Here is a 56,739-nt window from a genome sequence, read left to right as displayed (position 1 = left end):
TTATCAAAACGTTACGACATCTTTGTGTTATCTTTAATTACGGCCCTGATGATTGTCGGGGCATCTCTGTGATTAAGGAGGAGCTTATGTCGTTAACCCTACGCGAAGCCAGTAAGGACACATTACAGGCAGAAAATAAAACCTGGCATTACTACAGCCTGCCGCTGGCTGCCAGAACGCTTGGGGACATTTCGCGTTTACCCAAGTCATTGAAAGTTTTACTGGAAAATCTTTTGCGCTGGCAGGACGGTGACTCTGTCACCCTCGATGATATCAAGGCGCTGGCAGGGTGGCTTGAAAATGCCCATGCCGACAGAGAAATCGCCTATCGCCCGGCCAGGGTGCTGATGCAGGACTTTACCGGTGTCCCTGCCGTCGTTGATTTAGCCGCGATGCGCGAGGCCGTTAAGCGTCTCGGCGGAGATACGGCAAAAGTGAATCCGCTTTCACCTGTTGACCTTGTCATTGACCACTCCGTAACCGTTGACCGCTTTGGCGATGATGACGCCTTTGGCGAGAACGTGCGTCTCGAGATGGAACGTAACCACGAGCGGTATGTATTCCTGAAGTGGGGACAGCAGGCGTTCAGCCGGTTCAGCGTGGTCCCGCCGGGTACCGGGATTTGTCACCAGGTTAACCTTGAATATCTGGGGAAAGCCGTCTGGAGTGAGTTGCAGGATAAAGAGTGGGTCGCCTATCCGGACACGCTGGTGGGCACGGACTCCCATACCACTATGATTAACGGTCTGGGCGTGTTGGGCTGGGGCGTCGGCGGTATCGAAGCAGAAGCGGCCATGCTCGGCCAGCCGGTGTCCATGCTTATTCCTGATGTGGTGGGCTTCAAGCTCACCGGCAAGCTGTCTGAAGGCATTACCGCCACCGATCTGGTGCTCACCGTCACTCAGATGCTGCGTAAGCATGGTGTGGTGGGCAAGTTTGTAGAATTCTACGGTGATGGTCTGGATTCGCTGCCGCTGGCCGACCGTGCCACCATTGCCAATATGGCGCCGGAATACGGTGCAACCTGTGGCTTTTTCCCCATTGATGATGTCACGCTGGAATACATGCGCCTTAGCGGGCGCAGCGAAGAGCAGGTCGCGCTGGTGGAGGCCTATACCAAAGCGCAGGGCATGTGGCGAAACCCGGGTGATGAACCGGTCTTCACCAGTACGCTAGAACTCGATATGGGAAGCGTCGAGGCGAGCCTCGCCGGGCCGAAACGTCCGCAGGATCGGGTTGCGCTGAGTGACGTGCCAAAAGCCTTTGCCGCCAGCAATGCGCTGGAGGTGAACGTGGCGCAGAAAGACCATCGCCCCGTAGACTATGTTCTGAACGGACATCAGTATCAGCTCCCGGATGGCGCGGTAGTTATTGCAGCCATTACCTCTTGCACCAACACTTCGAACCCAAGCGTGTTAATGGCGGCTGGTTTGTTGGCTAAAAAGGCGGTAGAGCTTGGGCTAAAACCTCAGCCATGGGTCAAGGCCTCGCTGGCACCGGGTTCCAAAGTGGTATCGGATTACCTGGCGCAGGCCAAACTGACGCCGTACCTTGACGAACTGGGCTTTAACCTCGTGGGCTACGGCTGTACGACCTGTATTGGTAACTCCGGCCCGCTGCCTGAACCCATTGAAACGGCGATCAAGCAGGGTGACCTGACGGTAGGCGCGGTCCTGTCCGGTAACCGAAACTTTGAAGGGCGTATTCACCCGCTGGTGAAAACCAACTGGCTCGCCTCGCCGCCGCTGGTTGTGGCATATGCCCTGGCAGGGAACATGAATATCAACCTGGCGACCGATCCGATTGGTCACGATCGCAAGAATGACCCTGTCTACCTGAAAGATATTTGGCCATCATCGCGTGAAATCGCGCTGGCCGTTGAGAAGGTTTCTACCGAGATGTTCCGTAAAGAATACGCGGAAGTCTTTGAAGGCACGCCGGAATGGAAAGCCATCAACATTGCAGGTTCGGATACCTATGGCTGGCAGGATGACTCGACCTATATTCGTCTGTCGCCATTCTTTGATGAGATGCTGGCCGAGCCGGCACCGCTTAAGGATATCCACGGCGCGCGCATCCTGGCGATGCTGGGAGATTCCGTGACGACGGACCATATCTCTCCTGCGGGGAGTATCAAAGCCGATAGCCCGGCGGGCCATTACCTGCAGAGCCGGGGCGTCGAGCGTCGCGATTTTAACTCCTACGGATCGCGTCGCGGCAACCATGAGGTGATGATGCGCGGGACCTTTGCCAACATCCGCATTCGTAACGAAATGGTACCAGGCGTGGAAGGGGGCATGACCCGTCATCTGCCGGGGACGGAAGTCGTGTCGATTTATGATGCGGCGGTCAAATATCAGCAGGAAGGTACGCCGCTGGCGGTGATCGCCGGGAAAGAGTACGGTTCCGGCTCCAGCCGCGACTGGGCGGCGAAAGGTCCGCGTCTGCTTGGCGTTCGCGTGGTCATCGCCGAATCGTTCGAACGTATTCACCGTTCGAATCTGATCGGTATGGGGATCCTGCCGCTTGAGTTCCCGCAGGGCGTGACGCGTAAAACGCTGGGCCTGACCGGGGAAGAGCTGATTGAGATTAGCGGTCTGCAAAGCCTGCAGCCGGGTAAAACGGTGCCGGTGAAGTTAACCCGTGCAGACGGGAAAACCGAGGTGCTGGATTGCCGGTGCCGTATAGATACGGCAACCGAGCTGACCTATTACCAGAACGACGGCATTTTACATTATGTGATTCGTAAGATGCTGGATTGATGATACGAGCCCGGCACGCGTGCCGGGCTTTTTAGCATCACTCTTTCAGCAGATGGCCCATTTTGGCGGCTTTGGTATCAAGGTAGTGGGCGTTTTTCGGGTTACGGCCGACAATCAGCGGTACACGCTCGACGATGTTGATCCCCGCTTCGGTCAGGATCTCCACTTTTTTCGGGTTATTGGTCAGCAGGCGAACTTCGTCCACGCCCAGCAGCTTGAACATATCGGCGCACAAGGTGAAGTCGCGTTCGTCAGCGGCAAAGCCGAGCTGATGGTTTGCTTCAACCGTATCGTAGCCCTGATCCTGAAGCGCGTAGGCGCGAATTTTATTTAGCAGGCCTATATTACGACCTTCCTGACGGTGATAAAGCAGCACGCCGCGGCCTTCTTCTGCAATATGAGACAGGGCGGCTTCCAGCTGGAAACCACAATCACAGCGCAGGCTGAACAGCGCGTCGCCGGTGAGACACTCTGAATGGACGCGGGACAGAACCGGCGTCTGCCCTGAAATGTCGCCATACACCAGCGCGACATGATCCTGTCCGGTTGCCAGTTCTTCAAAACCCACCATCAGGAAATCGCCCCAGGGGGTTGGCAGTTTGGCTTCTGCCACACGTTTAAGCTGCATGTGATTCTCCAGAGTAGGCTGACACGTTTCGTGCGTTTGCCCTGTTTTGCTTTCTGTATCAGTTCATTTTGCCACAAGCTCAGCAGGTTCGCCTAATGGGCACCATGCTATATGAACGTTAAACGCACGATCCGACATATCCACCCAAAGGATTAATTTCAGTTATGATTGTGACGCTTAGCGAAAAAGGAGAAGACATGCTTTCAATCGCCAGACGTACGGCAGCAGGTGCGGCCATTTTACTGATTATGCCTCTGACCGTATGGCTTTCAGGCTGGATGTGGCAGCCCGGGCATAATGCCATGTGGCTGAAAACCTTATACTGGATAACGGAAACGGTCACCCAGCCGTGGGGAATAATTACCCACGTACTCCTGTGCGCCTGGTTTCTGTGGTGCCTGCGCTTTCGCCTGCGCGCGGCACTGATGCTCTTTGCTATCCTCGGTGGCGCTATCATTGTCGGTCAGGGGGTGAAGTCCTGGGTGAAAGATCGCGTTCAGGAGCCGCGTCCTTTTGTCGTCTGGCTGGAAAAAACCCATCATGTTCCGGTGGATGAGTTCTACAATTTAAAGCGTAAAGATCGTGGCGCGCTGGTAAAAGAACAGCTTGCGGAACAGCAGGATATCCCGAAATTCTTGCGTAAACACTGGCAGAAAGAGACGGGGTTCGCGTTTCCTTCGGGTCACACCATGTTTGCGGCCAGCTGGGCGTTGCTGGGGGTTGGGCTGCTTTGGCCTAGGCGTCGAACGATTACGATCGCGATTTTACTGGTCTGGGCGACGGGGGTTATGGGAAGCCGCTTGCTGCTGGGGATGCACTGGCCGCGCGACCTGGTCGTCGCCACGCTCATCTCATGGTTGCTGATCGTGCTGGCGACCTGGCTCACTGAACGATTCTGCGGCCCGCTAACGCCACCGCCAGAAGAGAAAGCAGAAATAGCCGAAAGGGACCAAACCGACGCCTGACGGTTGATATTCCGTATTTTGCCCATAGATCCATGACCTGCGCGTCACTTTTTCCGTTTCGCGCTCGTCGCTAAAATGGTAGTTTATAAGGCTGATTGCGGTGAATTGAACACACTTTATTCGCTTGAACCACATAACGGGAAGTAATGTGAAATATTTACTCATTTTCTTACTGGTATTGGCGATTTTTGTCATTTCAGTCACGTTGGGTGCACAAAACGATCAGCAGGTGACGTTTAACTATCTGCTGGCTCAGGGTGAGTATCGCGTCTCGAGCCTGCTGGCGGTCTTATTTGCTGCCGGCTTTGCCATTGGCTGGCTGGTTTGCGGTCTGTTCTGGCTGAAAGTCCGTGTTTCGCTTGCGCGCGCTGAACGTAAAATTAAGCGACTTGAAAATAACATTGCCCCTGCGTCTGACATCCCGGAAAGCTCTGGCGTGCCGGTCGTGAAGGAATAATCGACTATGCTGGAGTTGTTGTTTCTGCTTTTGCCTGTAGCCGCAGCCTATGGCTGGTATATGGGCCGCAGAAGTGCGCAACAAACAAAACAGGATGAGGCCAATCGGCTCTCCCGCGACTACGTTGCGGGGGTAAACTTCCTCCTGAGCAATCAGCAGGACAAAGCGGTAGACCTGTTCCTCGATATGCTGAAAGAGGATACCGGGACGGTTGAAGCGCATCTCACCCTTGGAAACCTGTTCCGCTCGCGCGGCGAGGTTGACCGCGCCATTCGTATTCACCAGACGCTGATGGAAAGCGCCTCTCTGACCTACGATCAACGTCTACTTGCAGTGCAACAGCTGGGGCGGGATTACATGGCCGCGGGGTTGTACGATCGTGCTGAAGATATGTTCTCCCAGCTGGTGGATGAAACAGAGTTCCGCATCGGAGCGCTGCAGCAGCTCCTGCAGATTTATCAGGCCACCAGCGACTGGCAGAAAGCCATTGATACGGCTGAACGTCTGGTGAAGCTGGGGAAAGATAAGCAGCGCGTTGAGATAGCCCATTTCTACTGTGAGCTTGCGCTTCAGCAGATGGGCAATGACGACATGGACAAAGCCATGGCGTTACTGAAGAAAGGTGCCGCCGCGGACCGCAACAGCGCGCGAATCTCCATCATGATGGGGCGCGTCTTTATGGCGAATGGCGACTACGCCAAAGCCGTTGAAAGCCTGCTGCGGGTGATCGACCAGGACAAAGAGCTGGTCAGTGAAACGCTGGAAATGCTGCAAACCTGCTATCAGCAGCTGGATAAGCAGGAAGAGTGGGTAGCATTCCTGCGTCGCTGCGTGGAAGAGAACACCGGCGCCACCGCTGAACTGATGCTCTCAGACGTCGTTGAGAAGTATGAGGGAAGCGACACCGCGCAGGTTTACATTACGCGTCAGCTGCAGCGTCATCCGACCATGCGGGTCTTCCATAAGCTGATGGATTACCACCTTAACGACGCGGAAGAAGGGCGCGCCAAAGAGAGCCTGATGGTGCTGCGCGACATGGTTGGCGAGCAGGTGCGCAGCAAGCCACGCTATCGTTGTCAGAAGTGTGGTTTTACCGCGTATACGCTCTACTGGCACTGTCCTTCCTGCCGCGCCTGGTCCACTATCAAGCCAATCCGTGGCCTGGACGGGCAGTAATTTTTTAAAAGCCTTTATTTTAGTTACAACATACTGGTGGCTTTTAACGCTTTCTCAACACCGTGCGGTTTGCTGGCCTGTCAGGGAAATAAATGGATTCTGTCAATTTGCGACGACGGCAGGTAGAATGCTGGCCGTTTATCTGTTCCGCGCCGCTGCGCGCCCATAGACGAAAAGGGCTGGTCATGACGTCTGTTACATCCTCCACTTCCCGAGTAATTACGGATTCTCCTGTTGTTGTTGCGCTTGATTACAATAAGCGTGACGCTGCACTGGCGTTTGTCGACGGCATTGACCCTCGCGACTGCCGTCTGAAAGTTGGCAAAGAGATGTTCACGCTGTTTGGACCGCAAATCGTTCGCGATCTGCAGCAGCGCGGCTTTGACGTTTTCCTCGATCTGAAATTCCATGATATCCCGAATACCACGGCGCACGCCGTTGCCGCAGCCGCAGAGTTGGGCGTATGGATGGTTAATGTCCACGCGTCGGGTGGGGCAAGAATGATGACCGCTGCCCGTGAGGCGCTCCTGCCGTTCGGTAAAGATGCACCGTTGCTGATTGCGGTCACCGTGCTGACCAGTATGGACGAAAATGACTTACGCGACCTGGGTGTGACGTTGTCACCCGCGGAGCATGCCGAACGTCTCGCGCGTCAGACTCAGCATTGCGGCCTGGATGGCGTCGTCTGCTCCGCGCAGGAAGCGGTACGTTTCAAATCAGCGCTGGGCAAGGATTTTAAACTCGTCACGCCGGGTATCCGTCCTGCAGGCAGCGACGTGGGCGATCAGCGCCGCATTATGACGCCTGAGCAGGCGCTGGCTGCAGGCGTTGACTACATGGTCATTGGGCGTCCGGTGACGCAGTCTGCAAACCCGGCTGAGACGCTTAAGGCTATTAACGCATCGCTGAAGAAGGGGGCGTAATGACCGATTCCAACAGCCGCCTGGTCTATTCAACCGATAGCGGGCGTATTGACGAACCGAAAGCGAAAGTGGAACGTCCAAAGGGGGACGGCATTGTTCGGATCCAGCGCCAGACCAGTGGACGAAAAGGAAAAGGGGTTTGTCTTATCTCCGGCATTGACCTTGATGATGCTGAACTGACAGCGCTGGCAGCCGAACTGAAAAAGAAATGTGGCTGCGGCGGTGCCGTGAAAGACGGCATTATTGAAATCCAGGGTGATAAACGTGATTTAATTAAATCTCTGCTGGAAGCCAAAGGTATGAAAGTCAAACTGGCAGGCGGCTAAAATAAATGAGCCACGGCAAATGCCGTGGCTCGTGTTATATACGTGCGTATGTCAGACCTGAAATGCGTTTAAATATCGCATTACCGGGGAAGGCTTGGATAATTATTATTTGCCAACCTGGTGACCGATAATACCACCGACAGCAGCGCCACCTAATGTACCCAGCGTACTACCATCCGTTAATACTGCACCACCGAGAGCACCGGCACCGGCACCAATAGCGGTGTTACGGTCGCGTTTAGACCAGTTAGAGCACGCGCTCAGGGACATTGCTACAGTGATTGCCAGAACAGCGGCGGCTAATTTTTTGCTGGTTAAGGTCATAATACTTTCTCCTGAATTATCGATTCACGGAAAGATGTACGCATTAAGTATAGACGAATCGAATACTTAATTCTTTTTCCCGTGAAAGCTGGTCGCGCAGGCGTTACTTCATCACGCAGGTGATAGTCACTTCCTGTTATATCGCTAACAGTAATTTTACGACTTTAATGCAGGTTAAACAGGTAAAAACTCTTAAAGCAGGGTTAAGAATCATCTCAGAGAAAGAAGGGCGTATGCGCCCGAAGTTCGGGCGCGGAGGGGAGTCAGGCGCTGGTTTTAATAATATTGACGATCAGACCACTGTCTTCCAGTTTATTACGGTGCGCGTCGCTCAACCGCTCGTCGGTAATCACACGGCTAAAGCGTGAAACGGGGCCCATCGTGTAAGGGTGAACGGCGCCAAATTTAGAGCTGTCTGTGAGCACAATGGCTTCACACTCTTTTTCCAGCACGGCATTCACCACGTCGGAGCGCATCATATCCCGGCCGGTAAAACCTGTCTCCGGCTGCCAGCCGTCAATCCCAATAAAGGCCTTGCTGAAATGAACCTGCTGGACGTACTGACGGGTCAGCGGGCCTACCATGCTTTCGCTTTTTTTCTGGTAAATTCCGCCGAGCAGTATCACCTCGCAGCGCGTCTCTTTGAGCAAATGCGCGATATAGCTGCTGACGGTGATGATGGTCACGTCTTTTTGATCGGCAAGCGTGCGCGCCAGAAGGGCATTACTGCTGCCGTTTTCAATAAAGACGGTCTCGCCGTTGTTCACCAGGGACGCGGCAAATTCAGCCAGTTCACGTTTGAGCGCGTAGTTGTTCATCATGCGCGTCTCAACGTCATCACTGTCCAGAGGGACAGCATATCCGTGCGCGCGACGCAGGTAGCTCTGTTTTTCCAGCAGATTAAGATCCTGACGGATGGTGACTTCAGAAACGCCAGTGGTTTTAGCGAGATCGACTACGCTTACGCGTCCCTGATCGATGACCATCTGCAAAATGAGTTGTTGTCGGGAATTCATAGCATCCATTTAATAAAGCGAAACGAGGTCGGAGACGGTGGGGTTAAACTTCCCACGGCGCTTTTGGCTGTCCGTTTTCAGGCGTATTGTCAGCGCCATTCTGAGCGAGAAGTTCAGACTTCAGGATCTCGAGATTACGGATAGCAGAGTGATAATCGCCTGCCACCAGGATATCCAGCACGGTATCAATTCGTTGTGCTACAGCTTGTGCGTCAATAGTCGACATAATCTCACTCCAGGCGCGAAAAGTTAATATTTTCAATGATGCAGAAATTAGGGTCAAAAGAGAAGGGAAAAAATGCAATAACTAAATTACATAAACGTAAGTGATAAATTTATTCCCCCTCATGTAGCAGGCTTAATGAGTGGATTAGTCTAAAACTGCGCGCAACGCGCTTTTTTATAAGAGGAATTAGACTATGACAGTTATCAATCAGCCTACCTGTACACTTTTTACCGACACTGAACGGTTCACGCAGCTGTCGGGTTATTACGAGGCGGAGCGTCACACCGTCTGGATGATGCTGCGGGCTCAGCCGCGACCTTGCTTTAACCATGCGTTAATTGAGGAGATCATGAACTTTTCATGGCTGGTTCGCCAGTCTGGCTTTGCGGTTGATTTTTGGGTAACCGGATCGCTGGTTCCGGAGATGTACAATGTGGGCGGTGACTTACAGTTCTTCGTCGAGTGCATTCAGAACGGACGTCGGGAAGCGTTGCGGGCGTACGCGCGCGCCTGCGTTGATTGCGTCCATGCGGCCTCACGAGGGTTTGATACGGGAGCCATCACTCTGGCAATGGTCGAGGGCAGTGCGTTAGGAGGTGGTTTTGAGGCCGCTCTGGCGCACCATTTCGTCCTGGCTCAGCGCGATGCCCGTTTAGGTTTCCCGGAGATAGCCTTCAACCTGTTTCCGGGTATGGGAGGATATTCCCTGGTTGCACGCCGTTCAGGCATGAAGCTGGCGGAGGAACTCATCTACAAAGGGGAATCCCATACGGCTGAATGGTACGAGCAGCACGGGCTGGTGGAAGTCCTGTTTGAACCCGGACAAAGCTATGTCTCCACCCGAACCTTCATCGATACGCTCCGGCCAAAACTGAACGGCGTAAGGGCGATGCTGCGCGCCCGTACCCGCGTTCTGCAATTGCCCCGCAGTGAACTGATGGACATCACGGAAGACTGGGTGGATGCTGCTTTCTGCCTGGAGCCGAAAGATATCGCCTACATGGAGCGCCTGGTCACGCTGCAAAACCGCCATCACGCGGCGGGTCTGCGTAAAGCCAGTTAACGTTGATTTCGCGCTTGATATCGTTTTAGCCACCGCTCGAATGCGGCAGCGGGCATCGGCTTAGCAAACAGAAAACCCTGCCGCTCGTTGACGCCGTTCTTGGTCAGAAAGGCGTCTTCTTTTGCATTTTCCACACCTTCGGCAATTACCTGCAGATTTAACGCCTGCGCCACGGCGACAATAGCGCGCACCAGTGACTGGGAAATAGACTGCTTATGAATGTCCCTGACAAAGGATTGATCGAGTTTAATGGCGTCGATAGGGAAGCGGGCGAGCTGCGAAAGAGAAGAGTAGCCGGTGCCAAAATCATCCAGATGAATTTGCGCCCCGAGTCTGCTGAACTGCTGGATCACGGAGAGCGCCAGCTCTTCGTTCTCGATAAGACAGCTTTCGGTCAACTCGACGTCGACCGGGCAGTATTCAAAATTCAGATCCTTCAGCGCCTGCTTTAAGTCGCTGAAGATAGTCTGGTCGGCCAGCTGTCGTGCAGAGACGTTCACCGCCACGCGCAGGTTAATTCCCTTATCGCGCCATTTTGCCACCTGGCGAACCACATCGAGCATCACCCAGCGCCCAAGCGGCACAATCAGCCCCGACTCCTCGGCATAAGAGATAAATTCCAGCGGCGGGATCAGACCGCGTTCTGGTGATTGCCAGCGGACCAGTGCTTCAAGACTTCTGACTTCCCCACGCCAGGTTATTTTGGGCTGATAGTGGATTAGAAGCTGATCGTTATCCAGTGCTTTACGCAGGTTGGTATCGAGCCAGAGATACTCAAATACGCGCTGGTTCATCTCGGGTGAGAAGACGCAGAACTTGCCCCGGCCGTTCTCTTTGGCGGTGTACATGGCGGTATCGGCGTTACGAATGACGCTTTCCCGGTCGCTACCATGCTGCGGGGCGAGGGCGATACCCAGAGAGCAGCCGGTATAAATCTCAATCAGACCGATTCGGAACGGCTGGCGCAGACGGGTTAAAATGCGCGACGCCATCGCCTCCAGAGAGCCCTGTGAGGTATTGGTGGCCATGACGATAAACTCATCACCGCCCAGTCGCGCCAGCACCTGTTCCTCATCCAGACAGCTCAAAATGGCGAGGGCGACAGCCTGTAACAGCTGATCGCCAAACATATGCCCGTAAGCGTCGTTGACCTTTTTAAAGTTATCCAGATCGAGATACACCACGCCTACCTGCGTGTCGCCGCGGTTGACGATGGCGTCAGAAATCAGATCGTGGATCGCATTGCGGTTTGGCAAGCCGGTGATGGTATCGGTATTGGCCAGCACGCGCAGCCGCTCCTGAGCGCGGCGTTCCTCGGTAATATCTGTCCCGGAACAGATAAGGAAAATTTCATTTTTACCGCTGCCGCTGTGAACGAATTTGTTTCTGAACAGAAACAGCCGCTGCCCTTTACGCGTTTTGATCCAGCGTTCGACTTCGTAGGAGCTGCCGTTGCGAAAAAAACCGGTAATATTGCGCTTTGAAGCGGCCGCTTCGCTGCGGCTCATAAACAGCTTAAACACGTTCTGGCCAATCACTTCTTGCTCTTTCAGGCCGGTATACTCTTCGCTAAGCCGGTTAAAACGCTGGATATTGCCGTGCCGATCGAGAATAACAATGACGGAGTTGGCCTCAGAGACAACCTGTTCCGCAAAAGAGAGCCCTTGAGCCAGATCGCGTGCCACGGAGGGCGTATCGTTCCAGGCGGAAGCGGTTCCGGCCCACTCGTTACGGGTAATTTTACGACCCACAAGATGCACCGGGACATCTTCTCCGTACAGGGAGAGCGACATGGAAATGCTGGAGGTAATAACGGTTAAATGACGGATGAGATCGGCCTGTTCATCGTCCAGCGCCACGACCTGAGTGACATCGGCATTTTCGCTGGTGGAAAGGTGCAGAGCGTTGCTGTCAGCTGATAAGCGCCACCACGGGCTGTGAGTCCCCATGTAGCGAAACAGCAAATTCTGCTCCAGATCGTCCATCATGTTTTCTCCCGCAGCTGTTCATTAGCGCACAAATTATTCATTTGTTGTCGACTTTTCCGTTGAGAAACAGCGGCAAAACCGAAGTGAACCTGTTGTTTTTCCCTGCTTTCTTATAATAAAACGAGTCAGGTTAAAAAGGATACTGAGCGTATAAAAATTCATGCAACCGAATATAACAACACTCTTTTACTGTAGATAATTATGGCGGTTTTAGGCGAAGGGATACTGAAAATAGTAAGGAAAAATAATGATTTTGTGGCGAGGATTAAAATAAAAATTGTCGGCCCTTCCGAAACGAAAAGACCGACAATGTAAGCGGTTATCAGGCGACAGGACGCGCGATAATACTGCGGGTTTCCATGCGAACTTCGGCGATATTAACGTCAATCACGTCGGTGACTTTGTAAACTGTTTCACCTTTAATTTGCACGGTACCGTTTTCCTGACTACAGACCATTTCGTCGCGAACCGCATGCAGGAATGGCGCAGGAATAAACGCGACAGCGCCGTTATCGACCAGACGGACGCGCATACCCCCGCGGCTGATATCGATGATCTCTGCGGCAAAATGGGTATCCGTACCTGCTTTATCCTGCAGGAAGCGTGCGTACAGCCAGTCCCCGACGTCACGTTCCGCCATGCGGTTCAGACGGCGACGATCGGCCATCTGCTGCGTGGTGTCCTCCTCAGGACGGGCAATGGTTTCACCTTTGATAATCGCTTTCAGCAGACGGTGGTTAACCATATCGCCATACTTACGGATCGGCGATGTCCAGGTGGCGTAAGCTTCAAGGCCAAGACCAAAGTGCGGCCCAGGCTCGGTGCTGATTTCAGCGAAGGACTGGAAGCGACGAATGCGGCTGTCCAGGAAACCTGACGGCTGCGCGTCCAGTTCGCGGCGAAGCTTGCAGAAGCCCGGCAGCGTGAGCACTTCTTCCGGATCAACGTGCACATCGTGATTCTTCAGCAGGGCCGCCAGCGCTTCGGTATTCGCCGGGTCAAACCCGGTGTGAACGTTGTAAATGCCAAAGCCCAGTTTGTCGCGCAGCACGCGTGCGGCACAGATGTTGGCGGAAATCATCGCCTCTTCAACGATGCGGTTTGCAATGCGTCGCGGTTCGGCCACGATGTCCAGCACTTCGCCTTTCTCGCCCAGAACAAAGCGATAATCCGGGCGGTCCTTGAACACCAGCGCGTGAGTTTTACGCCACTCGCCGCGGTTCAGGCAGATGCGATGCAGGAGACGGATCTGCGCGGCAATGGCGTCGGAATCAGGTTTCCAGCTACCGGTATTTTCCAGCCAGTCGGAGACGTTATCGTAGGCCAGCTTGGCTTTCGACTCGATAGTGGCGGCGAAGAACTCGATATCGTCTTCAATCGCGCCATCTGCGGCGATAGTCATGCGGCAGGCAAGGACCGGGCGCACTTCATTTGGACGCAGCGAGCAGAGATCGTCTGACAATTCGCGCGGCAGCATCGGAATATTGAAGCCCGGCAGGTAGTTGGTGAACGCACGGATTTTCGCCGCGTCATCCAGCTTGCTGCCCTCGGCAATCCATGCGGTGGGATCGGCAATGGCAACGGTCAGATGCAGTTTGCCGTCGGCGCTCTCTTCAGCGTACAGCGCGTCATCCATATCTTCTGTGCTCGCGCTGTCGATGGTGACAAACTCCAGCGCGGTGAGATCGCGACGGGTCAGACCCTCATCCTGCATCTCGGTCGCTACGCCGTTCGGCGCTTCTTTTTCAAGATTATGGCGTGCCAGCGTGACCCACCATGGCACGAAATGGTCGGCGCCAAAGGTGATGAACTGGGTCAGTTCAGCATAAAAACCGCGATCGCCTTTCAGAGGATGACGGCGCATTTCTGCTACGGCCCAGTCACCTTCTTTAAAATCATGCTCAACGCCACGGGCGGCGCGGCAGGGAATAGCATCTTTCAGCAGGGGATGATCCGGCACGATAGAAAGACGATCGTCTTTTCTCTGTACCTTACCCACAAAACGGGTCAGGAACGGTTCGATCAGTTCTTCCGGCTCGGCAGACTCGCGGTCCTTCTCGGTATGAATGACGGCCATGACGCGATCGCCATGCATCACTTTCTTCATCTGCGGAGGCGGAATGAAGTAGCTTTTCTGCGCGTCAACCTCAAGGAAGCCAAAGCCCTTTTCCGTGGCTTTTACGACCCCTTCTGCACGCGGCGTCTGGGAATGCAGTTGCTGTTTAAGCTGCGCTAGCAGCGGGTTGTCCTGAAACATAATGTTCTATTTTCGTAGCCATTGAGCGGCTGACAGTTTTACGCGATTCTCACTGTCTCAGCAAGCGGTCTTTGGGTAATGAGTGTGGTTATTCCTCTTTACCAAACGCGACTTTCAGACGATTAAGCCAGCCATCAAACGCACTCCGGGTAAGCAGCGTGATGGCTTGTTCGCCCGTGAGCCCTTGATCCGTGATCGGGGTAAACTGCGCGGCGCTGAAGCGGTCCGGAGAGCGTGTCAGCAGTTCGAGCGCCGCTGAAAGTTCGGTGGAAGTCAGTGGGATCTCTTCGCGAGTGTTTAACAGGATTTCGCCGGTCAGATCGAGCAGCGTCGGCTCATGACAAAGAACCGGCGTCAACGCCTCAAGCGCGGGTTCAGCCTGCCAGCGGGACAAGGACTCAAGCTGATGCGCATTCGCATAGCGCAGCTCAACGACAGGTAAAAGCGGCGTCCACGCATCGTGGCTAGCGGGGAGCGTGTGCGGCTGAATATGATGTCCCGGCAACCAGCGAACAGGATGTCCCAGCAGGGCCTGAAAAATTGCGACCACGCGCGCCTGAAAACCGATAAAGCCGATAATCTGGTTAATTACCACGATGTCGTACGTGGACAGGCCCACCTCGTCAAGCTGGTTGCGGGCTTTATCATCGATCACATCAGGAGAGCTGGAAAGCTGGCGGGCATACTGCGTAATTTGCGCCAGACGTCGGTTGCTTTCGCGCGAGGAGTCCGGGCCGGGAAGCGGAGCGAGGAGGGCGGCATAGTGGTTACAGAGCCGCTGAACGCCGCAGGCCTGTGCGACCGTTAGCGCGGTACTGAGCCGATCGTAGGCGCTGAGCGTATGCAGGCGGTTCACGGGAATCGAGAGCGGAAACAGCTGGTGGCATAAGGCTCTGGCAGGAGCAAGCCAGCCAGAACAGGCGGCGACAATCTCATCAGGCAAGGCTAAATCGAGCAAAAAACGATCGTCGACGTTAGCGGCTTCGGGCACCAGGGGCAGAACATCAGTCTGCGCGTGGTTTGACTGGGTCTCGTGATACCAGTGGCCTTTGCCGGAAAAACGGCGTTGTTCCATGTGCGTTCCTTGATCTCAAAATGGCGATCAATATCCTGGCGTAAGGCAGATAAAGGGAAAAATATTGTTAGGTGATAACAAATAGCAGAACGGAATAACGAAGGGAGGGGAGGGGGGAAACTCTCTTCCCGTGCGGGAAGAGAGCCACAGCTTATTTAATTTCCAGCTCGTTCATTGCAGCGATGTTGAAGCCGCCGTCAACGTGAACCACTTCGCCGGAGATACCCGCGGAAAGGTCAGAGCACAGGAATGCTGCAGAGTTACCCACATCTTCAATGGTAACGGTACGACGAATCGGGGTAACCGCTTCGCAGTGAGCCAGCATTTTACGGAAATCTTTAATACCGGAAGCCGCCAGGGTGCGGATAGGACCTGCAGAGATGGCGTTAACGCGCACGCCTTCAGGACCCATTGCGTTCGCCATGTAGCGTACGTTGGCTTCCAGAGAGGCTTTCGCCAGGCCCATAACGTTGTAGTTAGGGATAGCACGCTCAGCGCCCAGGTAGGACAGAGTCAGCAGGGCTGCGCCCGGGTTCAGCATCGCACGGCAGGATTTCGCCATCGCAACGAAGCTGTAGGAGCTGATGTCGTGAGCGATTTTAAAGCCATCACGGGTAACTGCGTTTACGTAGTCGCCGTCCAGCTGGTCGCCAGGAGCGAAGCCGATGGAGTGAACGAAACCGTCGAATTTCGGCCATGCTTTTGCCAGTTCAGCAAACATCCCGTCGATGCTTTCGTCTTGTGCAACGTCGCATTCCAGCACGATGCTGGAACCCAGCTGCGCGGCAAACTCTTCAACACGGCCTTTCAGCTTGTCGTTCTGATAGGTGAACGCCAGTTCAGCGCCTTCGCGATGCATTGCCTGTGCGATGCCGTATGCGATGGACAGTTTGCTGGCAACGCCAGTCACCAGAATGCGCTTACCGGAAAGAAAACCCATAGCTTTAATCCTTATATTCATTGCTAATTTTGCCTTGTAATTCATAGTGTTACAGGCAGTATTTCAAAATCATTCGAAATTAGCTCGAAATTATAGCCCACTCACAGCCCCTTGTGTCACGATATTTCTCGCTGTTCTCCGAAGACGCCTGCTCCGAAGAATGCGCCGCGGACTCGCGGGGGCTCAAAATTTCAGCATTCGTCCAGTATACCACCCGGCAACAGCTTCGCCTCATCCAACCAGCGAGGAAGCGCGATCCCGCAAGGGTATTCACGCTTTTCTGATGTTGTCGATGAAACGCACAATAACGATAAAGAAAACCGGTACGAAGAAGATTGCGAGAAGCGTGCCGCTAATCATGCCGCCAAAGACTCCGGTACCGATGGCATGCTGCGTACTGTCGCTCGCACCGCTGGCCAGCATCAACGGAACAACCCCCAGAGTGAAGGCTAACGATGTCATCAGAATGGGGCGCAGGCGCTGGCTGGCGGCATGAACGGTTGCCGCCAGCAGGGGCTGCCCCTGACTATGGAGCTGCCTGGCAAATTCGACAATCAGAATGGCGTTCTTGGCCGACAGGCCGATGAGCGTAATCAGGCCCACCTTGAAGAAAACGTCATTCGTCATGCCGGCGACAGACATCGCTACTACCGCGCCGATAAGACCCAGTGGAACGACCAGCATGACCGCGAATGGGATAGACCAGCTCTCATACAGCGCGGCGAGCACCATAAATACGACCAGTATCGACAGGACGATAAGGCCCGGAAGCTGAGATTCCGATTTTATCTCCTGTAGCGAACTCCCGGCCCACTCGCCAGCCATACCCTGAGGCAGGCTCCTGGATAAGCCTTCCATGACCTTCATTGCGGTGCCGCTGGACTCTCCCGACGCCGCATTGCCGGTAATGCGAATAGCAGAATATCCCTGATAACGCGTCAACTGCTGCGGCGCAACGTTCCAGGAAAGCGTGGCAAATGTAGATACCGGCACCATCTGACCCATCCGGTTTTTTACTGATAATTTCAGTATCTGCTCAGGCTGCATTCGGTAGGGCGCATCGGCCTGAATAATCACCTGTTGAACGCGGCCGCTGTTCGTATAGTCATTGACGTAATTTGAGCCCAGGGTGACGGAGAGCGTCTGGTTGATTTCATCAAATGAAACGCCCATCGCTTCTGCCTTTTCTCTGTCCACCTGTAGCGCAAGGCTTGTTCCTTCCGGAAGACCGTCTATATACACGTCACTCAGTTCAGGACGCTGATTGGCCTGCAGGACCAGCGCGTCGGCAGCGCGCTTTAACGCCTCGTAGCCCAGTCCCGCTCTGTCCTGCACGTACCAGGTGAAGCCCGACGAGGTGCCCATATCCGAAATGGCCGGCGGGAGCAGGCTCATCGTGACGGCATCAGAGACGTTCGCCATGCTGGCCTGTATATGGTCGGCTTCATCCTGGGCCGTCGAACCCTGCCGATATTTCCAGTCCTTCAGCGTGGTGAAGGCCATAGCCGAATTCGGTCCTGAACCTGAAAATCCAAACCCCAGGATCATAATGTTGCTTTCAATATCCGGCCGGGCCGCAATTTCCCCTTCAAATTTTTTAACCACGTGCAGGGTACGCTGCATGGTGGCATCAGAAGGCAGCTGGATTGAAGACATAAAATAGCCCTGATCTTCGTCCGGCAGAAAGGACGACGGTAAGGAAGACATCCCCAAAAACAGCGCAGCACATAGCGCAACGTACAGGAGCAGCATACGTCCGGTTCGCTTCAGAACGGCACCCAGCCCGGCTTCGTAACAGGCGGTAAGCGAGCGGAAGCGCGCGTTAAACCCGACCGCGAACCGTCCGCCTCCGCTCTTTCCTGCCTTATGCGGCTTGAGTAACGTTGCGCACAGGGCAGGCGTCAGCGTCAGGGCAAGAAACGCGGAAAGCAGTATAGAGACCGCCATGGAAATACAAAATTGTCGGTAGATAATCCCGACGGATCCTTCAGCAAACCCCATGGGGATAAACACGGCAGTGAGCACCAGCGTGATCCCGATAATCGCCGGGGTGATTTCCTGCATGGCTTGCCGCGTAGCATCACGCGGGGAAAGGCTTTTTTCCTCCATCAGTCGTTCAACGTTTTCTACAACCACAATGGCATCATCAACAATAATCCCTATCGCCAGCACCATGCCGAACATCGTCAGAATATTGATGGAGTATCCGCTCAGTAGCATTACCGTGAAGGTGCCAAGAAGTGCAACGGGGGCAACAATCGCCGGGATAAGCGTGCAGCGTATCTTGTGCAGAAACAGCAGCATAACCAGGAAGACGAGGACCATCGCTTCCAGAAATGTCTGAACAACCTTCATGATAGAAAGTTTCACAAACGGGGCGGTATCGAAGGGAACCGTAAATGCCATACCTTCGGGTAACACCTGGGAAAGTTCGTCGATGCGCGCGCGTACGCCTGAAGCCGTACTCATTGCGTTGGCGCCAGGCGAGAGCTGGATAGCCGCTGCCGTTGCAGGAACCCCATTTTCGCGGATACCGAAAGCGTAGCTTTGCAGGCCAGATTCAATGCGTGCAATGTCGGACAATTTCAGACGGGAGCCGGATGCGTCAGACTTCAGAGTAATATTCCTGAACGCCTCTACCGAGGAGAGTTGTCCCTTCACCGTGATGGGATACGTTACCCCTTGTCCTTCAGATGCTGGCTCATCTCCCGTTTTGCCGGGCGAAACGAGGGCATTCTGCTGGCCAACAGCGGTAAGCACATCGCTCACCGAAAGGCCGTAGGTGTGGAGCTTCATCGGATCCAACCAGATTCGTAGCGCTTTTTCGCCGCCAAACAGCTGAACTTTCCCTACGCCGGGCACGCGACGAAGCTCTTCACTGACGTTTCGGGCAAAATAGTCGCTTAAGTCGGCTTCCTCAAATTGACCTGTCGTGGACTTAAGCCCCACCATCATCAGAAACCCCGAATTAGCGGCCTCGACGTTAATACCGTTTTGTCTTACCGCCTGAGGGAGACGAGGCTCGACAATCTTAATCTGATTCTGCAGGTCCATCTGCGCCAGCTTGATGTCCGTACCCGGTTTAAACGTGACGGTAATTGATGCCGAACCGGTTGTGTCGCTGGATGATTCGAAATAGAGCAAATTATCGACTCCAGAGATTTCGCGCTCGATTAACGATACCACCGACGTATTCATGATATCGGGGCTCGCCCCCGGGTAACTGACGGAAATAATGATCCCCGGCGGTGCCACCGCCGGATACTGCGCAACAGGCAAACGGGGAATAGACAGGAGTCCTGTCAGCACGATAAACAGCGCCACTACCCAGGCGAAAACGGGGCGTTCAATAAAAAAATGAGGCATTAAATTAACGTCCAGTTACGTGAATTTCTTCATCAGTGGATACGCGTTTACCGATATCCCTGAGCTGCGAAAATTTCTCAAGAAGCTGCGGCGCGTCATCGAGGCTCGTCGCGAACATCCACATGTAGGTCATCACGGAATAAATATGTCCGGCGGTGATGCCGGTTGAGCGCGTCATCCAGACGATGGTCAGCGTAAAAAGCGCGGCAACAAGTACGCCAACCCACAAATATCCCCACGCCTCGCGGTCAGATAACGCGATACGTAAACGCGCAAGCGTGGAGTAATGTCGGTGAAGAGTGGCCGTTCCCGCCTTATGAACATAATCCACTTCTTTTTCCAGACGATTATTCAGGCGCATGAATAGCCATTCATTTTTACGGGCATATCCGGAGACAAATCCGAGCAGGACAAATACAATCGCAAAGCACATGACGCCGGCCCAAAATTCAATAAACAGCAACATGATTGCGGCGCCAAACAGTGAACTCAGCGACGTAATCAGCAGGGGAAGGTGCATTTCAAAGAAATCCACGTACTCACGCGAGAGCGTTACCCTGGCGGCGATTGCCGAATGGTTTAGCTGATACTTGCGCTGTGCCATAACGACGGATACCGCGAGGCCGGCATAAATGCGTGCAAACGTGCGGGTATCGACGCTTCGTCTGGCCGCGCCGATGAACCACATACAAAGCACCATCAGGCCATATAGCGCGGCGTTAAGCGTCTTCCCTGCGAGGATGGCATTTATCGCGATGCCTGCCAGAACGGGGTAAAGTAGAAACGTTACGTTTTCAGCCACCACCAGGAAGAAGGTGACAACCAGTTTTTTCCGGTGCCGGATCGCAAGTTTTTTAAGCGAGTGCATCACTCCGGCAGGCTCAGAAGGACTAAGATTATTATTACGGTTCATCATTATGGGCAAATCGTGTCAGACTTTTTTAGTGAATTATTTTTGTGCAAAATAGTGTGATGGAGAGCCTACCGCGCGCCTGTTTAGCGGAAATGTGCGGTTTGTGGAGGATGTGTGGAGCGGTGGCTCAAATCATTCTCATAATGAGGTACAGCGGGGCTCCACCAAAAAAAATGATTAAATAACACTCGTAGTAAAAGACCAGATCCTCGATGTCGGGCATTGTGTTTAACAACACGGTGAACGTAATAATTAGATAAAGAAAAATTACTATTAGCCAGAAGGCGATGACAAGCAGCTCAGTCAACGCACCGGCTTTATTTTGGATTATCAGAGAGACAACCGACAATGCTATACAGCCATAGATGATGGGTGACGAGGGTAGCGTCGAGGCGACTTTCTCATCCATTCTGTGTACCAGCACCAGCCAGGTATAAAGTAATCCCCACGACAGCAGCAGAAACAGGGAGTATCTGCCCAGTTTTTTCGGGGAGAAATATTTTGAAAGTTCCATGTTCATTATTTCAGCCAACTTCATAAAGTCTTTAAGAAACAGTGGTAATTTGCAACGCTCAATGCACAAAGGCTTATGCCTCAATAGCGATTTTGAACGGACATTGTCGAGTCTTTATTGACTGAATGTGTAGGTTGTGTGGAGAAATAACCGGGCATTTAAATCAACCGGGAAATTCTCGTGACCATGGCACTTTTTCGCGGAGGCTGTGTCTTATTGTGCTAAAGATATCTGATAGCGTGCTTAAAGGGATTTCACCCGCGGAGATAATATGAATAAAAATACGCTGATCCTTGTTGTTGAAGATGAAGACGAAATCGCCGAGATACTGATGAGTTACTTAGAGCGTTCGGGAATGAAAACGCTCAGGGCCAGGCAGGGCGAGCAGGCGATAACGCTCAATCGCCTGCATAAACCGGATCTCATCTTGCTGGATATTCATCTGCCCGTATGTGACGGCTGGAGCGTACTTACCACGCTCCGTCAGGAAAGTTCTGTGCCCGTCATTATGGTTTCCGCTCTCGATCAGGATGTCGATAAGCTCATGGGACTGAGACTGGGCGCGGATGATTACGTGATCAAACCCTTCAACCCCTCTGAAGTTGTCGCACGGGTTGAGGCGGTGCTGCGCAGGACAAAACCCGCGCTTCAGCAGGCGGGTTCCCTGCCGCTCAGAACACCCTTTATTACGGTCTATCCGGATGACTTCTACGTGGAAGTCACCGTGGGCGAAGAGGTTATCTCCCCGGTATTAACGACGACCGAATTTAAATTGCTCACCTGGCTGGTACGATATCCGCGAAAGGTCTGTTCCCGCGAAGAGTTACTCAATGCGTGCCTGCCAGAAGGTGATACGCTCGACAGAACGGTCGACAGCCATATGAGCAAGTTGCGTAAAAAACTGGAACTTGCTGGCCTTTATGGCGTTCCCGAGAGCATAAGAGGCTTGGGTTACCGGCTTGGGGAAAAGAAATGAACAAAGAGTCTGTCCTGAGTCGTCAGATCTTAACGTATATGCTGTTGCTGACGTTTACGATAATTGCCATCGCCATACTGGGTTCATGGTTTTTTTACTCCTTTATTCTGGATCACCTCCCGGGCGGTCCTGCTGCGGGCGATGACGAGCAGATGACGATGTGGGACTGGGTGTGGATTGGGACCGCGACGACGATCAGTCTGATTATCGCACTCTTTTTCACGGTCAAACTTTCATCGCGAATACTCACCCCGCTAAACGCGGTAGCATCCAGCCTGAAAAAGATTTCACAGGGCGATCTTGACGCACGGGCATTCTGCGCCAGCTCCCGGCTGGGTGAGATCAATCACCTGGTGACGGATTTCAATGAAATGGCGGAAAAATTACAGACGCTGGATATACAGAGGAAATCCTGGAATGCTGCGATTGCGCACGAGCTGAGAACCCCGGTCACGATCTTACGTGGACGGCTTCAGGGGCTGGTTGACGGTGTTTTTACCCCGGACCCGGTTCTGTTTAATAATCTTCTCAAACAGACGGAAGGGTTAACCCGTCTGATTGAAGATCTCCGGGTTATCAGTTCGGATGGCGGGGCGGGATACTCGTTATGCCTGTCCAGAACGGATCTTAAAGGGGCAATACAGAATGCGCTCGATACCTTCATGCCCGAGTTCAACCGTAAGGCATTTACCATCAAAACAGAACTGAGGGATCAGCAATGCGTATTCGACCCATTACGCATCAATCAGTGTCTGACCGTTTTATTTGATAATGCCTTACACTATTCAACCTCGCGCACACTCATCGTGAAAAATGGCGTTTCTGATAAAGGCAATTATATCCTTATTCAGGACGGGGGACCTGGCATCCCAAGGGAGTTTCATGATTTCTTATTTCAGCCCTTTCAGCGCGATAATGGTGCCAGAGATTTGAACCCGGAAGGCTGTGGTTTGGGCTTGTCGGTGGTAAAAGCCATCATGCTGGCGCATGGTGGCGATGTTACCTATACCTTATCGAAGCAAAACCACTCTTTATTTAAACTCACCTGGCCCGACTCGTGAGTGTGAGCGGCAGGTCAAATGTGCCTGCCGGCGATAAATGCCATATTTTTCCTAGTTTAGCATCCCATTCCTGCGGGGTAATCGACAGTTTACCGCGTCTCGGGCTTAAGGTTATTTCACTGAAATAGATTTCATCTTTTTTTAGCATAAGGTCAACGCGGCAGTAGTCAATGCCATCCGCCAGTTCCTGAGATGCCAGCAACGCCTCTCGGAACAAGACCGGTTCGCCCGGCGCTAACGGTGTATTCGGATATTCCATCTGGAAGGGTTGTAAGTTCCAGTGCCTGTCGTAAACGTTGATAAAACCCTGGCCGTTATCATCCGTAAAATCCGCTTCAACATAGTGCGCAACGCCATGAAAGCAATGGATCCTCAGCATTTCCGGCGTTGTGTTTCTGTCAGCATTATCGAAGAGATCGACAAACGGCTCGCAGAGTATACTGGGCGTAATATTTTTGTACTGCCATTCGCGCGTGGTGTAGTACAGATTTTTCTTTAACGCGAGACTCAGTTTTTTACACGCTTCCCTGACGTTAAATTGCGCTTTGTTTGTACATATTATAGTGCTGCCGCTGTCATGGTTGCACTTAAGGACGAATTTGTCAGGGAGTACTGAAAAATCAATCTGCGACGCCCGGGTATACACGCCAATTAATGGCACCGTTTTCACGCGCGTTGTTCTGGAGGAAACGTATGCCCGAACGGCGAGTTTATCGGCAAGCATGGTGTAGAAGTTATTATGGTCATAGACCAGACGATGGCATATTTTTTCACTCAGCGTAGTGGGGGATTTAATGTCGGGGCTTTTCCCGGATATTTTCTTTAGCCTGATAGTATGAAAGTGCAGGTCCGACATTAAAAAAGAACGGCATTTTCTGATGAGATACTCGGTATATTTTAGAACATAGGTAGTGGTGTTCATTTCTTCTCCTCCGTAATGTCCCGGTATTCTGGAGAAGAACTGTTGATTGATATTGCATAAAATATGGAGCAGGGATGGAGACGAAAGAGTAAAGGATTAAATAGCGAATGAAGTCTATTTAATCCCTAATTTAGTGGGGCGATTTTTGTTTGCCGTCGCGCTTAGCGGTCCTTTCTCCATGCATCGGCGGTCAATGCTTCACCAAAGTGACCCGCAATCAGTCGTTTCGTCAGCTCATGAAGCGGGGAGGCCATCACATCCGCGGTGCTGCCGCGCTCAACCACTTCACCCTGGTGCATGACCATCACCTGATCGCTGATATGTTTCATCATTCCCAGATGCTGGGTGACGTAGATATACGAGATCCCCTGTTTTTCCTGCAATTCCAGCATCAGGTTAATCAGCTGCGAGCGCATCGACATATCCAGCGAGGCAAGCGCTTCATCCGCAACGATCACTTTTGGCCGCAAAATCAACGCACGCGCCAGACCCAGGCGCTGTTTCTGACCGGGTGCCAGCATGTGCGGGTAGTAGCTTTCGTGGTCCGGTAACAGCCCAACCATACGCAGGGTTTCGAATACGCGCTTACGGCGTGCCTCCGGCTCCAGGTCAGTGTTCAGACGCAGCGGAAAATCGAGGATCTGCGAAATGCGCTGGCGTGGGTTAAGCGAGGTAGACGGATCCTGAAAGATCATGCGGATGCGCTGGCTGCGGAAAGAGTAATCGCCGAAGGTCAGAGGATGATCGTCAATCAACACTTCGCCTGCAGTCGGTTCAACCATGCCGGCGAGCATTTTCGCCAGGGTGGATTTCCCGGAACCGTTCTCGCCGATGATCGCCAGGGTCTGTTTTTCACGCAGCGTAAAGCTCAGCGGCTTCACCGCGTCGACGGTTTGACGATGAAACAGCCCCGTGCGATAGCGAAAGGTCTTACTCAGGTTACGCACTTCCAGTAAGGTTTCGACCATTTCACTCTCTCTCCATGTTCAGCGGGAAATGACAGGCGTAAAGATGATTTTTTGCCCCGGTCAGGCGTGGCGTCTCGATACATTTACGCTGTGCATAAGGGCAACGCGGCCCCAGACGACAGCCTATCGGCAAAGATTCCAGCAGTGGAATCGCCCCCGGCAGGGTATTCAGGCGGCTTTTATGCGGCATGGCGCTGCCAAAATCCGGAATGGCGCGGATAAGTGCCTGCGTATACGGGTGGTGCGGCGCGGTGATCAGATCTTCACTCGGCGCGGTTTCGACCGTTTGCCCGCAGTACATCACGTCAATTTTATCCGCCCATTTGCTGAGCATTTGCAGGTCATGGCTGATCAGCAAAATAGTGGTGTTGTTATTCTGGTTGAGGCGCGACAGCAGGCGGAAAATTTGCGCCTGCGTGGTGGGTTCCATCGCGTTCGTCGGTTCATCCGCAATCAGCAAGCGCGGCTGATTGGCCAGCGCGATGGCAATCATCACTTTCTGACATTCGCCGTCGGTCAGCTCATAAGGGAAGCTGCGCATCGCATCTTTGTGGTCTTTGATCCCGACGCGGTGTAAAAGCTCGATGGCGCGACGCTTGCGCCAGCCAACGCGTTGCCACCAGCGGCCTTTGTAGGTCCAGCCGGGAATGTTCTGCATCAGCTGTTTACCCACGCGTTCGGAAGGGTCGAGACAGGACTGCGGCTCCTGGAAAATCATCGAGACGTTGTGCCCGACCAACTTACGCCGCTCGCGGGGGGAGAGGCGCAGCAGGTCGATATCATCAAACCGCATACGGTCTGCGGTCACGCGCCAGTTGTCTTTCGCCACGCCGCAGATAGCTTTGGCAATCAGGCTTTTTCCTGAGCCGGATTCCCCCACCAGCCCGCGAATTTCACCCTCCGCGAGGGTAATACTGATGCGATCGACGGCTTTAACCCAGCCTTCACCGGTTTTGAATTCAATGGTGAGGTTGCGGATATCAAGAAGCGGCATTATTGCACCCCCGCGTTAATTGCACGGCGAATACCGTCGCCCAGCAGGTTGATCAGCAGCACGCTCACCATGATGGCCGCACCCGGCAGCATAACCGTCCACGGCGCCACGTAAATTAACTCCAGCGCGTCGCCAAGCATCGCCCCCCATTCGGGCGACGGCAGCTGCGCGCCGAGGTCAAGGAAGCCGAGCGCCGCGATGTCCAGGATCGCCATCGACAGGGCGCGGGTGATCTCAGTGACCAGCCCGGCGGCGATGTTGGGCAGTACGGCAAACCACAGAATGTTGAAGGTTGTCGCGCCGTCCAGACGCGCGGCGACGACATACTCTTTTTCCAGCTCGTCATGCACCATGCTGTAAACCGAGCGCACGATGCGGGGCAGGATAGCCAGCCAGACGGCGAACATGGCATGCGACAGGTGCGGACCGGCAAAGGCAACCACAACGATCGCCAGCAGCAGGGACGGAATTGACAGCAGCGTATCCAGAATATGGTTAAGCACCGCCGAGCGCAGGCCATGCGTGGAGCCCGCAAAAATACCGAGCGCCAGCCCGCAGATCGTTGCCGCGAGCGTCACCACAAACGCGCCGCCCACCGTCGGGGCCGCACCGCTCAGCAGGCGGCTCAACACGTCACGTCCGAGATCGTCCGTTCCCAGGAAGAAGGAGACTTCGCCGTAGCGCGACCAGGACGGCGGCAGCAGCTGATAGCCGAGGAACTGCTGGTCAATGCCATACGGCGCAAACCACGAGCCAAAGACGCACAGCAATACCAGACCGGCGCAGCCATAAAGGCCGATCATTGCCGTGGTGTCACCATAGAATTTACGCCACACGGTACGCAGCACGCCGGGCGTGCGCTTTTCACTGTATACGTTATCGTAAGGCATACCATTCCTTATGCTTCAATGGGTTAGCCATGGCACCCAGAATATCGGACAACACGTTAACAATAATGACCAGCGAACCAATCACCATCACACCCGCAGAAATAGCGGCATAATCCTGCTGGCGAATGGCGTTAATCAGCCATCGCCCCAGGCCTGGCCAGCTAAAGACCATCTCGGTGATCATGGCCAGCGTCAGCATGGTGGAAAACTGTAATCCCAGGCGCGGAATAACCGGCGGCAGCGCGTTGTGCAGGACGTTGCGGCGCAGTATGGTCAGGCGCGACAGTCCGCGCGTGGCGGCGGCTTTGACATAGTTCTGGTCAAACACCTCGATGGTGCTCAGGCGCATCAGGCGGATCACTTCGGTGGTTGGCGCAACCGCCAGCGTCAGCACCGGCAATACCATATGGCGCAGGGCGCTGACGATCATCTCGTGGCGCCATACGGAATCGGACAGCCACGCATCGATGATGGCAAAGCCCGTCACCGTTTTAACCGTATAGAGCAGATCAAAACGGCCAGAAACCGGAAGCCAGCCCATCGTCAGCGAGAAGAAAAGCGTCAGCAGCAGCGCCAGCCAAAAGACCGGGATGGAGAAGCCGAGCAGGGCGAGGGCGCTGATAAACTTATCCTGCCATTTGTTGCGATAAATCCCGGCCAGCATGCCTACGGGGATCCCGACCATCAGGGCAAAACCGAAGGCCAGAATGCACAGCTCCATCGTGGCCGGGAAAACCTCTTTCAGCTGATCGGAAATAAGCTGCCCGTTAATGCTGGATACGCCGAAATCCCAGTGCAGCAGCCCGTTAAACCAGAACAGCCAGGCATCCCACAGCGACGACCCCTGGAGCGGGGCGTGGGGCGTGAAATAGCTCAGGCTGAAGCCGACAAAGTTCAGGAAAAAGAGCGTCACCAGCAGCAAAAGGAGACGACGCAAGGTAAAAATAATCATGGTTTTTTCACCTCTTGGTCTTTTTCACGCGATACGCCGGCGAACGAGGCGTTGCCGAACGGGCTCAGCACCAGGCCCTTAATATCATAACGATAGGCCTGAAGACGCAGGGAAGAAGCCAGCGGCAGCACCGGCAGTTCCTGGGCCAGGATCTTCTGCGCTTCATCATAGGCGTCGATGCGCGAGGCCAGCTGTTGGGAAGACAGCGCTTTTTGCAGCACGGCGTCAAACTCCCGGTTACACCAGTGGGCGTAGTTGGTCTGCGAGTTTATCGCCGCACAGCTCAGCAGCGGCCGGAAGAAGCTGTCCGGGTCATTACTGTCGGTAGCCCAGCCGGTCAGGGTTAAATCATGATTCATGTCCATCAGGCGCGCCTCCTGGAAACGGCCCTCAACCGGTACGATGATCACTTTGACGCCCACCTGCGCCATATCCGCCTGCAGCAGTTCGGCGGTCTTGAGCGGGCTCGGGTTCCACGCCTGGGAACTGGTTGGCACCCAAAGCTGCAGCGTCAGGTTTTCCGCCCCCAGCGCTTTCAGCTGTTCACGCGCTTTTGCCGGATTGTATTCCGTAATTTTAGCCTCACCGTCGTAGGCCCACGAGGCGCGCGGTAAAATTGAGGCGGCGGTTTCCGCCGTGCCGTAGTAGATCGACTGCATCAGGCGCTGGTTGTTAATCGCCAGCGCCAGAGCGTGTCGAACGGCAGGGTTATTCAACGGCGGCTTATCCGTGTTAAAGGCCAGATAAGCGATATTCATGCCGGGACGTAACGTCAGGCGCAGGCGCGGATCGTCGCGCAAAATCGTGAGCTGGCTGGCCGCGGGCCAGGCAAGCACGTCACATTCCCCGGTGAGCAGTTTCGACAGACGCCCCGTCCCGCCAGAACCCAAATCGACCACCACCTGCGGCATCAGCGGCGTACCGCGCCAGAAGTGTTCATGGCGTTGCAGACGAATATATTGACCGGCGCGGTATTCGGTCAGCTGGAACGGACCGGTGCCGACCGGCTGGCGATCGAGCAGTTCCTGACGATCTTTTTTCGTCAACTGAGCCGCGTATTCGGCCGACATGACGGATGCATAGTGGGTCGCCAGGTGCCAGAGGAAGGAGGCATCCGGGCGCGTCAGCGTGAATTCAACCGTGCGGTTGTCCAGCTTACGCACGCTTTTCACGGTGTCGGCAAACTGCAGGCTGTCAAAATAGGGGAAGTTGCTGCCGTTAACGTTATGCCACGGGTGGTTGCGGTTGAAGATACGCTGGAAGGTAAAGACCACGTCATCCGCATTCAGCTTGCGCGAGGGGGTAAACCACGGCGTGCGCTGGAACGCGACATCATCGCGCAGGTGAAAACGGTAGGTTGCGCCGTTATCCAGCACTTCCCAGCTTTCCGCAAGCTCGGGCACCAGACGGTAGGTGTACGGGTCGACGTCAAGCAGACGATCGTAAAGCTGCGCGGCAAGGGTATCCACGATCAGGCCGCTGCCCGCTTTTTGCGGGTTGAAGGTATCCACCTGGCCGCTTACGCAATAGACGAAGCCGCTGTCACGAATGTCAGGCTGCGGCGTTTGCCCGGGCGCGGCAAAGGCCAGGCTGCTAAACAGACCAAGTGCAAAAAAGGACGATAAAACCAGACGCATAATTTTTAAGGTTTTTAGGTTCGATCTGCAAAGTGTATCGCACTTACGCCTGCTTCGTAAAAATGTCTATGGTAAGTGCTGATATTGTCAGCGCATTTGATGCTTTTTAAGCAATGCCCTTAACTGATGGTAGGTCAGACCCAGCAGTTCAGCCGCCCGTTTCTGGTTATATTTCGCCGTCTTAAGGCTGTGCTCCAGCAGCTGTTTCTCCTGTTCGTGCTGGAACTGGCGTAAATCGAGAGGCAGAGAGGGGAGATCGCCTGAAGACGCTGGTGCCGGCAGCGGAGTCGCGCTGCGCTGAAAAGGATCGATAATGATGTTGTCCAGCTCGGTCTCGCTGCTGCCGTGGCGATAGACGGAACGCTCCACGACGTTTTTTAGCTCGCGGATATTTCCCGGCCAGTGGTAAGCCAGCAGCGTCTCCCGAGCATAATCGCTGAAGCCGGGGAAGAGCGGCAGTCCGAGCTCGCGGCACATCTGAATCGCAAACTGGTCTGCCAGCAGCATGATGTCGCTTTTGCGCTCGCGCAGCGGAGGAAGCTGAACGACGTCAAAGGCCAGGCGGTCAAGCAGGTCGGCGCGGAATTTCTCCTCCGCCACCATCTCCGGCAGGTTGGCGTTAGTGGCGCACACCAGGCGCACGTTCACCTGCAGCGGCTGGCTACCGCCGACGCGCTCCAGCTCGCCGTACTCAATCACGCGCAGCAGTTTTTCCTGCACCAGCATGGGTGCGGTTGCCAGTTCATCCAGAAACAGCGTACCGCCGTCGGCGCGCTCAAAGCGTCCTGGATGGCGTTTCTGGGCACCGGTAAACGCACCCGCTTCATGGCCGAAGAGCTCGGTGTCGAGCAGGTTTTCATTCAGCGCCGCGCAGTTCAGGGAAATGAAGGGGCCGTCCCAGCGCCCGGATAAATAGTGCAGACGGTTGGCGATGAGTTCCTTACCCGTACCGCGCTCGCCGATGATTAGCACCGGTTTGTTAAGCGGCGCCAGGCGAGAGACCTGTTCCAGCACTTCGAGAAAGCTATTTGCTTCGCCGAGTAAATTGTCTTTGTATCCAGGCATGATGAAATTAACCACTCCTTAGCGATATTCACCAGGAAAGAGTAAACCTTCATTGCATGAAAATCAATCAGGCTCAGTGAAATCAATAAGATAAAAAGTTGGCATGATGTTTGTATTATCAGTACAGCAGGGCATAGCCCGATAACAGAACTATGAGGATTTGATTATGGGTATTTTTTCTCGTTTTGCCGACATCGTGAACGCCAACATCAACTCACTGCTTGAGAAAGCGGAAGATCCGCAGAAGCTGGTGCGTCTGATGATTCAGGAGATGGAAGACACGCTGGTTGAAGTGCGTTCAACCTCCGCCCGCGCGCTGGCGGAGAAAAAACAGCTTACGCGTCGCATTGAACAGGCTACCGCTCAGCTGAACGAATGGCAGGAAAAAGCGGAACTGGCGCTGCGCAAAGACAAAGAAGAGCTGGCCCGTGCGGCGCTGATCGAAAAACAGAAGCTGGCTGATATGGTCGCGACGCTTGAGCATGAAGTGACGCTGGTGGACGACACGCTCACCCGTATGAAGAAAGAGATTGGCGAGCTGGAAAACAAGCTGAGCGAGACCCGTGCGCGTCAGCAGGCGCTGACCCTGCGTCACCAGGCTGCGAGCTCCTCCCGCGACGTGCGTCGTCAGCTGGACAGCGGTAAGCTCGATGAAGCGATGGCCCGTTTTGAATCGTTTGAACGTCGTATCGATCAGATGGAAGCTGAAGCCGAAAGCCACGGCATCGGTAAGCAGAAGTCGCTGGATCAACAGTTCGCCGACCTGAAGGCTGATGATGAAATCAGCGAGCAGCTGGCGGCACTGAAAGCCAAAATGAAGCAAGACAACCAATAATAATTCCTGCGGCACCTGAACGTGCCGCATCGTAAGACAAGGAGTACACATGAGCGCGCTTTTTCTGGCCATTCCCCTGACAATTTTCGTGCTGTTCGTTTTGCCGATTTGGCTGTGGCTGCACTATAGCAACCGTTCTTCACGGGGCGAACTTTCCCAGAGTGAACAACAGCGTCTGGTACAGCTCTCCGATGAGGCGAACAAAATGCGCGAACGCATTCAGGCGCTGGAAGCCATCCTGGATGCTGAACATCCAAACTGGAGGGACCGTTAATGTCTGGACTGAATCTGAACAAAAAGCTGTGGCGAATTCCACAGCAGGGCATGGTGCGCGGCGTCTGTGCCGGGCTGGCTCATTATCTTGACGTCCCGGTTAAGCTGGTACGCGTGGTGACGGTGCTGTCGATCTTCTTTGGTCTGGCATTTATCACCCTGGTAGCTTATATCGTGCTGTCGTTTGTTCTTGACCCGATGCCGGAAGGAGAGCTGGCTGCGGAGGGTGCCCCAACCAGCAGCGATCTTCTCAATGCGGTTGATGCGCAACTCGCCGCCGGTGAGAAGCGGTTACGGGAAATGGAACGCTATGTCACGTCGGATACCTTTACGCTGAGAAGTCGTTTTCGTCAGCTTTAAGAGAGAGATGAGATGAAACAACACTGGCAACAGGCCGGTCAGAAGGTAAAACCCGGCCTGAAAATCGCAGGTAAACTGGTCCTGCTGACCGCGTTACGGTTCGGCCCGGCAGGCGTGGCGGGCTGGGCGATCAAATCCGTTGCCCGCAAGCCGATCAGAATGGTGCTGGCCGTGGCGCTCGAACCGCTGTTGCAAAAGGTGGCAAAACGGCTTTCTCGCCGCTACTTATCCCAATAATTCCCGCTGGCGCTAGTCCTTTCCCTGACGGGCGAGGGACTGGCGATAGCTCACCGCATTTCCTCTTTACCCGTTCTTTCTTTGCGGCAGCTCACAATATTGTGCTGAGCTGCTTTGCAATCACCTTTTTCACCTCCCCGGTCCGTTGACAGATATTTTTCATGGGAGTAGATTGCCACTTCGTGGGACCGCTACCATGGAAAATGAAATGAATCCAAAAATTAAAGAACTCATTAATCTTGTTTACGGGGGAACGTTTTCTGAAGCCCATTTAAATGTGCTGCTGGAAAATATCGGAAAGGCCGCCTCTGTTATTACAGAAAAACGTAAAATGGGCTGGGATGAAAAAGATGTCGTTCTGATAACCTATGCCGACCAGTTTTCAGCGAAAGGGGAGAAAGCACTCCCTGTTTTTACACGTTGTTATAACAAATGGCTTTCTCATTCTTTTTCTCATGTCCATCTCTTGCCTTTTTATCCATGGTCTTCTGACGACGGATTTTCTGTTATTGATTATCATGAGGTTGCACCTGAAACCGGAACATGGCGAGACGTTGCCGAATTAAAACAGTCAGCCAGTTTAATGTTTGATTTCGTATGCAACCATATGTCAGCCAAAAGCAAATGGTTCGCTAATTACCTGAGGCAAACGCCAGGGTATGACGATTTCTTTATTTCTGTCGATCCTGATACAGATTTATCCGCGGTGACGCGTCCGCGTGCCTTACCGCTTCTTACGCCTTTCACACTGCATGATGGCAGCGTGCGATACCTGTGGACTACCTTCAGCGAGGACCAGGTTGATCTCAACTTCGCCTCCCCGCAGGTACTGATTGCGATGGTCGACGTGCTGCTGCATTACCTGATTGAAGGGGCGCGATACATTCGTCTGGATGCTGTGGGCTTCATGTGGAAAATACCCGGAACAACCTGCATTCATCTTAAGCAAACCCATCAGCTCATCCAGCTTTTCCGCGCCATTACCGAGGCTGTCGCCCCGGGCACGGTGATTATCACCGAGACGAATGTTCCGCATAAAGATAACGTTGCTTACTTCGGTGACGGTGAAAATGAAGCGCAGATGGTTTATCAATTCTCTTTGCCGCCGCTGGTGCTGCACGCGGTGCATTCTCAGGACGTCCGTACGCTGAGCCAGTGGGCGACGTCGCTGACGTTGCCTTCTACGAAAACGACCTGGTTTAACTTCCTGGCCTCGCATGACGGGATTGGTCTGAATCCGTTACGCGGAATTTTACCCGAGTCGGAAATCCTCTCGCTTGTGGAAAAACTTCAGGCTGAAGGTGCGTTGGTTAACTGGAAAAATAACCCGGATGGCACACGAAGCCCGTATGAAATTAATGTGACCTATCTGGATGCTTTGAGTACGCGAGAAAGTCATGATAGCGAACGCATTGCCCGGTTTATTCTGGCGCATGCCGTCCTCTTAAGCTTCCCCGGCGTACCTGCTGTGTATATCCAGAGTATTCTCGGCTCCCGTAATGATTATGCAGGTGTTAAACGCCTGGGATATAACCGTGCGATAAATCGCGAGAAATATACCGCAGGACAAATTGATAGTGCGCTTGAAGATAAAAGCAGTCTGCGTTATCAGGTCTACTGTGCGTTAAGCCAGTTAATCGCGCTGCGACGTGCGGAAAAAGCATTCCACCCTGACAGTCAGGCTTATTTTAGTGCGTCAGGTGAACATGTTTTAAAAATCGTTCGCGTGGCGGGTTGTGGTGAAAAAATAACGGCACTGTTTAATTTCAGTGATGGCATTCAAACGGTAGAATCCGATATTCAATCCGGAACGGATTTGATTTCAGGAGAAGTTATTACAGATAAAACGCTGACCCTACATCCATGGCAGGTGTTGTGGATTAAAGAAAACTAAAAAGGACCTTAAAAATGAAAATGCCCAAAATCGTGCTGATTTCAGCACTGGTTTCGTGCGCCTTGTTATCAGGCTGCAAGGACGACAAAAAGACTGCTGTCACTATTGAGTTTATGCACTCGTCAGTCGAGCAGGAGCGCCAGGCGGTTATAACGAATCTTATCGAAAAGTTCGAGAAAGAGAACCCCGGTATCACGGTGAAACAGGTGCCGGTCGAAGAGGATGCCTACAACACCAAGGTCATTACGCTCGCCAGAACGGGCGCGCTGCCCGAGGTGATCGAAGTCAGCCATGACTACGCGAAAGTTATGGACAAGGAACAATTGCTGGATCGCAAAGCTATCGGCGAAGCCATTAAAGCGGTAGGCGAGGACACCTTCTATGACGGCATTTTGCGTGTTGTTCGTACGGAAGACGGTTCTGCCTGGACGGGAGTGCCAGTCAGCGCCTGGCTATCCGGCGTCTGGTATCACAAAGATGCGCTTGCTGCGGCGGGTATCCAGGAGCCGCATAACTGGGAACAGCTGCTGAAAGCCAGCCAGAGGCTCAACGACCCGGCTAAAAAACATTACGGCATTGCGCTGCCCACCGCCGAAAGCGTGATGACGGAGCAGGCATTCTCCCAGTTTGCGCTTTCCGGCGGCGCGAACGTTTTTGATGCCAAAGGGAATGTCGACATCGATACCCCTGAAATGGCAAAAGCCCTGGCGTTTTATAAAGATCTGGCCGCGACCACCATGCCGGGTTCAAACGACGTCATGGAGATCAAAGATGCCTTCATGAACGGTTCTGCGCCGATGGCGGTGTACTCCACCTACATCCTTCCGGCGGTATTCCAGGACGGAAAACCTGCCAATCTGGGCTTCGTCGTCCCAACAGAAACCTCTTCTGCTGTTTACGGCATGGTCACGTCGCTGACGATTACCACCGGTCAAACTGAAGATGAGACTCAGGCGGCTGAGAAATTTGTGACCTGGATGGAGCAGGCTCAAAACGCAACCGACTGGGTCATGATGTCGCCCGGCGCGGCACTGCCGGTGAACAAGCTGGTGGTGGGCACCGATACCTGGAAAAACAACGATGTGATTAAAGCGTTTGGACAACTGCCTTACGAACTGATTGCGCAGTTCCCGAACGTGCAGGTGTTTGGCGCGGTGGGGGACAAAAACTTCACACGCATGGGCGATGTTACCGGGTCCGGCATCATCAGTTCCATGGTGCATAACGTCACGGTGGGGAAAAAAGATCTCAGCAACACGCTTAGTAACAGCCAGAAGCGTCTGACCGATCTGATTTCACAACGATAGGAGCGCTCTGCGGAAGGAAATTATGAAGACGTTGTTTTCTGGTCGTTCAGATATGCCTTTCGCCATGCTGCTGTTGGCCCCCAGCCTGATTTTGCTGGGGGGCCTGGTGGCCTGGCCAATGATTTCCAATATTGAAATCAGTTTCTTACGTCTGCCGCTTAACCCGCGCATTAGCGCTGTGTTTGTCGGGCTGGATAATTACATTCGCATTCTCAGTGATGCAGCATTCTGGCACTCGCTGTGGATGACGTTCTGGTACACCGCGCTGGTGGTGATCGGCAGCACGGGGTTGGGGCTGGCGGTTGCGATCTTCTTTAACCGTGAATTCCGTCTGCGGAAAACGGCACGTTCACTGGTGATTTTGTCCTACGTCACCCCGTCCATTTCGCTGGTGTTTGCATGGAAATACATGTTCAACAACGGCTACGGCATTGTGAACTATCTGGGCGTTGACCTGCTGCATCTGTATGACCTGGCACCCCTGTGGTTCGACAATCCTGGCAGCAGCTTTGTGCTGGTGGTGCTGTTCGCCATCTGGCGTTACTTCCCGTACGCGTTTATCTCATTCCTGGCGATTTTACAGACCATTGATAAATCCCTGTATGAAGCGGCGGAAATGGACGGCGCGAATGCCTGGCAGCGTTTTCGAATCGTTACGCTGCCCGCGATTATGCCGGTGCTGGCAACGGTGGTGACGCTCCGCACTATCTGGATGTTCTACATGTTTGCGGATGTCTACCTGTTGACTACTAAGGTCGATATTTTGGGCGTCTACCTCTACAAAACCGCATTCGCTTTCAATGACCTGGGTAAAGCTGCGGCGATCTCCGTCGTGCTGTTCGTGATCATCTTCGCGGTGATTCTGCTGACCAGAAAAAGGGTAAACCTCAATGGCAACAAATAAACGCGTACTGAGCCGTATTGGTTTTTATCTGGGGCTGGCGGTGTTTCTGGTTATCACGCTGTTCCCGTTCTTCGTGATGCTAATGACGTCGTTTAAGAGTGCGAAAGAGGCAATCTCGCTCCATCCGACCATTCTGCCCCAAGAGTGGACGCTGCAGCATTACATCGACATCTTTAACCCGCTGATCTTCCCGTTTGTGGATTACTTCAAAAACAGCATGGTGGTATCGCTGACCTCCTCGGTGATTGCCGTATTTCTCGGCACGCTGGGCGCTTATGCCTTGTCCAAACTGCGTTTTAAAGGACGCACGACGATCAATGCAAGCTTCTACACCGTCTATATGTTCTCCGGGATCTTGCTGGTGGTGCCGCTGTTCAAAATCATCACTGCCCTCGGGATCTACGACACCGAGCTGGCGCTGATCGTCACCATGGTGACCCAGACATTGCCGACAGCGGTGTTCATGCTGCGCAGCTATTTCGACACCATCCCGGACGAAATCGAAGAAGCCGCGATGATGGACGGCCTCAACCGCCTGCAAATCATCTTTCGCATCACCGTCCCGCTTGCGATCTCAGGGCTCGTATCGGTGTTTGTCTACTGCTTTATGGTGGCGTGGAACGACTACCTGTTTGCGTCAATTTTCCTGTCCAGCTCTGGCAATTTCACCTTGCCGGTCGGGCTGAATACGCTCTTTAGCACGCCAGATTATATCTGGGGTCGCATGATGGCGGCATCGCTGGTGACGGCGCTTCCGGTGGTCATCATGTACGCCCTGTCTGAACGGTTTATTAAAAGTGGTTTGACCGCCGGTGGCGTGAAGGGCTGAGGCGGCCAATATTAACAAGGAGTCAGTCATGAAAAAATTAGTTGCGACAGCGCCACGCGTGGCGGCGCTGGTGGAATATGAAGATCGTCCGGTTGCAGTCCATGAAGTAAAAATTCGCGCCCGTTTTGGCGCGCCGAAACACGGTACAGAAGTGGTGGATTTCCGCGCCGCCAGCCCGTTTATTGATGAAGAATTCAACGCAGAGTGGCAGATGTTCACGCCGCGTGAAGAGGGCGCAGCGCGCGGTATTGAGTTCGGTAAGTTCCAGCTGGGTAACATGGTTGTTGGCGACATTATTGAATGCGGTGCGGACGTGACGGATTACCAGATCGGCGATCTTGTCTGCTGCTACGGCCCGTTGCAGGAAACGGTCATCGTCAACGCGGTGAACAACTATAAGCTGCGTAAAATGCCGCAGGGCGCGTCCTGGAAGAACGCCGTCTGCTACGATCCGGCGCAGTTCGCCATGAGCGGCGTGCGTGATGCCAACGTCCGCGTGGGCGACTTTGTCGTCGTGGTCGGTCTGGGAGCAATCGGGCAGATTGCGATTCAGCTGGCTAAAAAAGCCGGTGCGTCAGTGGTTATCGGCGTTGATCCAATCGAACACCGCTGCGAGATCGCCCGTCGTCACGGCGCGGACCACTGCCTGAACCCAATCGGCACCGATGTCGGCCTGGAAATCAAAAAGCTGACCGGCAAGCAGGGCGCGGACGTGATCATCGAAACCAGTGGTTTTGCCGATGCGCTGCAGTCCGCGCTGCGCGGGCTCGCCTACGGCGGCACCATCTCCTACGTAGCCTTCGCGAAACCGTTCGCTGAAGGCTTTAACCTCGGCCGCGAGGCGCATTTCAATAACGCGAAGATTGTCTTCTCCCGCGCCTGCAGCGAACCAAACCCGGACTATCCGCGCTGGAGCCGCAAGCGTATCGAAGAGACCTGCTGGGAACTGCTGATGAACGGTTATCTCAATTGTGAAGATCTGATCGACCCGGTCGTGACCTTCACCACCAGCGCTGAAAGCTACATGAAATATGTGGACCAGCATCCGGAACTGAGCATCAAAATGGGCGTCACTTTTTAAGCTAAGGAGAGCAAATCATGAAAATCGCAACACAGAACCAGGGCTTTTTCCCGGTCAATATCATGGAGAAATTCGAGTACATCAAAGCGATGGGTTTTGATGGCTACGAAATTGACGGCAAGCTGCTGGTGGAAAACCTCGCCGAGGTGAAAGCGGCGATTAAGGCCACCGGCCTGCCGGTCACGACCGCCTGCGGCGGATACGATGGCTGGATTGGTGACTTTATCGAAGAGCGTCGTCTGAACGGTTTAGCCCAGATTGAACGCATTCTGGAAGCCCTGGCCGAAGTGGGCGGCAAGGGCATTATTGTGCCTGCAGCCTGGGGAATGTTTACCTTCCGTTTGCCGCCGATGACCTCTCCACGCAGCCTGGAAGGCGACCGCAAAGCGGTGAGTGCTTCGCTGCGCTGGCTGGATGAGGTGGCAGCGCGCACCGGAACCACCGTCTATCTGGAGCCGCTGAACCGCTATCAGGATCATATGATTAATACCCTGGCAGACGCGCGTCGATACATCGAAGAGAACGGCCTGAAGCATGTGCAGATCATCGGCGATTTCTATCATATGAACATCGAAGAAGACTCGCTGACGGATGCGCTGCATCAGCACCGCGATCTGCTGGGCCATGTGCACATTGCAGATAACCACCGCTACCAGCCGGGCAGCGGTAGCCTCGATTTTGCCAGCCTGTTCGATCAGCTGCGTGCCGATAACTACCAGGGTTACGTGGTGTATGAGTGCCGTGTTCGCGCCGAGGATCCGGCTCAGGCATACCGGGATTCGCTCACTTACTTGCGTGAATGCTAAGGATGACGAGCGTGATGAGTGCTTCTACACCTTCGCCTCTGCGCGTCGCCATCATTGGCGCCGGGCAGGTCGCGGATAAAGTGCATGCCTCGTATTACGCCACGCGCAGTGATGTTCAGATGGTGGCTGTCATGGACAGCCATCCTGAACAGGCTCTGGCGTTTGCGGAACGTCATGGTATTTCCTCGGTATGGCAGAATGCGCGAGACATGCTCGAGGCGGTTAAGCCGGATGTGGTGAGCGTCTGTTCGCCTAACCGGTTCCATTTCGAGCACGTCATGGCAGCGCTGGAAGCTGGCTGCCACGTGATGTGTGAAAAACCACCTGCTATGACGCCGCAGGAGGCCGATCGGATGCGCATGGCCGCGCGCAAGGCGGGAAAAGTGCTGGCGTATGATTTTCACCATCGCTTTGCTCTCGATACGCAACTGCTGCGTGAGGCTGTGATGAAGGGGGCGCTGGGAGAAATTTATTACACCACTGCGCAGGCGCTACGCCGCTGCGGGGTTCCCGGCTGGGGCGTCTTTACCAACAAAACGCTACAGGGCGGTGGGCCGCTGATTGATATTGGCATCCATATGCTCGATGCCGCGATGTACGTGCTGGGGTTCCCGGCAGTAAAAAAGGTGACGGCACACAGCTTCCAGAGGCTGGGAAACCGTAAAAGCAGCGGCCAGTTTGGCGCGTGGGATCCCACGCAGTTTACCGTTGAAGATGCCCTGTTTGGCACCATTGAATTTTGCAACGGCGGCATTCTGCGTCTGGACACATCGTTTGCGCTCAATATCCGTGAACAATCCATCATGAACGTCGCATTTTGCGGTGAAAAGGCGGGCGCCATGCTGTTCCCGGCGCACATCTACAACGACGAAGCCGGTACTTTAGTCACCCTCACGCAGCGTGAAGAGGCTGACGATCGGCGTCATATGCGCAGTATGGATGCCTTTGTGCGGCATGTGCAGGGAGAGCCCGTCATGATCGCTGATGCGGAGCAGGGGCTGGTTATACAGCAGCTCGTCGCCGCGCTGTATGAATCTGCAGAAACAGGGGAAAGCGTGACGTTATGCTAAACGTGTCTGTATTAACCGACCCAGGCTTTTGTCCACACAGCCTGAATAAATACGCCTCCATTATGGCCTGTGGTAATGGCTACATGGGTATCCGCGCTGCGCACGAAGAAGATTACACCCAGCAAACCAGAGGCATGTATCTTGCGGGTCTCTATCATCGTGCTGGTCGCAACGAGACCACTGAGCTGGTCAATCTGCCGGATATCATCGGTATTGATGTTGAGCTGGATGGCGTCAATTTCACGCTCCTGTCAGGCGAAATCCTCGAGTGGCAGCGCGAGCTGGCGTTTGCCAATGGCGAACTTCGTCGCTGCGTCGTCTGGCGCTCGCCTGACGGGAAACGCTATCGTCTGGAGAGCCGTCGTTTTGTGTCGCTGGACCAGTTGCCCTTAGTGGCCATGCAGCTTTCCATAACGCCGCTCGATGCCGTCACGCACGCCGTGCTGCAAACCGGCATTGACGCAACGCAAACGAACAGCGGCAGACAGCATCTGGATGAAGTGTCGGTCAGAGTGTTCGATCAGGAATACATGCAGGGCGTGTATGAAACGCAGGACCGCGCGTCTGAGATTGCTGTTTCAGCGTATTGTCAGCTCTCAGCCAAGAGCGACAGCTGTTTCACCGCAAAAAATCGTCGTCTCAGCGCTCATCATTCGCTGACGATTGCGAAGGGTGACACTGTCACGCTTGAAAAAATCGTCTGGGTGGCACATCGCAGTGATAAGGCACTGTCGCAGGCCTCTTTCGCCCGCAACGCGCTGGCCGATCTCAAAGTCTGTGCGGCAAGAGGCTACGACGCCTTGCTTGAGAGTTCGGCGTGTGCCTGGCAAGAGGTCTGGCGTAACGCTCGGGTGGAGGTTGACTCTACGGAACATCAGGATCAGATGGCGCTGGATTACGCCGTCTGGCATTTGACGGCCATGACGCCCGCCCATGATGAGCGAAGCAGCATTGCCGCTAAGGGATTGACCGGCGGGGGGTATAAAGGACACGTCTTCTGGGATACCGAAATATTCCTGCTGCCTTTCCATCTTTTCACCCGTCCTCAGGTGGCCCGCAATCTTCTGCGCTATCGCTGGCTTAACCTGGCCGGGGCCCGGGAAAAAGCCCGCCGCAACGGCTGGCCGGGCGCACTTTTCCCGTGGGAGAGCGCCTCGAGCGGCAAAGAGGAAACGCCGGAGTTCGCGGCTATCAACATCCGAACCGGCATGCGCCAGAAGGTGGCCTCCGCGCTGGCTGAACACCACATCGTGGCGGATATTGCCTGGGCCGTCGTCGCTTACTGGCAGGCGACACACGATGATGCCTTTATGCGAAATGAAGGCCTGACGCTGCTGATGGAAACTGCTGCGTTCTGGATGGGCCGCGCCACGGAAATCAATGGTCGCCTCGAAATCCATGACGTCATCGGACCTGACGAATATACCGAGCATGTGAATAACAACGCGTATACCAACTATCTGGCCTGGCACAACGTCGCCTGCGCTCGCCGGTTTATGGCGATGTTTGGGCGTGAAGATGCGCGTTTTACGGAGAATGCCACGCGGTTCCTGACGCGCTTATGGCTGCCGGAGGCCAATTCAGACGGTGTGATCCCGCAGGATGATACCTTCATGGCGAAACCAGCCATTGATCTCAGCCGCTATAAAGCAAAAGCAGGGAAGCAGACCATTCTGCTCGATTACTCCCGCGCGGAAGTAAACGACATGCAGATCCTGAAGCAGGCTGATGTGGTAATGCTTACCTACCTCTTGCCGGAGCGGTTTACCCCACAGCAATGTGCCGCCAATCTGGCTTTCTACGAGCCCCGCACGATCCATGACTCTTCGCTGAGTAAGGCCATACACGGCATTGTGACCGCCCGCTGTGGTGACACCGAAGGTGCCTACGCCTTCTGGCGTGATGGCGTCGCTATTGACCTTGGGGACGATCCACACAGCTGCGATGACGGTATTCATGCCGCAGCGACCGGCGCTATCTGGTCCGGCGTCATTCAGGGATTTGCAGGTATGCAGATTGTGGAAGGGGAGCTACACCTTGCGCCCAGCCTGCCTGCCCACTGGCGAAGGCTTGCTTTCCCCCTGCGCTGGCGGAACGCAACGCTGCACTTCACCTATGAAAATGAGGTGTTAACCATTGAAACGACGACACCTGTCACTCTGACGCTGTGGGGCAAGACGCTACGCGTATCGGTGCGCAAGGTATGCGCTTATAAGGATTTTCTTGCACCTGTAAATGGGACCGCTACCACGGAGGGGCGCCATGACGCTTAAGGCTGTTGTATTCGATCTGGACGGTGTTATCACCGATACCGCACACCTCCATTTTCTGGCCTGGCGTGCAGTGGCTGACGAAATCGGCATCACCTTCGACGAAGTGTTTAATGAACAGCTGAAGGGAATTAGCCGCATGGATTCCCTTCAGCGCATCCTGAAGCATGGCGGGAAAGAGGGGATGTTTAGCGATGAGCAGTGCCTCGCGCTGGCGACGAAAAAAAACGCGCTTTATGTCCAGTCTCTGGCGTCGCTGACGGAAGATTCACTGCTTCCGGGTATTCGTGACGTGCTGACGGATATACGTAAAGCGAACGTCAAAACTGGACTCGCCTCCGTTTCCCTGAATGCCCCTGGGATCCTGCACGCGCTGGGCATTTATCAGGCCTTCGATTATTGCGCCGATGCTTCCCGTATTCGCCGCTCAAAGCCAGATCCGGAGATCTTCCTTGCAGCCTGTGCTGGCCTGAATGTGCGTCCTGAAGAGGCCATGGGCATCGAAGATGCACCTGCAGGCGTAGCGGCGATCAACGCGGCGGGCATGCTGTCGGTTGGGGTGGGTTCTGGCCTGAACCATGCGGGACTACAGCTTCATTCAACGCGGGAACTGACCTGGAAATGCCTTACCGAGTTTTGGGCATCCCGGACGTATTGATAAGGAATTAACAATGGCTCAACTGTCTCTGAAAAACATTCAGAAAATCTATGATAACCAGGTCCACGTGGTTAAGGATTTCAATCTCGAAATCGAAGACAAGGAGTTCATCGTCTTCGTCGGGCCTTCAGGCTGCGGTAAATCCACGACGCTGCGCATGATCGCCGGTCTGGAGGAGATCTCCGCTGGCGAACTGGTGATTGACGGCGTTTGTATGAACGATGTGCCCGCCAAGTCACGCGATATCGCCATGGTATTCCAGAACTATGCGCTTTATCCGCATATGACGGTCTACGACAACATGGCGTTCGGCCTGAAGATGCAAAAAATTGCGCCTGCGGTTATCGAAGAGCGCGTTAACTGGGCGGCACAGATCCTCGGATTACGTGAATACCTAAAGCGTAAACCCGGCGCGCTGTCCGGCGGCCAGCGCCAGCGCGTGGCGTTAGGCAGGGCGATCGTACGTGAGGCGGGCGTGTTCCTGATGGATGAACCGCTCTCAAACCTCGATGCCAAGCTTCGCGTGCAGATGCGGGCTGAAATTAGCAAGCTGCATCAGAAGCTTAACACCACCATGATTTACGTGACCCACGATCAGACGGAAGCCATGACGATGGCGACCCGCATCGTGATCTTAAAAGACGGCATTATTCAGCAGGTCGGTGCACCTAAGCAGGTTTACAACGAACCGGCAAACATGTTTGTCGCAGGGTTTATTGGATCGCCAGCCATGAACTTCATTCGCGGTGCTATCGACGACCGCTATTTCGTTACGGAAACGCTGCGTCTGGCGCTCCCGGAAGACAAGCTCGCTTCACTGAATGCCGCAGGGTATCAGCGCAAAGCCGTGGTCTTTGGGATCCGCCCGGAAGATATTCTCACTCTGCAGAGCAGCGGTAAAAATATCGAGGCGAAAGTCAGCGTAGCCGAACTGACCGGCGCGGAGTTCATGCTCTACGCCACCGTTGGCGGTCATGAGCTGGTTGTTCGTGCTGGCGCTGCGAATGATTATGCCGCTGGGGATAATATCGGCATCCAGTTCGATATGAATAAGTGCCATTTCTTCGACGCTGAAACCGAAGCGGCTATTAGATAAGAAAGGTGTTCGCCGGAAATACCCATTTCCGGTTTTTTTGTTTGTTACTTATAAAGGGAATATTTGATGAGTACTCTACTAAAAAGTGCTGCGCTCGTGCTGTGCGCAGGGGTTAGCTGCGCACACGCAACAGAAAGCGCTAAAAAGTGGGAATTTAATATTGGCGCGATGTATGAAATAGAAAACGTCGAAGGCCAGGGGGAGGATAAAGACGGGTTATATGAACCTTCCGTGTGGTTTAATGCGACCTGGGATGCCTGGACTATTTCGCTGGCGATGTATCAGGAAGGGCCGGTTGATTATAGCAGCATGACCCGTGGCACCTATTTCGATCGTCCTGAATTTGAATTACGCTATCGCTTTATCGGAACAGATGATTTTACGTTCGGTCTGACCGGAGGCTTCCGTAATTACGGCTATCACTTTAAGGATGAACACGGCGCCAGAGACGGCAGCGCTAATATGCAGCGCTACAAAATTCAGCCTGACTGGGATATAAAATTAACCGACGACTGGCGTTTTGGCGGCTGGTTTGCCATGTATCAGTTTGCTAACGATCTGGAAAAAACCGGCTATTCAGACAGCCGCGTCGAAACCGAAACGGGCTTTACCTGGACCATTAACGACACCTTTGCTGCTAAAGTGAATTACTATTTAGAACGCGGGTTCAACATGGACGGTTCCCGTAATAACGGAGAATTCTCCACCCAGGAAATTCGTGCCTATCTGCCTATTTCGTTAGGCCAGACCACCTTAACGCCTTACACACGACTGGGGCTCGATCGCTGGTCGAACTGGGACTGGCGGGACGATCCCGAGCGTGAAGGACATAATTTCAACCGCCTGGGTATGCAGTACGCCTATGACTTCAATAACGGTTTATCCATGACGCTTGAATACGCCTATGAATGGGAAAATCATGACGAGGGTAAAAACGACCGCTTCCACTATGCGGGCGTTGGCGTAAATTACGCTTTCTGATCGTGTGTATTCCAGGGGCTAACTGCCCCTGGTTTTAGCGCAGCGAGGCCGCCAGTATAAAATGGGTATCAACCAGCACTTTTTGCGGGGCGGGATGACCTGCTATACGTCTGAAAAGAAGATCGCAGCTCTCTTCCCCCAGCTTTCGGGTGGGGATATCAAACCCGCCAGGTGCGGGCGTTAAAATGAGAGACAGCATCGGGTCACTGTATCCGGCTATCACCACCTGCTCTGGAATCATCAGATTCAACTCATCCGCCGCACGATAGAGGCTGAGCAACTTCATGCTGTCGGTAGCAAATACCGCATCGGGCGGCGTGGATGAAGACAACAGCTCCAGAGCCGCAGTAAGCGCGCTCTCATGGGTATAACCGCCATCCCTGATCCAGTCCGGGTGAAGGGCAATATGGTGCTTTTCCAGGCTGGCTTTAAAGCCCGCAAGGCGATCGATCGAAACATGATAATCAAGCGGGGCATGCAGACAGGCAATTTTACGGCGTCCGTTTTTAATAAAGGTTTCGGTCAGCGTGGCGCTGTCATGGAAATTATCTGTGTCGACGGAATAGATATTTTGATACTCACCTTCCACTTTGCCGATAACCACTACCGGTACGCCATACTCATCCAGCGTGGTGAAAAAGGATTCATTTGCCGGTGAGCTCAGCATAATGATCCCTTTGATCATCTTTTGTTTAATTTTACTCACGCATTTCAGCAGATCGTCCTCACTGCTTTTTGAGGTTTGTAAAATAACGTCAAATCCTTCTTCTTCCGCTGTTGCCGTAATGGCATGAAGGATATCGGAGAAAAAGGGATTACCGGCAGTGGTTTTGGTTGAACGGGTCGAAATAACCATGATGGCATCAAAGCCTGAAGAGGTCAGGGCACGGGCCAGTTTGTTGGGCTGATAATTTAATTCGTCAATCGCCTTCAGCACTTTTTCACGCGCTTCGGGAGAAATGTTCGTTTGTTTATTCAGAACGCGGGAAACTGTTGATTTCGATACGCCCGCAACCCGTGCGATATCATAGATGGTGGGTGACATACACCTTACTCACTCCGGACTGACAGCAATGCCGTTCATCTTACTGGAGAGAAAACGGCAATAGCAATAAATAAGAATTGATAATCAACGATCTGCCCCCATTTATTGTATTCTGAAGCCATGCATTCAAGGCTTCCGGGCAACGAAGGACGGCGATGAAGCGACTTAAAAACGAAATTAATTCACTGGTTAACCGTGGCGTTGACCGTCATCTTCGACTGGCGGTAACAGGATTGAGCCGCAGCGGTAAGACGGCATTTATCACCGCGATGGTAAACCAGCTCCTGAACTTGCATGCCGGGGCGCGTCTGCCGTTGCTCAGCGCGGTGCGGGAAGAACGTCTGCTGGGCGTGAAGCGCGTCCCTCAGCGCGATTTTGGTATTCCTCGTTTTACCTATGACGAAGGGCTGGCGCAGCTGTATGGCGATCCGCCCGCGTGGCCGACCCCGACGCGAGGGGTCAGTGAAATTCGTCTTGCGCTGCGTTTTCGCTCGAATGAATCCCTGATGCGGCACTTCAAGGATACCTCCACGTTGTACCTTGAAATCGTCGATTATCCCGGCGAATGGCTGCTCGACCTGCCGATGCTGGCGCAGGATTACCTCAGCTGGTCCCGCCAGATGACAGGGTTGTTGCAGGGGCAACGCGCAGGGTGGTCGGCCAAATGGCGACAGCTTTGCGAAGGACTGGACCCGCTTGCGCCAGCAGATGAAAACCGTCTTGCGGCCATTGCCGACGCCTGGACGGCGTATTTGCACCAGTGTAAACAGGAAGGATTGCACTTCATTCAGCCGGGTCGCTTTGTTCTGCCGGGTGATTTAGCGGGCGCACCTGCGCTTCAGTTCTTCCCCTGGCCGGATGTGGATGGGGTGGGTGAGTCGAAGCTGGCGCAGGCCGACAGGCACACTAACGCCGGGATGCTGCGCGAGCGTTACAATTACTACTGTGAAAAAGTGGTCAAGGGATTCTATAAAAACCACTTCTTGCGATTTGATCGTCAGATTGTGCTGGTGGATTGCCTGCAGCCTCTCAACAGCGGGCCGCAGGCCTTCAACGATATGCGCCTGGCGCTGACGCAGCTGATGCAAAGTTTTCACTATGGGCAGCGGACGCTGTTCCGTCGTCTTTTCTCACCGGTGATCGACAAACTGCTCTTTGCGGCCACGAAGGCCGATCACGTCACGGTCGACCAGCATGCCAATATGGTATCGCTGCTGCAGCAGCTGGTGCAGGACGCCTGGCAAAACGCCGCCTTCGAAGGGATCGGCATGGATTGCCTTGGGCTCGCGTCCGTGCAGGCGACACAAAGCGGGCTGATTGATCTTAACGGCGAGAAAATACCGGCATTACGCGGGAACCGGCTCAGCGACGGTGAACCGCTTACCGTCTATCCGGGCGAAGTGCCTGCGCGGCTGCCGGGTCAGGCCTTCTGGCAGAACCAGGGCTTCCAGTTTGAAGCCTTCCGCCCGCAGGCAATGAGTGTCGACAGGCCATTACCACACATCCGTCTGGATGCGGCGCTGGAGTTTTTGATTGGAGATAAATTGCGATGACGGAACCGTTAAAACCGCGCATAGACTTTACCGGAACGCTTGAGCAAGACCCTCAGGAGGCGTTCAAAACCGCGCAGACGTTCAGCGGCACGCAGGCCGATAACTTTTCCCCGGCCCTGACAGAGGAGCCTGACGTCGAGGAAGGTCCGGCGGAGGCGGTTGTGGAAGCCGCTCTGCGTCCAAAACGAAGCCTGTGGCGCAGGATGGTCACCGCCGGTCTGGCGCTGTTTGGCGTAAGCGTGGTTGGGCAGGGCGTGCAGTGGACGATGAATGCCTGGCAAACTCAGGACTGGGTCGCGCTGGGCGGATGTGCCGCGGGCGCGCTGATTGTGGGGGCGGGCATCGGGTCGGTTACCACCGAGTGGCGTCGGCTCTGGCGTTTGCGCCAGCGCGCGCACGAGCGTGATGAAGCGCGGGATCTGCTCCACAGTCACGGCACCGGCAAAGGTCGTGCCTTCTGTGAAAAGCTGGCCAGCCAGGCCGGAATCGATCAGTCGCACCCGGCGCTTCAGCGCTGGTACGCCGCCATCCATGAAACCCAGAACGATCGGGAAGTGGTGACGCTATATTCCCACATGGTTCAGCCGGTGCTGGATGCCCAGGCGCGGCGCGAGATTAGCCGTTCTGCGGCGGAATCCACCCTGATGATTGCCGTCAGCCCGCTGGCGCTGGTCGATATGGCCTTCATCGCCTGGCGTAACCTGCGCCTGATCAACCGTATCGCGAATCTCTACGGCATAGAGCTGGGTTACTACAGTCGGCTCAGGCTTTTTAAGCTGGTCCTGCTCAATATCGCGTTTGCCGGGGCGAGTGAGCTGGTGCGCGAAGTAGGAATGGACTGGATGTCGCAGGATCTGGCGGCGCGTCTATCTGCTCGTGCCGCCCAGGGGATTGGCGCAGGATTATTGACGGCGCGTTTGGGGATTAAAGCGATGGAAGTCTGCCGTCCGCTGTCCTGGATTGACGGCGATAAGCCGCGACTGGGGGATTTCAGACGCGAGCTGATCGGCCAGCTCAAAGAGACGCTCAATAAAAAACCGGCTCCATGAGGTTTTGTTCACTAATCGTGCTGGCTGTCAATATTTGTTGACAGCCATCTTCCCGATCACCGTGTTCTGACATATCATTTTACTGTTACTGGCTTAAAACGGTGAATTTCCCATGCGTCTTGAAGTCTTCTGTGAAGACCGTCTCGGTCTGACCCGCGAATTACTCGATCTTCTTGTTTTACGTAGCATTGATTTACGTGGCATTGAGATCGATCCTGTCGGGCGAATTTACCTCAATTTTGCCGAAATTGAATTTAATACATTCAGCAGCCTGATGGCGGAAATCCGCCGTATCGCTGGCGTTACGGATGTACGCACCATTCCCTGGATGCCTTCTGAACGTGAGCACCTGGCGCTGAGCGCGCTGCTGGAGGCCATGCCTGAACCGTTCCTCTCCCTGGATTTGAAAAGCAAAGTTGAGCGCGTTAACCACGCGAGCTGCCAGCTTTTCGCGCAGAGCCAGGAGAAGCTCAGCAATCATAACGCCGCGCAGCTGATCCCCGGCTTTAACTTCCAGCGCTGGCTGGACAGCAATCCGCAGAACACGCTTAGCGAGCATGTGGTGATTAACGGGCAGAATTTCCTGATGGAGATCACGCCGGTCTATCTGAAAGGGGAAGGGAACACTCGCATGCTCACCGGGGCGGTGATCATGCTGCGCTCGACGCTACGCATGGGTCGCCAGCTGCAAAACCTCTCCAGTCAGGACGTTGGCGCGTTCAGCCAGATTATTGCCGTCAGCCCGAAAATGCGCCATGTGGTTGATCAGGCGCGTAAGCTCGCAAGCCTGACCGCGCCGCTGCTGATAACCGGGGACACCGGCACAGGGAAAGACCTCCTGGCTCATGCGGTGCATCTGGCGAGTCCGCGCGCGGCTAAGCCTTATCTGGCACTTAACTGCGCCTCTATTCCGGAAGATGCCGTTGAAAGCGAGCTGTTTGGTCACGCGCCGGAAGGTAAGAAAGGGTTCTTCGAGCAGGCTAACGGCGGCTCCGTGCTGCTGGACGAAATTGGCGAAATGTCGCCACGTATGCAGGCTAAGCTGCTGCGCTTCCTGAACGACGGAACCTTCCGCCGCGTCGGTGAGGATCACGAAGTGCATGTGGACGTGCGCGTCATTTGCGCCACCCAGAAAAACCTGGTTGAACTGGTGCAAAAGGGGATCTTCCGCGAGGATCTCTATTACCGCCTCAACGTCCTGACGCTGAACATTCCGCCGCTGCGCGATTGTCCGCAGGACATCATGCCGCTAACGGAGCTGTTCGTCGCCCGCTTTGCCGACGAGCAGGGTGTGCCGCGTCCGAAGCTGTCAGCCGATCTTGGCACGGTGCTCATGCGCTACGGCTGGCCGGGCAATATTCGTCAGCTCAAAAACGCCGTTTATCGCGCCCTGACCCAGCTTGAAGGGTATGAACTGCGCCCGCAGGATATCCTGTTGCCGGATTACGACGCCGGAACGGTATCGGTAGGGGAAGAGGCGATGGAAGGTTCGCTGGATGATATTACCAGCCGTTTTGAACGCTCAGTGCTGACGCAGCTGTACCGCAGCTATCCCAGCACCCGCAAGCTGGCAAAACGCCTTGGTGTCTCGCACACCGCGATCGCGAACAAGCTGCGTGAGTACGGTTTGAATCATAAGAAAGGTGACGAATAACAAAAAAGCCTCTGCAAAGAGGCTTTTTACTTTACGTTTATTCCTTCGCCATCGGCGTGTTAACGATTTCTGTTTTTGTCTCGCCCTGAATCGACACAATCCTGCTTTCAACCTCTTTCACCTGCTGCGGGCTGTGGAGCAGGGTATAGGTCAGATCAAACTGCGCGCTGGCACCGGGCTGCAGCTGCTTAACCCGCTTCTGCTCACGTTCAATCGTGACGGGGTAGGCGTAGCTGGTGCCCGGTTCTATGCCCGTGACGTAGCCCTGCTTCAGCGTGTCGGTGTTCTTCCATAAGGTCAGCACGGGCAGCTGGCGGGTATCAAACTGGATTGACGCGCCTTTATCTCCGGCTTTATTGACCACCGCCGCGAGCGTTTCGTGGTTATTGTCTGCCAGCGGTTTAATATTAAAGACCATCTCATCAAAGCCTTTTGTCGGCCCGGCATAGGTTTGCCAGTCGTTAACCCCCGCTTTGGCATAGTCATTGAATGGGCTCACGCTTGCCGCCGGCGCAAGGAAACGGGCGCCTTCTTCAAGGATCGGCGTGCCGAAGTTGCTGTGATAGATGATTTGGTAATCATGAGGGTAATCCGCATGGTTGGTCAGAACATCATGCAGGCTGAACTGGTTGGTTCCGGGAACGTAGCGCAGTTCGGTCATGGTTTGCAGATCCGATTTTTTAAACGTGCTCTCTTTGATCAAACCGCGAACGCGGATCTCATGCGGGGCGGCATCCGCGATTTCAACCTCGACCTGCGAAACAGGGGTATTACCGGCCCTGCCGTGCAGGGTGTAAATTTGCCCGTCCGCGGTGACCGGGTGCCCGGTCCACTCGTAGCCACAGCGCACCATCATTTCGTTGAAACCATCCAGCCAGCCGAGACCGTTGCGGCTTTCAAGATTGATGTAAGCCGGGTTCACGACCTCTTTAACAGGAGAATTCCAACCCAGTCGGGTGCCAAACCCTTCCACGTGCAGAAGGTTCATGCCACGGGTAGGGCTCAGGGTAATCGTCAGGCCATTTTTACTGCTAATAATGATGACTTTACTGCCTTCCTGCTTGCCGCCGTGTAAGATTTTTTGCTCAATGCTGAACGTCTGATCTTTAACTTTCAGCTCATCACTGGAAATCTTCCAGTTTCCTTTTTCTACGCTGCTTTCAGCGCTTGTCAGCACCCAGGTTTTGGCCGCTGCATGGCCAGAAATCAGTACCGCCAGGAGCGTAAAAGCGAATTTAATCTTCATATTTAATCCTTTTTGCTGAAACGATTATTTTCTTTCGTAAGCAAATCTAATGTTTAGGCAAAAAGGGAAATGTGATGTGCTTCACTGCAGCCAAAAATAGGGAATTTTAACGATTATTATGCGTTGTTGATCACGCTCATGTTACAAATTGCTCATGTTATTGCAGGATTAATGTGACATGCGAGTATTTATGCTTTAACGATTCAGCTTTGAAATAATAAAAAACCCCGCCGAAGCGAGGTTGAGAATAAGTTGTATAGAATGCTAAGGACTTATTATGCTTTCAGCACGTCCAGCGCGGCAGTGTAGTCCGGCTCGGTGGTGATTTCGTTAACCAGTTCGCTGAAGACGACAGTGTCGTTTTCGTCCAGAACCAGTACAGCACGTGCTGCCAGACCTTTCAGTGGGCCTTCCGCAATGCTGACGCCGTATTTCTCGAGGAAATCTGCGCTGCGCAGGGTGGAGAGGGTGATAACGTTGCTCAGGCCTTCGGCACCGCAGAAACGGGACTGGGCAAACGGCAGGTCAGCGGAAATGCACAGCACAACGGTGTTGTCCATTTCAGTCGCCAGCTGGTTGAATTTACGCACGGATGCGGCACAAACACCGGTATCAATGCTTGGGAAAATGTTCAGTACTTTGCGTTTACCCGCAAACTGAGCCAGTGTGACGTCAGACAGATCTTTAGCCACCAGAGTAAAAGCCTGCGCTTTGCTGCCAGCCTGCGGAATGGAACCTGCAACAGCAACCGGGTTGCCCTGGAAATGAACGAGTTGTGACATAGATATCTTCCTGTTTACATATAGTTAACGTCGGGGCTAGTGTATGCCATCAGCGGATAACACGGCAAACCAAATTTTTCGCCTTTCCGGGCCGCAAGGAGTCAGTGATGAGAAGCGTTAAAGTCTATGAAGAAGCCTGGCCATTGCATACCCACTTTGTGATCTCCCGCGGCAGCCGAAGTGAAGCCAGCGTGGTCGTGGTTGAAGTCGAAGAAGAGGGGTTTAAAGGCGTCGGGGAATGTACGCCTTACCCGCGCTACGGAGAAAGCCTTGCGTCGGTGATGGCGCAGATCATGACCCTTGTGCCTGACCTGCAAAAAGGTCTCACGCGTGAGTCGTTACAGCAGCGTTTGCCCGCCGGGGCGGCGCGTAACGCTATCGACTGTGCGCTCTGGAGCCTTGAAGCCGCTCAGCAGCAAAAATCGCTGACGTCCTTGCTGGGTGAATCGCTGCCGGAGTCCATCGTGACGGCGCAAACGGTCGTGATTGGTGAGCCGGAGCAGATGGCCGCCAGCGCAAAAGCGCTCTATGACGCCGGGGCCACGCTGTTAAAAGTGAAGCTCGACGATCGCCTGATCAGCGAGCGGATGGTTGCCATTCGCTCGGCGGTTCCCTCGGCCACGCTGATTGTTGACGCCAACGAGTCGTGGCATCCCGAGGGGCTTGCCGCCCGATGCCAGCTGCTGGCTGACCTGGGCGTGGCGATGCTGGAGCAGCCTCTGCCAGCAAAAGATGATGCGGCGCTGAAGAATTTTATCCATCCGTTGCCCGTCTGCGCGGATGAAAGCTGCCATACCCGCGAAAATTTGAGCGAGCTTAAGGGCCGCTATGACATGGTAAATATCAAGCTCGACAAGGCAGGCGGGCTGACAGAAGCCCTGGCACTGGCGGCGGACGCCAGGGCGCAGGGGTTTGCCCTTATGCTGGGGTGCATGCTTTGCACCTCCCGGGCGATCGGCGCGGCGCTGCCGCTGGTCAATCAGGTCCGTTTCGCCGATCTGGATGGTCCGACTTGGCTGGCGGTTGACGTTTCACCGGCGCTTCATTTTACCAGCGGCGTGCTTCATCTCTGAGGCTGCCAGCGCAGAAGCTCCACCATCGCTTTTAAGTATTTTTCGCTGGCTTCGTCGGAGGAAATCGGCGGGAATTCAGCGGTGATGCAGGGCAGGCTCAAATCAGCGCACCAGCTACCAAAGGAACCAGGGGTTTCATAGCCCACGCTGGTGACGAGCGGCAGGGCGAAAGCCTGCGCCAGCCACTCGCCCAGTTCAGAGTGGCGCGGATCTTCAATACAGGCCAGCGGATCGTGGAAGGAGACAACCCATGCTGGGTGGATTTTATGGATAAGCTGGCACAGCGCCTGCGTTTCCGGCTCCGATCCGGGCTTATCTCCCGTTAGCAGCACCACGTCCCGCTCCTCGGCGGAGCTGTTCCAGCGATATACCGTTTCCCCTGCGCGCCAGTTTGCCGCCGGGAAATTACGGTTCAGGTCGATTCCTCTCGCATTCGCCCGCAATCCCAGCTGACAGCCGTCCGGATTGACGGCAAGAATCACATGGTGACGTCGCAACGAAGGCGTCAGCGTCCTCAGCGCGCAGGAAAGCGTGACGATGGAAGAGTTCTCGTCTCCGTGCGTGCCGGCAATGATCAAACCGCTGTTGCGATCGGCATCGGGCGCCGGGAACCAGATCAGCGATGCGCCTAAAAATGAGCGGCCATATTGCTCGGCGCCCGGCGGAAAGGCGCCGCGCTCCGCTCGCGGTCGGGTGGTTGCCATACGAAATCCTGATAAAGAAGTCTCTACAGGCAGTGTTGTGCAAAACCCGCTGTTAATCAAATAGTTTCCGTGACGGCTGAGAATTGCCTCAAATCACTATTCCGGACGAAGGTATTTGCATTTCTCTGTTTCGAAACAAATAATTACGCATCTGCTTGTTACCTGAATTCATTAAAGGGGATCTTATGAAGCATCCTGTTTCGCGTCTCTGTGCTGCACTGTACCTGTGCGGACTCTCTACACTCTCGTACGCTGCTGATGTGCCACAGGGCACGGTACTGGCGCAAAAACAGGAGCTGGTCAGGCATATTAAAGACGAACCCGCTTCGCTCGATCCGGCAAAAGCGGTGGGATTACCCGAGATTCAGGTAATTCGCGATCTTTTCGAAGGGCTGGTGAATCAGAACGAGAAAGGGGAACTGACCCCAGGGGTAGCGACGCGCTGGCAGAGCAACGATAACCGTATCTGGACGTTCACCCTGCGCGATAACGCGAAATGGTCTGACGGTACGCCCGTCACCGCGCAGGATTTTGTCTACAGCTGGCAGCGTCTGGTTGACCCGAAAACCACGTCTCCGTTTGCCTGGTTTGCGGCGCTGGCAGGCATCAACAACGCGCAGGCCATTATTGATGGCAAAGCGGCGCCAGCTACCCTGGGAGTGACGGCGGTGGATGCCAGAACCTTACGCGTCCAGCTGGACAAACCGCTCCCGTGGTTTAGCAACCTGACGGCGAACTTCGCCTTCTATCCGGTGCAAAAAGCGAACGTTGAAAGCGGTAAGGAGTGGACGCGTCCGGGCGCTCTGGTAGGTAACGGTGCCTACGTCCTGAACGACCGCGTGGTGAATGAAAAACTGGTTGTCGTTCCGAATACGGACTACTGGGACAACGCGAAAACCGTCCTGCAAAAAGTGACCTTTATTCCGATTAATCAGGAATCGTCCGCCACTAAGCGCTATCTGGCAGGGGATATCGATATCACCGAATCGTTCCCGAAAAACATGTATCAGAAGCTCCTGAAGGACATTCCGGGACAGGTTTATACGCCGCCCCAGCTCGGGACCTATTACTATGCGTTTAACACGCAAAAGGGCCCGACGGCCGATGCCCGGGTGCGTCTTGCGCTGAGTATGACTATCGATCGCCGCATTATGGCAGAGAAGGTGTTAGGTACCGGCGAGAAGCCGGCCTGGCATTTCACCCCTGACGTGACGGCGGGTTTCACCCCTGACCCTTCACCGTTCGAGCAGATGTCGCAGCAGGAGCTGAACGCTCAGGCGAAAACCTTGCTCCAGGCCGCAGGCTACGGTCCTCAGCGTCCGCTGAAGCTGAACCTGCTGTACAACACGTCGGAAAACCACCAGAAGATCGCCATTGCGGTGGCGTCCATGTGGAAGAAAAATCTTGGTGTGGATGTCAAACTGCAAAACCAGGAGTGGAAAACCTATATCGACAGCCGCAACACCGGCAATTTTGATGTGATCCGCGCGTCATGGGTAGGTGATTACAACGAGCCTTCGACCTTCCTGTCCCTGCTGACCTCAACCCACAGCGGCAATATCTCGCGTTATAACGATCCGGCCTACGATAAAATTATTCACCAGGCGACGCTGGAAACCACGGCGAAAGCGCGTAATACGGACTACAACATGGCGGAGAAAATCCTTATGGAGAAAGCACCTATCGCGCCAATTTATCAGTACACCAACGGTCGCCTGATTAAGCCCTGGGTGAAAGGATATCCGATTAATAACCCGGAAGACGTGGCGTATAGCCGGACCATGTATATTGAGAAGCACTGACGAGCCCGGATTATGTGGTAACTGTCGTTAATGAGAGTACATTAAGAACTGGCGCATTTAGCGCCAGTTTCTTTATTCCAGAAAAGATGTCTGTTTTACATATAATCGCAGGGATAAATTATGACGGAAGAAAAGAAAGATAAACCCTCTTTTCCGGCAGGCTTAGGCATTATGGATAAAATCTGGGAATGGCAGTGGATTATACGCTTTATTTATATTGTCCTTTTCGCCGATCTGGCGCTGCTGGCTTACAGCGGACAGGGGATTTTGACCTGGCCCATACAGGCCATTAGCTGGACCGAACACCTTGGTTTCTTCTGCGTCGCGCTGGCGGCTCTGGGGCTGATAGCCACAACCCTCATGCCCTTTGTCGCCAGTCTCTTCAGGCAAGTGCTGAATGAGATCATATACAGCAGCATCTTTCCGGATATTCTTCGCCCGCAGAGCGATTACGAGAGATACCCGGGTAAGGTACCCTCAAGAGAAGTCCTTGATTTAGCACTGGAAGAGAATAATCAGTTTTTACTTAATTACTATGAAAAACATGATTCAGCCTGGCGCAGTAAATTCACTGAAAGATTCAAAGTTGGCGATTTACTTTTTGGTATCCTGTTTTTCATGATACTTGATTACCATCCGCACTGGTTCAGTCACGCTCAGCATTCCTTAGCCAGCGATCTTTTTAATCTGGGTGGTGATGAGGGTTTTGTTATATTTTATATCGTCCTTATCATTGTATTTAGCGCCCTGATGAATGTCTGGTTCGGCAAATGGGACTGGGGAAATATTTATTATCCACCGCTGTATCGTAAAAAAGAAGAAGCTCGAAGAAAGGAGCGAGAGAGA

Annotated in this window: 52 protein-coding genes (1 of these 52 cut by a window edge); 30 read left to right on the top strand and 22 right to left on the bottom strand. The window is 54.1% G+C overall.

Annotation, left to right across the window (positions count from 1 at the left end; all coding sequences use genetic code 11):
* Nucleotides 1-86 precede the first annotated feature (86 nt).
* Complete coding sequence (acnA, locus tag FOY93_RS12510) at nt 87-2,762, top strand: aconitate hydratase AcnA (RefSeq protein WP_143345207.1); 2,676 nt, start codon at nt 87-89, stop codon at nt 2,760-2,762.
* 37 nt (nt 2,763-2,799) lie between these two features.
* Here acnA and ribA read toward each other — a convergent pair whose 3' ends face one another.
* Entirely contained in the window at nt 2,800-3,390 is a 591-nt protein-coding gene (gene ribA / locus FOY93_RS12505; protein WP_008501210.1) for a GTP cyclohydrolase II, read from the bottom strand.
* A gap of 197 nt (nt 3,391-3,587) precedes the next feature.
* On the opposite strand from ribA, the gene pgpB reads away from it, so the two are divergent.
* From pgpB to yciH, 5 genes are all read left to right on the top strand, one after another.
* The gene (pgpB, locus tag FOY93_RS12500) at nt 3,588-4,355 is read left to right on the top strand and encodes a phosphatidylglycerophosphatase B (RefSeq protein WP_133294571.1); all 768 of its coding nucleotides are present in this window, start codon (nt 3,588-3,590) and stop codon (nt 4,353-4,355) included.
* Between the two features lie 148 nt (nt 4,356-4,503).
* On the top strand, nt 4,504-4,812 hold the full coding sequence (locus FOY93_RS12495; protein WP_023312067.1) for a LapA family protein: 309 nt from the start codon (nt 4,504-4,506) through the stop codon (nt 4,810-4,812).
* Nucleotides 4,813-4,818: 6 nt separating this feature from the next.
* Nucleotides 4,819-5,988 carry a lipopolysaccharide assembly protein LapB gene (gene lapB / locus FOY93_RS12490; protein ID WP_115875429.1) on the top strand — a complete coding sequence of 390 codons (1,170 nt, stop codon included), beginning with the start codon at nt 4,819-4,821 and terminating at the stop codon, nt 5,986-5,988.
* 185 nt (nt 5,989-6,173) lie between these two features.
* Complete coding sequence (gene pyrF, locus FOY93_RS12485; protein WP_143345726.1) at nt 6,174-6,911, top strand: orotidine-5'-phosphate decarboxylase; 738 nt, start codon at nt 6,174-6,176, stop codon at nt 6,909-6,911.
* Nucleotides 6,911-7,237 (top strand): stress response translation initiation inhibitor YciH, encoded by a 327-nt coding sequence (gene yciH / locus FOY93_RS12480; protein WP_115875427.1) that lies wholly within the window; start codon nt 6,911-6,913, stop codon nt 7,235-7,237. The genes pyrF and yciH overlap by 1 nt, the downstream gene beginning before the upstream one ends.
* A gap of 105 nt (nt 7,238-7,342) precedes the next feature.
* On the opposite strand, the gene osmB is transcribed toward yciH, so the two are convergent.
* The 3 genes from osmB to FOY93_RS12465 all read right to left on the bottom strand — a co-directional run bounded on the left by osmB (nt 7,343) and on the right by FOY93_RS12465 (nt 8,803).
* Nucleotides 7,343-7,561 (bottom strand): osmotically-inducible lipoprotein OsmB, encoded by a 219-nt coding sequence (osmB, locus tag FOY93_RS12475; RefSeq protein ID WP_008501216.1) that lies wholly within the window; start codon nt 7,559-7,561, stop codon nt 7,343-7,345.
* A gap of 263 nt (nt 7,562-7,824) precedes the next feature.
* Nucleotides 7,825-8,577: a DNA-binding transcriptional regulator YciT gene (yciT, locus tag FOY93_RS12470; protein WP_115875425.1), complete on the bottom strand. Its 753-nt coding sequence runs from the start codon at nt 8,575-8,577 to the stop codon at nt 7,825-7,827.
* A gap of 43 nt (nt 8,578-8,620) precedes the next feature.
* The gene (locus FOY93_RS12465; RefSeq protein ID WP_111965955.1) at nt 8,621-8,803 is read right to left on the bottom strand and encodes a YciZ family protein; all 183 of its coding nucleotides are present in this window, start codon (nt 8,801-8,803) and stop codon (nt 8,621-8,623) included.
* Nucleotides 8,804-8,996: 193 nt separating this feature from the next.
* Between FOY93_RS12465 and FOY93_RS12460 the strand changes: the two genes are divergently transcribed.
* Complete coding sequence (locus FOY93_RS12460) at nt 8,997-9,866, top strand: crotonase/enoyl-CoA hydratase family protein (RefSeq protein WP_115875424.1); 870 nt, start codon at nt 8,997-8,999, stop codon at nt 9,864-9,866.
* Here the strand turns inward: FOY93_RS12460 and pdeR are convergent.
* The 7 genes from pdeR to crrC all read right to left on the bottom strand — a co-directional run bounded on the left by pdeR (nt 9,863) and on the right by crrC (nt 20,919).
* Nucleotides 9,863-11,854: a cyclic di-GMP phosphodiesterase gene (pdeR, locus tag FOY93_RS12455; protein ID WP_111965957.1), complete on the bottom strand. Its 1,992-nt coding sequence runs from the start codon at nt 11,852-11,854 to the stop codon at nt 9,863-9,865. The two genes, FOY93_RS12460 and pdeR, sit on opposite strands and share 4 nt — an antisense overlap.
* A 322-nt stretch (nt 11,855-12,176) precedes the next feature.
* Nucleotides 12,177-14,111, bottom strand: coding sequence for an exoribonuclease II (locus tag FOY93_RS12450; RefSeq protein WP_143345206.1), 1,935 nt, complete (start codon nt 14,109-14,111; stop codon nt 12,177-12,179).
* Between the two features lie 88 nt (nt 14,112-14,199).
* Nucleotides 14,200-15,186 (bottom strand): CMD domain-containing protein, encoded by a 987-nt coding sequence (locus FOY93_RS12445; RefSeq protein ID WP_133294568.1) that lies wholly within the window; start codon nt 15,184-15,186, stop codon nt 14,200-14,202.
* A gap of 151 nt (nt 15,187-15,337) precedes the next feature.
* Nucleotides 15,338-16,126 carry an enoyl-ACP reductase FabI gene (gene fabI / locus FOY93_RS12440; RefSeq protein WP_003856831.1) on the bottom strand — a complete coding sequence of 263 codons (789 nt, stop codon included), beginning with the start codon at nt 16,124-16,126 and terminating at the stop codon, nt 15,338-15,340.
* 270 nt (nt 16,127-16,396) lie between these two features.
* Nucleotides 16,397-19,492, bottom strand: coding sequence for a multidrug efflux RND transporter permease subunit (locus FOY93_RS12435; RefSeq protein WP_143345205.1), 3,096 nt, complete (start codon nt 19,490-19,492; stop codon nt 16,397-16,399).
* Between the two features lie 4 nt (nt 19,493-19,496).
* Entirely contained in the window at nt 19,497-20,408 is a 912-nt protein-coding gene (locus tag FOY93_RS12430; RefSeq protein WP_168708006.1) for an ABC transporter six-transmembrane domain-containing protein, read from the bottom strand.
* A 124-nt stretch (nt 20,409-20,532) separates the two neighbouring features.
* Nucleotides 20,533-20,919 carry a colistin resistant protein CrrC gene (gene crrC, locus FOY93_RS12425; RefSeq protein ID WP_168708005.1) on the bottom strand — a complete coding sequence of 129 codons (387 nt, stop codon included), beginning with the start codon at nt 20,917-20,919 and terminating at the stop codon, nt 20,533-20,535.
* Nucleotides 20,920-21,190: 271 nt separating this feature from the next.
* Between crrC and FOY93_RS12420 the strand changes: the two genes are divergently transcribed.
* Both FOY93_RS12420 and FOY93_RS12415 read left to right on the top strand, forming a co-directional pair.
* Nucleotides 21,191-21,895, top strand: coding sequence for a response regulator (locus FOY93_RS12420; protein WP_133294565.1), 705 nt, complete (start codon nt 21,191-21,193; stop codon nt 21,893-21,895).
* Nucleotides 21,892-22,956 carry an ATP-binding protein gene (locus tag FOY93_RS12415; RefSeq protein ID WP_111965100.1) on the top strand — a complete coding sequence of 355 codons (1,065 nt, stop codon included), beginning with the start codon at nt 21,892-21,894 and terminating at the stop codon, nt 22,954-22,956. The genes FOY93_RS12420 and FOY93_RS12415 overlap by 4 nt, the downstream gene beginning before the upstream one ends.
* Here the strand turns inward: FOY93_RS12415 and FOY93_RS12410 are convergent.
* The 7 genes from FOY93_RS12410 to pspF all read right to left on the bottom strand — a co-directional run bounded on the left by FOY93_RS12410 (nt 22,937) and on the right by pspF (nt 30,384).
* Nucleotides 22,937-23,878, bottom strand: coding sequence for an ATP-grasp fold amidoligase family protein (locus tag FOY93_RS12410; RefSeq protein WP_143345204.1), 942 nt, complete (start codon nt 23,876-23,878; stop codon nt 22,937-22,939). The two genes, FOY93_RS12415 and FOY93_RS12410, sit on opposite strands and share 20 nt — an antisense overlap.
* Before the next feature lie 161 nt (nt 23,879-24,039).
* Nucleotides 24,040-24,846, bottom strand: coding sequence for a putrescine export ABC transporter ATP-binding protein SapF (sapF, locus tag FOY93_RS12405; RefSeq protein ID WP_115875370.1), 807 nt, complete (start codon nt 24,844-24,846; stop codon nt 24,040-24,042).
* Nucleotide 24,847: 1 nt separating this feature from the next.
* Nucleotides 24,848-25,840 carry a putrescine export ABC transporter ATP-binding protein SapD gene (sapD, locus tag FOY93_RS12400; protein WP_008501228.1) on the bottom strand — a complete coding sequence of 331 codons (993 nt, stop codon included), beginning with the start codon at nt 25,838-25,840 and terminating at the stop codon, nt 24,848-24,850.
* The gene (gene sapC / locus FOY93_RS12395) at nt 25,840-26,730 is read right to left on the bottom strand and encodes a putrescine export ABC transporter permease SapC (RefSeq protein ID WP_045415694.1); all 891 of its coding nucleotides are present in this window, start codon (nt 26,728-26,730) and stop codon (nt 25,840-25,842) included. The genes sapD and sapC overlap by 1 nt, the downstream gene beginning before the upstream one ends.
* Nucleotides 26,717-27,682 (bottom strand): putrescine export ABC transporter permease SapB, encoded by a 966-nt coding sequence (gene sapB, locus FOY93_RS12390; protein WP_069719064.1) that lies wholly within the window; start codon nt 27,680-27,682, stop codon nt 26,717-26,719. The genes sapC and sapB overlap by 14 nt, the downstream gene beginning before the upstream one ends.
* Nucleotides 27,679-29,319, bottom strand: a complete 1,641-nt coding sequence (sapA, locus tag FOY93_RS12385; protein WP_136194971.1) for an ABC transporter substrate-binding protein SapA — start codon at nt 29,317-29,319, stop codon at nt 27,679-27,681. Before sapA ends, sapB begins: the two co-directional genes overlap by 4 nt.
* 87 nt (nt 29,320-29,406) lie before the next feature.
* Nucleotides 29,407-30,384: a phage shock protein operon transcriptional activator gene (pspF, locus tag FOY93_RS12380; protein ID WP_136194970.1), complete on the bottom strand. Its 978-nt coding sequence runs from the start codon at nt 30,382-30,384 to the stop codon at nt 29,407-29,409.
* 166 nt (nt 30,385-30,550) lie between these two features.
* Here pspF and pspA point away from each other — a divergent pair, with 166 nt between their 5' ends.
* The 15 genes from pspA to FOY93_RS12305 all read left to right on the top strand — a co-directional run bounded on the left by pspA (nt 30,551) and on the right by FOY93_RS12305 (nt 44,985).
* Entirely contained in the window at nt 30,551-31,219 is a 669-nt protein-coding gene (gene pspA / locus FOY93_RS12375; protein WP_136194969.1) for a phage shock protein PspA, read from the top strand.
* 49 nt (nt 31,220-31,268) lie between these two features.
* On the top strand, nt 31,269-31,493 hold the full coding sequence (pspB, locus tag FOY93_RS12370) for an envelope stress response membrane protein PspB (RefSeq protein WP_023312045.1): 225 nt from the start codon (nt 31,269-31,271) through the stop codon (nt 31,491-31,493).
* Nucleotides 31,493-31,852 carry an envelope stress response membrane protein PspC gene (gene pspC / locus FOY93_RS12365; RefSeq protein ID WP_008501237.1) on the top strand — a complete coding sequence of 120 codons (360 nt, stop codon included), beginning with the start codon at nt 31,493-31,495 and terminating at the stop codon, nt 31,850-31,852. The genes pspB and pspC overlap by 1 nt, the downstream gene beginning before the upstream one ends.
* A 12-nt stretch (nt 31,853-31,864) precedes the next feature.
* Nucleotides 31,865-32,089: a phage shock protein PspD gene (pspD, locus tag FOY93_RS12360; protein ID WP_111965095.1), complete on the top strand. Its 225-nt coding sequence runs from the start codon at nt 31,865-31,867 to the stop codon at nt 32,087-32,089.
* Between the two features lie 196 nt (nt 32,090-32,285).
* Nucleotides 32,286-33,983, top strand: a complete 1,698-nt coding sequence (locus FOY93_RS12355) for a sugar phosphorylase (protein WP_143345203.1) — start codon at nt 32,286-32,288, stop codon at nt 33,981-33,983.
* Between the two features lie 14 nt (nt 33,984-33,997).
* Nucleotides 33,998-35,290, top strand: a complete 1,293-nt coding sequence (locus tag FOY93_RS12350) for an ABC transporter substrate-binding protein (protein ID WP_136194967.1) — start codon at nt 33,998-34,000, stop codon at nt 35,288-35,290.
* A gap of 22 nt (nt 35,291-35,312) precedes the next feature.
* Nucleotides 35,313-36,194, top strand: coding sequence for a carbohydrate ABC transporter permease (locus FOY93_RS12345; protein ID WP_143345202.1), 882 nt, complete (start codon nt 35,313-35,315; stop codon nt 36,192-36,194).
* Entirely contained in the window at nt 36,181-37,023 is an 843-nt protein-coding gene (locus FOY93_RS12340; protein ID WP_136194966.1) for a carbohydrate ABC transporter permease, read from the top strand. Before FOY93_RS12345 ends, FOY93_RS12340 begins: the two co-directional genes overlap by 14 nt.
* A gap of 28 nt (nt 37,024-37,051) precedes the next feature.
* Nucleotides 37,052-38,104, top strand: a complete 1,053-nt coding sequence (gene ycjQ, locus FOY93_RS12335) for a D-guloside 3-dehydrogenase (RefSeq protein WP_115875353.1) — start codon at nt 37,052-37,054, stop codon at nt 38,102-38,104.
* 17 nt (nt 38,105-38,121) lie between these two features.
* Entirely contained in the window at nt 38,122-38,910 is a 789-nt protein-coding gene (gene ycjR, locus FOY93_RS12330; RefSeq protein ID WP_143345201.1) for a 3-dehydro-D-guloside 4-epimerase, read from the top strand.
* Nucleotides 38,911-38,921: 11 nt separating this feature from the next.
* Nucleotides 38,922-39,980 (top strand): D-glucoside 3-dehydrogenase, encoded by a 1,059-nt coding sequence (gene ycjS / locus FOY93_RS12325; protein WP_143345200.1) that lies wholly within the window; start codon nt 38,922-38,924, stop codon nt 39,978-39,980.
* Nucleotides 39,974-42,253 (top strand): glycoside hydrolase family 65 protein, encoded by a 2,280-nt coding sequence (locus FOY93_RS12320; protein WP_143345199.1) that lies wholly within the window; start codon nt 39,974-39,976, stop codon nt 42,251-42,253. Before ycjS ends, FOY93_RS12320 begins: the two co-directional genes overlap by 7 nt.
* Complete coding sequence (gene pgmB / locus FOY93_RS12315) at nt 42,243-42,908, top strand: beta-phosphoglucomutase (RefSeq protein ID WP_127731228.1); 666 nt, start codon at nt 42,243-42,245, stop codon at nt 42,906-42,908. The genes FOY93_RS12320 and pgmB overlap by 11 nt, the downstream gene beginning before the upstream one ends.
* 13 nt (nt 42,909-42,921) lie before the next feature.
* A complete protein-coding gene (locus FOY93_RS12310) occupies nt 42,922-44,004 on the top strand; it encodes an ABC transporter ATP-binding protein (RefSeq protein WP_143345198.1) in 1,083 nt (360 codons plus the stop codon).
* 66 nt (nt 44,005-44,070) lie between these two features.
* The gene (locus FOY93_RS12305) at nt 44,071-44,985 is read left to right on the top strand and encodes an OmpG family monomeric porin (RefSeq protein WP_143345197.1); all 915 of its coding nucleotides are present in this window, start codon (nt 44,071-44,073) and stop codon (nt 44,983-44,985) included.
* Nucleotides 44,986-45,019: 34 nt separating this feature from the next.
* Here the strand turns inward: FOY93_RS12305 and FOY93_RS12300 are convergent, their stop codons facing one another.
* Entirely contained in the window at nt 45,020-46,030 is a 1,011-nt protein-coding gene (locus FOY93_RS12300; RefSeq protein WP_143345196.1) for a LacI family DNA-binding transcriptional regulator, read from the bottom strand.
* A 155-nt stretch (nt 46,031-46,185) separates the two neighbouring features.
* Here FOY93_RS12300 and FOY93_RS12295 point away from each other — a divergent pair, with 155 nt between their 5' ends.
* The 3 genes from FOY93_RS12295 to tyrR all read left to right on the top strand — a co-directional run bounded on the left by FOY93_RS12295 (nt 46,186) and on the right by tyrR (nt 50,286).
* Complete coding sequence (locus FOY93_RS12295; RefSeq protein WP_143345195.1) at nt 46,186-47,583, top strand: YcjX family GTP-binding protein; 1,398 nt, start codon at nt 46,186-46,188, stop codon at nt 47,581-47,583.
* Nucleotides 47,580-48,632 (top strand): YcjF family protein, encoded by a 1,053-nt coding sequence (locus tag FOY93_RS12290; RefSeq protein ID WP_143345194.1) that lies wholly within the window; start codon nt 47,580-47,582, stop codon nt 48,630-48,632. The genes FOY93_RS12295 and FOY93_RS12290 overlap by 4 nt, the downstream gene beginning before the upstream one ends.
* A 112-nt stretch (nt 48,633-48,744) precedes the next feature.
* A complete protein-coding gene (gene tyrR / locus FOY93_RS12285) occupies nt 48,745-50,286 on the top strand; it encodes a transcriptional regulator TyrR (protein WP_133294547.1) in 1,542 nt (513 codons plus the stop codon).
* 37 nt (nt 50,287-50,323) lie between these two features.
* Here tyrR and FOY93_RS12280 read toward each other — a convergent pair whose 3' ends face one another.
* Complete coding sequence (locus tag FOY93_RS12280) at nt 50,324-51,532, bottom strand: aldose 1-epimerase family protein (protein WP_143345193.1); 1,209 nt, start codon at nt 51,530-51,532, stop codon at nt 50,324-50,326.
* Nucleotides 51,533-51,807: 275 nt separating this feature from the next.
* On the bottom strand, nt 51,808-52,314 hold the full coding sequence (tpx, locus tag FOY93_RS12275; protein WP_023335907.1) for a thiol peroxidase: 507 nt from the start codon (nt 52,312-52,314) through the stop codon (nt 51,808-51,810).
* Nucleotides 52,315-52,421: 107 nt separating this feature from the next.
* On the opposite strand from tpx, the gene ycjG reads away from it, so the two are divergent.
* Nucleotides 52,422-53,387 (top strand): L-Ala-D/L-Glu epimerase, encoded by a 966-nt coding sequence (gene ycjG, locus FOY93_RS12270; protein WP_143345192.1) that lies wholly within the window; start codon nt 52,422-52,424, stop codon nt 53,385-53,387.
* On the opposite strand, the gene mpaA is transcribed toward ycjG, so the two are convergent.
* Entirely contained in the window at nt 53,378-54,091 is a 714-nt protein-coding gene (gene mpaA / locus FOY93_RS12265; RefSeq protein WP_111965078.1) for a murein tripeptide amidase MpaA, read from the bottom strand. The genes ycjG and mpaA overlap by 10 nt on opposite strands.
* A gap of 185 nt (nt 54,092-54,276) precedes the next feature.
* Between mpaA and FOY93_RS12260 the strand changes: the two genes are divergently transcribed.
* Both FOY93_RS12260 and FOY93_RS12255 read left to right on the top strand, forming a co-directional pair.
* A complete protein-coding gene (locus tag FOY93_RS12260; protein WP_133294544.1) occupies nt 54,277-55,893 on the top strand; it encodes a peptide ABC transporter substrate-binding protein in 1,617 nt (538 codons plus the stop codon).
* A 120-nt stretch (nt 55,894-56,013) separates the two neighbouring features.
* Nucleotides 56,014-56,739 carry the 5' portion of a hypothetical protein gene (locus FOY93_RS12255; protein WP_133294543.1) on the top strand. The gene runs 30 nt beyond the window's last position, so only the first 726 of its 756 coding nucleotides appear in the window; it begins with the start codon at nt 56,014-56,016; its stop codon lies off the right edge, out of view.

It is taken from the genome of Enterobacter sp. 18A13, from assembly GCF_007035975.1.
Classification (GTDB): domain Bacteria; phylum Pseudomonadota; class Gammaproteobacteria; order Enterobacterales; family Enterobacteriaceae; genus Enterobacter; species Enterobacter vonholyi.
Note: the sequence above shows the minus strand (reverse complement) of the source record. Positions and strands in the feature narration are given on the sequence as shown.

What these genes read in the sequence shown, in the direction of transcription:
- FOY93_RS12445 (WP_133294568.1), bottom strand. Translation starts at nt 15,186, where the DNA reads ATGGAACAACGCCGTTTTTCCGGCAAAGGCCACTGGTATCACGAGACC.
- FOY93_RS12415 (WP_111965100.1), top strand. Translation starts at nt 21,892, where the DNA reads ATGAACAAAGAGTCTGTCCTGAGTCGTCAGATCTTAACGTATATGCTG.
- FOY93_RS12305 (WP_143345197.1), top strand. Translation starts at nt 44,071, where the DNA reads ATGAGTACTCTACTAAAAAGTGCTGCGCTCGTGCTGTGCGCAGGGGTT.
- sapD (WP_008501228.1), bottom strand. Translation starts at nt 25,840, where the DNA reads ATGCCGCTTCTTGATATCCGCAACCTCACCATTGAATTCAAAACCGGT.
- pgpB (WP_133294571.1), top strand. Translation starts at nt 3,588, where the DNA reads ATGCTTTCAATCGCCAGACGTACGGCAGCAGGTGCGGCCATTTTACTG.
- sapC (WP_045415694.1), bottom strand. Translation starts at nt 26,730, where the DNA reads ATGCCTTACGATAACGTATACAGTGAAAAGCGCACGCCCGGCGTGCTG.
- crrC (WP_168708005.1), bottom strand. Translation starts at nt 20,919, where the DNA reads ATGGAACTTTCAAAATATTTCTCCCCGAAAAAACTGGGCAGATACTCC.
- FOY93_RS12340 (WP_136194966.1), top strand. Translation starts at nt 36,181, where the DNA reads ATGGCAACAAATAAACGCGTACTGAGCCGTATTGGTTTTTATCTGGGG.
- sapF (WP_115875370.1), bottom strand. Translation starts at nt 24,846, where the DNA reads ATGGTCGAAACCTTACTGGAAGTGCGTAACCTGAGTAAGACCTTTCGC.
- pgmB (WP_127731228.1), top strand. Translation starts at nt 42,243, where the DNA reads ATGACGCTTAAGGCTGTTGTATTCGATCTGGACGGTGTTATCACCGAT.
- FOY93_RS12280 (WP_143345193.1), bottom strand. Translation starts at nt 51,532, where the DNA reads ATGAAGATTAAATTCGCTTTTACGCTCCTGGCGGTACTGATTTCTGGC.
- FOY93_RS12465 (WP_111965955.1), bottom strand. Translation starts at nt 8,803, where the DNA reads ATGTCGACTATTGACGCACAAGCTGTAGCACAACGAATTGATACCGTG.
- sapB (WP_069719064.1), bottom strand. Translation starts at nt 27,682, where the DNA reads ATGATTATTTTTACCTTGCGTCGTCTCCTTTTGCTGCTGGTGACGCTC.
- FOY93_RS12345 (WP_143345202.1), top strand. Translation starts at nt 35,313, where the DNA reads ATGAAGACGTTGTTTTCTGGTCGTTCAGATATGCCTTTCGCCATGCTG.
- lapB (WP_115875429.1), top strand. Translation starts at nt 4,819, where the DNA reads ATGCTGGAGTTGTTGTTTCTGCTTTTGCCTGTAGCCGCAGCCTATGGC.
- pspA (WP_136194969.1), top strand. Translation starts at nt 30,551, where the DNA reads ATGGGTATTTTTTCTCGTTTTGCCGACATCGTGAACGCCAACATCAAC.
- FOY93_RS12290 (WP_143345194.1), top strand. Translation starts at nt 47,580, where the DNA reads ATGACGGAACCGTTAAAACCGCGCATAGACTTTACCGGAACGCTTGAG.
- pspD (WP_111965095.1), top strand. Translation starts at nt 31,865, where the DNA reads ATGAAACAACACTGGCAACAGGCCGGTCAGAAGGTAAAACCCGGCCTG.
- FOY93_RS12410 (WP_143345204.1), bottom strand. Translation starts at nt 23,878, where the DNA reads ATGAACACCACTACCTATGTTCTAAAATATACCGAGTATCTCATCAGA.
- FOY93_RS12320 (WP_143345199.1), top strand. Translation starts at nt 39,974, where the DNA reads ATGCTAAACGTGTCTGTATTAACCGACCCAGGCTTTTGTCCACACAGC.
- FOY93_RS12260 (WP_133294544.1), top strand. Translation starts at nt 54,277, where the DNA reads ATGAAGCATCCTGTTTCGCGTCTCTGTGCTGCACTGTACCTGTGCGGA.
- yciT (WP_115875425.1), bottom strand. Translation starts at nt 8,577, where the DNA reads ATGAATTCCCGACAACAACTCATTTTGCAGATGGTCATCGATCAGGGA.
- pyrF (WP_143345726.1), top strand. Translation starts at nt 6,174, where the DNA reads ATGACGTCTGTTACATCCTCCACTTCCCGAGTAATTACGGATTCTCCT.
- pspC (WP_008501237.1), top strand. Translation starts at nt 31,493, where the DNA reads ATGTCTGGACTGAATCTGAACAAAAAGCTGTGGCGAATTCCACAGCAG.
- FOY93_RS12435 (WP_143345205.1), bottom strand. Translation starts at nt 19,492, where the DNA reads ATGCCTCATTTTTTTATTGAACGCCCCGTTTTCGCCTGGGTAGTGGCG.
- pspF (WP_136194970.1), bottom strand. Translation starts at nt 30,384, where the DNA reads ATGCCTGGATACAAAGACAATTTACTCGGCGAAGCAAATAGCTTTCTC.
- FOY93_RS12295 (WP_143345195.1), top strand. Translation starts at nt 46,186, where the DNA reads ATGAAGCGACTTAAAAACGAAATTAATTCACTGGTTAACCGTGGCGTT.
- FOY93_RS12300 (WP_143345196.1), bottom strand. Translation starts at nt 46,030, where the DNA reads ATGTCACCCACCATCTATGATATCGCACGGGTTGCGGGCGTATCGAAA.
- pspB (WP_023312045.1), top strand. Translation starts at nt 31,269, where the DNA reads ATGAGCGCGCTTTTTCTGGCCATTCCCCTGACAATTTTCGTGCTGTTC.
- FOY93_RS12310 (WP_143345198.1), top strand. Translation starts at nt 42,922, where the DNA reads ATGGCTCAACTGTCTCTGAAAAACATTCAGAAAATCTATGATAACCAG.
- mpaA (WP_111965078.1), bottom strand. Translation starts at nt 54,091, where the DNA reads ATGGCAACCACCCGACCGCGAGCGGAGCGCGGCGCCTTTCCGCCGGGC.
- pdeR (WP_111965957.1), bottom strand. Translation starts at nt 11,854, where the DNA reads ATGATGGACGATCTGGAGCAGAATTTGCTGTTTCGCTACATGGGGACT.
- ycjR (WP_143345201.1), top strand. Translation starts at nt 38,122, where the DNA reads ATGAAAATCGCAACACAGAACCAGGGCTTTTTCCCGGTCAATATCATG.
- osmB (WP_008501216.1), bottom strand. Translation starts at nt 7,561, where the DNA reads ATGACCTTAACCAGCAAAAAATTAGCCGCCGCTGTTCTGGCAATCACT.
- ribA (WP_008501210.1), bottom strand. Translation starts at nt 3,390, where the DNA reads ATGCAGCTTAAACGTGTGGCAGAAGCCAAACTGCCAACCCCCTGGGGC.
- FOY93_RS12350 (WP_136194967.1), top strand. Translation starts at nt 33,998, where the DNA reads ATGAAAATGCCCAAAATCGTGCTGATTTCAGCACTGGTTTCGTGCGCC.
- fabI (WP_003856831.1), bottom strand. Translation starts at nt 16,126, where the DNA reads ATGGGTTTTCTTTCCGGTAAGCGCATTCTGGTGACTGGCGTTGCCAGC.
- sapA (WP_136194971.1), bottom strand. Translation starts at nt 29,319, where the DNA reads ATGCGTCTGGTTTTATCGTCCTTTTTTGCACTTGGTCTGTTTAGCAGC.
- FOY93_RS12450 (WP_143345206.1), bottom strand. Translation starts at nt 14,111, where the DNA reads ATGTTTCAGGACAACCCGCTGCTAGCGCAGCTTAAACAGCAACTGCAT.
- FOY93_RS12420 (WP_133294565.1), top strand. Translation starts at nt 21,191, where the DNA reads ATGAATAAAAATACGCTGATCCTTGTTGTTGAAGATGAAGACGAAATC.
- acnA (WP_143345207.1), top strand. Translation starts at nt 87, where the DNA reads ATGTCGTTAACCCTACGCGAAGCCAGTAAGGACACATTACAGGCAGAA.
- ycjG (WP_143345192.1), top strand. Translation starts at nt 52,422, where the DNA reads ATGAGAAGCGTTAAAGTCTATGAAGAAGCCTGGCCATTGCATACCCAC.
- tyrR (WP_133294547.1), top strand. Translation starts at nt 48,745, where the DNA reads ATGCGTCTTGAAGTCTTCTGTGAAGACCGTCTCGGTCTGACCCGCGAA.
- tpx (WP_023335907.1), bottom strand. Translation starts at nt 52,314, where the DNA reads ATGTCACAACTCGTTCATTTCCAGGGCAACCCGGTTGCTGTTGCAGGT.
- FOY93_RS12460 (WP_115875424.1), top strand. Translation starts at nt 8,997, where the DNA reads ATGACAGTTATCAATCAGCCTACCTGTACACTTTTTACCGACACTGAA.
- ycjQ (WP_115875353.1), top strand. Translation starts at nt 37,052, where the DNA reads ATGAAAAAATTAGTTGCGACAGCGCCACGCGTGGCGGCGCTGGTGGAA.
- FOY93_RS12430 (WP_168708006.1), bottom strand. Translation starts at nt 20,408, where the DNA reads ATGATGAACCGTAATAATAATCTTAGTCCTTCTGAGCCTGCCGGAGTG.
- FOY93_RS12355 (WP_143345203.1), top strand. Translation starts at nt 32,286, where the DNA reads ATGGAAAATGAAATGAATCCAAAAATTAAAGAACTCATTAATCTTGTT.
- yciH (WP_115875427.1), top strand. Translation starts at nt 6,911, where the DNA reads ATGACCGATTCCAACAGCCGCCTGGTCTATTCAACCGATAGCGGGCGT.